Annotated in this window: 41 protein-coding genes (1 of these 41 running past the window's edge); 31 read left to right on the top strand and 10 right to left on the bottom strand. The window is 29.5% G+C overall.

All coding sequences use genetic code 11. The features are described 5' to 3' along the window. The 6 genes from B8978_RS12030 to B8978_RS12005 form a co-directional block, all read left to right on the top strand. Positions 1-2,105 carry the 3' portion of a glycosyltransferase gene (locus tag B8978_RS12030; RefSeq protein ID WP_084116336.1) on the top strand. It extends 175 nt beyond the left edge of the window, so only the last 2,105 of its 2,280 coding nucleotides appear in the window; the start codon falls outside the window, past its left edge; its stop codon occupies positions 2,103-2,105. Positions 2,106-2,122: 17 nt separating this feature from the next. Continuing rightward, positions 2,123-3,268 (top strand): hypothetical protein, encoded by a 1,146-nt coding sequence (locus tag B8978_RS12025; protein WP_084116282.1) that lies wholly within the window; start codon positions 2,123-2,125, stop codon positions 3,266-3,268. 176 nt (positions 3,269-3,444) lie between these two features. Then, positions 3,445-4,707: an MBOAT family O-acyltransferase gene (locus B8978_RS12020; RefSeq protein WP_341435474.1), complete on the top strand. Its 1,263-nt coding sequence runs from the start codon at positions 3,445-3,447 to the stop codon at positions 4,705-4,707. A 15-nt stretch (positions 4,708-4,722) separates the two neighbouring features. Further along, the gene (locus B8978_RS12015) at positions 4,723-5,937 is read left to right on the top strand and encodes an alginate O-acetyltransferase AlgX-related protein (RefSeq protein WP_084116280.1); all 1,215 of its coding nucleotides are present in this window, start codon (positions 4,723-4,725) and stop codon (positions 5,935-5,937) included. Positions 5,938-5,995: 58 nt separating this feature from the next. Continuing rightward, the gene (locus B8978_RS12010) at positions 5,996-6,241 is read left to right on the top strand and encodes a hypothetical protein (protein ID WP_084116279.1); all 246 of its coding nucleotides are present in this window, start codon (positions 5,996-5,998) and stop codon (positions 6,239-6,241) included. 27 nt (positions 6,242-6,268) lie between these two features. Then, entirely contained in the window at positions 6,269-6,916 is a 648-nt protein-coding gene (locus B8978_RS12005) for a YidC/Oxa1 family membrane protein insertase (protein WP_084116278.1), read from the top strand. A 115-nt stretch (positions 6,917-7,031) separates the two neighbouring features. Here the strand turns inward: B8978_RS12005 and B8978_RS12000 are convergent, their stop codons facing one another. Both B8978_RS12000 and B8978_RS11995 read right to left on the bottom strand, forming a co-directional pair. Then, positions 7,032-8,402, bottom strand: coding sequence for a nitrogenase component 1 (locus B8978_RS12000; protein ID WP_084116277.1), 1,371 nt, complete (start codon positions 8,400-8,402; stop codon positions 7,032-7,034). Positions 8,403-8,409: 7 nt separating this feature from the next. After that, the gene (locus B8978_RS11995; RefSeq protein WP_084116276.1) at positions 8,410-9,945 is read right to left on the bottom strand and encodes a nitrogenase component 1; all 1,536 of its coding nucleotides are present in this window, start codon (positions 9,943-9,945) and stop codon (positions 8,410-8,412) included. 283 nt (positions 9,946-10,228) lie between these two features. On the opposite strand from B8978_RS11995, the gene B8978_RS11990 reads away from it, so the two are divergent. Beyond that, on the top strand, positions 10,229-11,161 hold the full coding sequence (locus B8978_RS11990) for a GNAT family N-acetyltransferase (RefSeq protein WP_084116275.1): 933 nt from the start codon (positions 10,229-10,231) through the stop codon (positions 11,159-11,161). Positions 11,162-11,174: 13 nt separating this feature from the next. Here the strand turns inward: B8978_RS11990 and B8978_RS11985 are convergent, their stop codons facing one another. Further along, on the bottom strand, positions 11,175-11,936 hold the full coding sequence (locus B8978_RS11985; protein ID WP_084116274.1) for a TIGR03915 family putative DNA repair protein: 762 nt from the start codon (positions 11,934-11,936) through the stop codon (positions 11,175-11,177). After that, positions 11,915-13,237 carry a putative DNA modification/repair radical SAM protein gene (locus tag B8978_RS11980; protein ID WP_084116273.1) on the bottom strand — a complete coding sequence of 441 codons (1,323 nt, stop codon included), beginning with the start codon at positions 13,235-13,237 and terminating at the stop codon, positions 11,915-11,917. Before B8978_RS11980 ends, B8978_RS11985 begins: the two co-directional genes overlap by 22 nt. A 159-nt stretch (positions 13,238-13,396) precedes the next feature. On the opposite strand from B8978_RS11980, the gene B8978_RS11975 reads away from it, so the two are divergent. After that, on the top strand, positions 13,397-13,921 hold the full coding sequence (locus B8978_RS11975; RefSeq protein ID WP_084116272.1) for a GNAT family N-acetyltransferase: 525 nt from the start codon (positions 13,397-13,399) through the stop codon (positions 13,919-13,921). Between the two features lie 25 nt (positions 13,922-13,946). On the opposite strand, the gene B8978_RS11970 is transcribed toward B8978_RS11975, so the two are convergent. After that, entirely contained in the window at positions 13,947-14,996 is a 1,050-nt protein-coding gene (locus B8978_RS11970; protein WP_084116271.1) for a PocR ligand-binding domain-containing protein, read from the bottom strand. Between the two features lie 273 nt (positions 14,997-15,269). Between B8978_RS11970 and B8978_RS11965 the strand changes: the two genes are divergently transcribed. Together B8978_RS11965 and clpA are read left to right on the top strand one after the other, a co-directional pair. Further along, positions 15,270-15,569 carry an ATP-dependent Clp protease adaptor ClpS gene (locus B8978_RS11965; RefSeq protein ID WP_084116270.1) on the top strand — a complete coding sequence of 100 codons (300 nt, stop codon included), beginning with the start codon at positions 15,270-15,272 and terminating at the stop codon, positions 15,567-15,569. A gap of 4 nt (positions 15,570-15,573) precedes the next feature. Further along, positions 15,574-17,841, top strand: coding sequence for an ATP-dependent Clp protease ATP-binding subunit ClpA (gene clpA / locus B8978_RS11960; protein ID WP_084116269.1), 2,268 nt, complete (start codon positions 15,574-15,576; stop codon positions 17,839-17,841). Between the two features lie 43 nt (positions 17,842-17,884). Here the strand turns inward: clpA and B8978_RS11955 are convergent, their stop codons facing one another. Beyond that, complete coding sequence (locus B8978_RS11955; protein ID WP_084116268.1) at positions 17,885-20,038, bottom strand: glycosyltransferase family 39 protein; 2,154 nt, start codon at positions 20,036-20,038, stop codon at positions 17,885-17,887. A 334-nt stretch (positions 20,039-20,372) separates the two neighbouring features. Between B8978_RS11955 and B8978_RS11950 the strand changes: the two genes are divergently transcribed. The 5 genes from B8978_RS11950 to B8978_RS11930 all read left to right on the top strand — a co-directional run bounded on the left by B8978_RS11950 (position 20,373) and on the right by B8978_RS11930 (position 28,512). Continuing rightward, positions 20,373-22,376 (top strand): carbohydrate-binding protein, encoded by a 2,004-nt coding sequence (locus tag B8978_RS11950; RefSeq protein ID WP_242950548.1) that lies wholly within the window; start codon positions 20,373-20,375, stop codon positions 22,374-22,376. A gap of 144 nt (positions 22,377-22,520) precedes the next feature. Then, positions 22,521-23,126, top strand: a complete 606-nt coding sequence (locus tag B8978_RS11945; protein WP_084116267.1) for a TetR/AcrR family transcriptional regulator — start codon at positions 22,521-22,523, stop codon at positions 23,124-23,126. 131 nt (positions 23,127-23,257) lie between these two features. Continuing rightward, positions 23,258-26,371 carry an MMPL family transporter gene (locus B8978_RS11940; protein ID WP_084116266.1) on the top strand — a complete coding sequence of 1,038 codons (3,114 nt, stop codon included), beginning with the start codon at positions 23,258-23,260 and terminating at the stop codon, positions 26,369-26,371. Between the two features lie 457 nt (positions 26,372-26,828). Further along, the gene (locus tag B8978_RS11935; protein WP_242950547.1) at positions 26,829-28,031 is read left to right on the top strand and encodes an alanyl-tRNA editing protein; all 1,203 of its coding nucleotides are present in this window, start codon (positions 26,829-26,831) and stop codon (positions 28,029-28,031) included. A 157-nt stretch (positions 28,032-28,188) separates the two neighbouring features. After that, complete coding sequence (locus B8978_RS11930; RefSeq protein ID WP_084116265.1) at positions 28,189-28,512, top strand: HesB-like protein; 324 nt, start codon at positions 28,189-28,191, stop codon at positions 28,510-28,512. A gap of 37 nt (positions 28,513-28,549) precedes the next feature. Here the strand turns inward: B8978_RS11930 and B8978_RS11925 are convergent, their stop codons facing one another. Next, positions 28,550-29,122, bottom strand: a complete 573-nt coding sequence (locus tag B8978_RS11925; protein ID WP_084116264.1) for an ECF transporter S component — start codon at positions 29,120-29,122, stop codon at positions 28,550-28,552. Positions 29,123-29,344: 222 nt separating this feature from the next. On the opposite strand from B8978_RS11925, the gene B8978_RS11920 reads away from it, so the two are divergent. Continuing rightward, positions 29,345-30,397, top strand: a complete 1,053-nt coding sequence (locus B8978_RS11920) for a dipeptidase (RefSeq protein WP_084116263.1) — start codon at positions 29,345-29,347, stop codon at positions 30,395-30,397. A gap of 93 nt (positions 30,398-30,490) precedes the next feature. Continuing rightward, positions 30,491-32,224, top strand: a complete 1,734-nt coding sequence (locus B8978_RS11915) for a HAMP domain-containing methyl-accepting chemotaxis protein (protein WP_084116262.1) — start codon at positions 30,491-30,493, stop codon at positions 32,222-32,224. Between the two features lie 144 nt (positions 32,225-32,368). Here the strand turns inward: B8978_RS11915 and B8978_RS11910 are convergent, their stop codons facing one another. The 3 genes from B8978_RS11910 to B8978_RS11900 form a co-directional block, all read right to left on the bottom strand. Then, positions 32,369-34,174 (bottom strand): multicopper oxidase family protein, encoded by a 1,806-nt coding sequence (locus tag B8978_RS11910; RefSeq protein WP_084116261.1) that lies wholly within the window; start codon positions 34,172-34,174, stop codon positions 32,369-32,371. A 158-nt stretch (positions 34,175-34,332) separates the two neighbouring features. After that, positions 34,333-36,339 (bottom strand): PAS domain-containing hybrid sensor histidine kinase/response regulator, encoded by a 2,007-nt coding sequence (locus tag B8978_RS11905; RefSeq protein ID WP_278326941.1) that lies wholly within the window; start codon positions 36,337-36,339, stop codon positions 34,333-34,335. Then, positions 36,332-38,035, bottom strand: coding sequence for a sensor domain-containing protein (locus tag B8978_RS11900; protein WP_084116260.1), 1,704 nt, complete (start codon positions 38,033-38,035; stop codon positions 36,332-36,334). The genes B8978_RS11905 and B8978_RS11900 overlap by 8 nt, the downstream gene beginning before the upstream one ends. Before the next feature lie 369 nt (positions 38,036-38,404). Here B8978_RS11900 and B8978_RS11895 point away from each other — a divergent pair, with 369 nt between their 5' ends. The 14 genes from B8978_RS11895 (at position 38,405) to B8978_RS11830 (ending at position 56,865) form a co-directional block, all read left to right on the top strand. Next, positions 38,405-40,138, top strand: coding sequence for a sigma 54-interacting transcriptional regulator (locus tag B8978_RS11895; protein WP_084116259.1), 1,734 nt, complete (start codon positions 38,405-38,407; stop codon positions 40,136-40,138). Between the two features lie 699 nt (positions 40,139-40,837). Beyond that, the gene (locus B8978_RS11890; protein ID WP_176212691.1) at positions 40,838-41,986 is read left to right on the top strand and encodes an alanine racemase; all 1,149 of its coding nucleotides are present in this window, start codon (positions 40,838-40,840) and stop codon (positions 41,984-41,986) included. Between the two features lie 193 nt (positions 41,987-42,179). Beyond that, positions 42,180-43,445: a radical SAM/SPASM domain-containing protein gene (locus B8978_RS11885; RefSeq protein ID WP_176212690.1), complete on the top strand. Its 1,266-nt coding sequence runs from the start codon at positions 42,180-42,182 to the stop codon at positions 43,443-43,445. Continuing rightward, positions 43,396-44,679, top strand: a complete 1,284-nt coding sequence (locus tag B8978_RS11880; RefSeq protein ID WP_084116256.1) for an MFS transporter — start codon at positions 43,396-43,398, stop codon at positions 44,677-44,679. The genes B8978_RS11885 and B8978_RS11880 overlap by 50 nt, the downstream gene beginning before the upstream one ends. Positions 44,680-44,874: 195 nt before the next feature. Further along, the gene (locus B8978_RS11875; RefSeq protein WP_084116255.1) at positions 44,875-45,762 is read left to right on the top strand and encodes a CehA/McbA family metallohydrolase domain-containing protein; all 888 of its coding nucleotides are present in this window, start codon (positions 44,875-44,877) and stop codon (positions 45,760-45,762) included. After that, positions 45,759-47,285, top strand: a complete 1,527-nt coding sequence (locus tag B8978_RS11870; RefSeq protein ID WP_084116254.1) for a sensor histidine kinase — start codon at positions 45,759-45,761, stop codon at positions 47,283-47,285. Before B8978_RS11875 ends, B8978_RS11870 begins: the two co-directional genes overlap by 4 nt. A gap of 136 nt (positions 47,286-47,421) precedes the next feature. Further along, complete coding sequence (locus B8978_RS11865) at positions 47,422-48,498, top strand: FAD:protein FMN transferase (RefSeq protein WP_176212688.1); 1,077 nt, start codon at positions 47,422-47,424, stop codon at positions 48,496-48,498. After that, positions 48,464-50,038, top strand: coding sequence for an FMN-binding protein (locus B8978_RS11860; RefSeq protein ID WP_084116253.1), 1,575 nt, complete (start codon positions 48,464-48,466; stop codon positions 50,036-50,038). Before B8978_RS11865 ends, B8978_RS11860 begins: the two co-directional genes overlap by 35 nt. A 155-nt stretch (positions 50,039-50,193) precedes the next feature. Further along, complete coding sequence (locus B8978_RS11855; RefSeq protein ID WP_084116252.1) at positions 50,194-51,126, top strand: ABC transporter ATP-binding protein; 933 nt, start codon at positions 50,194-50,196, stop codon at positions 51,124-51,126. A gap of 12 nt (positions 51,127-51,138) precedes the next feature. Then, the gene (locus B8978_RS11850) at positions 51,139-52,224 is read left to right on the top strand and encodes an ABC transporter permease (RefSeq protein WP_084116251.1); all 1,086 of its coding nucleotides are present in this window, start codon (positions 51,139-51,141) and stop codon (positions 52,222-52,224) included. Continuing rightward, a complete protein-coding gene (locus B8978_RS11845) occupies positions 52,221-53,330 on the top strand; it encodes an ABC transporter permease (RefSeq protein ID WP_084116250.1) in 1,110 nt (369 codons plus the stop codon). Before B8978_RS11850 ends, B8978_RS11845 begins: the two co-directional genes overlap by 4 nt. A gap of 9 nt (positions 53,331-53,339) precedes the next feature. Beyond that, the gene (locus B8978_RS11840) at positions 53,340-54,443 is read left to right on the top strand and encodes a sensor histidine kinase (RefSeq protein WP_084116249.1); all 1,104 of its coding nucleotides are present in this window, start codon (positions 53,340-53,342) and stop codon (positions 54,441-54,443) included. Beyond that, a complete protein-coding gene (locus tag B8978_RS11835) occupies positions 54,424-55,047 on the top strand; it encodes a response regulator (protein ID WP_084116248.1) in 624 nt (207 codons plus the stop codon). The genes B8978_RS11840 and B8978_RS11835 overlap by 20 nt, the downstream gene beginning before the upstream one ends. Before the next feature lie 18 nt (positions 55,048-55,065). Beyond that, positions 55,066-56,865 (top strand): sensor domain-containing diguanylate cyclase, encoded by a 1,800-nt coding sequence (locus B8978_RS11830; RefSeq protein ID WP_084116247.1) that lies wholly within the window; start codon positions 55,066-55,068, stop codon positions 56,863-56,865. The last annotated feature ends 806 nt before the right edge of the window (positions 56,866-57,671 follow it).

The raw sequence follows: 57,671 nt of genomic DNA, 5'->3' as shown, positions 1-57,671 counted from the left end.
TACATTACTACAATATGTCTGAGATAAAATATCCAGAAAGACAGGAAGTACCAAAAGAAATATATCCACATATAGATGTTTTTATTGCTACTTACAATGAGCCTAAGGAATTGCTTTATAAAACTATAAATGGATGTAACAATATGGACTATCCAGATAAGTCTAAAGTGCATATTTATTTATGTGATGATGGCAATAGGGAAGAAATGAGAGAACTAGCTACAGCTATGAATATAAATTATGTAACACGTAATGACAGAAAGGATGCAAAGGCAGGAAATTTAAACAATGCTCTCGCAAATTCAAAATCACCTTTAATTGTGACCTTTGATGCAGATATGATTCCAATGCATGATTTTTTAACAGCAACTGTGCCTTATTTTCTTGTAGAAGAAAAGGTAGGTTTTGTCCAAACACCACAAAGTTTTTACAATACGGATTTATTTCAATATTATCTTTTTTCAGAGGAGAGAATTCCCAATGAACAAGATTATTTTTATAGAGATGTTCAAATCTCAAAGAATAAAAGTAATTCAGTTATTTATGGTGGAACAAATACTGTTATAGCACGTGAAGCTCTAGAGGAAATAGGGGGTTTTTATACAAAGGCAATAACTGAGGATTTTGCAACTGGTATTATCATTCAAAGCAGGGGATATAGGTGTTATGCAATTGATGAAATCCATGCTTCAGGACTTGCACCGGCAGACTTACCAAGTTTAATTAAGCAACGGGAAAGATGGTCAAGAGGTTGTATTCAAACGGGTAAAAAGCTGAATATATTATTTAGAAAAGGTCTTAATTTTGCTCAGAAACTTAGTTATATCTCTGCAATTTCTTATTGGTATTCAGGGATAAAAAGATTGGTTTACATTATGGCTCCCATATTGTTCTCTGTTTTTGGAATAATCGTTGTTAAGTGCAATCTTTTGGAAGTGTTAATTTTTTGGCTGCCAATGTATTTACTGAGTAATGCGTCACTTAAAAAATTATCTAAAAATATAAGGACGACAAAGTGGACAAACATATACGAAACCATTTTATTTCCATATCTTATTATTCCAGTATTACTAGAGACCTTTGGTATTTCTCAAAACAAATTTTTGGTTACAAGAAAAGACGGAGCACAAGATGATTCAAAATACAGACTTAGAAAGGCAATACCACACATATTTTTTGCAATACTTTCTGTAATAGGAATAGGAAATTGTATTAAGATGATTTTTAATTCTGGCTCACCAGCTTATAGCGTTGTTTTATTTTGGCTTATTGTGAATTTTTACAATATATTAATGGCAATATTTTTTATGTTTGGCAGAAAATCATTTCGTAAAGCTGAGAGAGTTCCTGTAGAAGAGTCATGTGTTATTTTATATGATGAAAATGGAATTAAAGGCAATACCACTGATATATCGGAGGGTGGTGTAGCTGTTTTGCTGGATTATCCAGAGTTCATTCCATATGATATAGATGTAAAGCTGTCAATAGTAAACAAAAGATACAGTTGTGAATTTGAAGGTATGGTTGTGCGTGTTGATAAATCAGGTGACAAGTGGAGATATGCTTTTAAGATAACTAATATAGATGAAAAAAATTACAAACAATTATTAAATATTACTTATGATAGAGAACCATCTTTGCCTAGAAATTTAGATAAAAATAGTAGTATTTTTGATGACATTAGAGTGAATTTGCTAACTAGAAATAAAAAGACAATTTTATTTAAAAGAAAACTTCCACGCATTGAATTGGATAAAGTTTTAATATCAGAGGAATGCGGTGAAGTAAAAGTGGAAACATTTAATTATGAATATTTAACTTTAAAAGCTGATAAGTCTAAAGAATTAGAAAAAAAATTAACACTACAAATTAATGATAATAAAATAATTATCTGTATTTTGGAGAAAATAATAAACAATGAAAAAACAGATAAGTCATCTATTTATCTTTATAAAATTGAAAATCATGAAATTGTCTCAAAAGATTATGAGCTAAAGGAAAGACTTATTGAATGGATTAATGAAGGTAGCGAGAAGGATTTAGAAATAATAAAATCAAAAACAAATGAATTAATTTATGAAGTCGATGAGATGGATTATCTATAAAGTCGGAGGCCTACAAAGTGATTTTTAGTAAACTTATAAAGAGTACATTGACGTTTTTTTATATAGTATTATTGATTTTAAGTACTGGGATTACTGTAAAGGCAGTAGAAGAAGGGAGCATAACACAGCTTGACCCTAGCAATATAAAAAACACGTCTAATGGGGCTAATGTTAGGTATGACTTAAGAAAAGATAACAATAAATATATTTTAAGTGTTAATGTGAATTCTAAAAATTTAAAAAAGGGATATTATACTTCTAATATTTACAATGAGATGTATATGAACTTAGATAGTTATGGAATGATTTCTTTTGATATTGAGAATCAATCTAATGATGAACTTAGAATTAATTTCATTATAAAACAAATAGATGGTACATTTTTATCGGTGTCAAATGATAAAAATGTACTGATCAAAAAAGAAGATAGTGATTTATTAGAAATGGTAACACCTTCTTATGGAACTATTTCAATTCCCAAGGGTTTTAAAGGAAGCATATATGTTCCCTTTAATAGTTTAGGTAAAGAGGGGCAAGATAAACAGGATAAAATATATAATATTTCAAAAATATTATATTGGGGAATTGCTCAAACCACAGCAGAAAATAAAGAGCAAAACTTTAGCCTCAGTGATTTTAAATTAATAGAATATAATTCGAAAATAAACCAATATGGTAATTTGAATTTTTCCATACAAGGTGAGAATCAGGTGCAAATACCAGTAGCAGGTGAATCTATTTCACAATATAAAGCTGAAATGGATGATTCAAATGTAAAGGCTAATGGAGATAAAATTAGCTATAAGATAGAAACTAGTAAAAAAGGAGTTTCTATTAGTAAGGATGGTTTACTTAAAGTAGAAACTGGCATTAAACCAGAAAAAATAAAAATAGATGCAATAATAAATGATAACAATATATACGTCAGTAAGGAAATTAATTTGTATAAATCATGGACGTTAAATGCAAAAGAAGTAGATGGAACAAGTAAAAGTATCCCTAAAACTAACGAAGTTAAAAGATTAATTGGAAGGAAATATGAATTTATTTTATCAGACAAATTTATGAATTGTATAAGGATTTTTGTAGTGACTCTAACTTGTTTATCCATAGGGCTGTTTATCTTTTGGAATAAAGAAATTTCAAAAGATAAAAATTTTTAATTGTAAAAAGGTGATTTGAAGTGTTATTTTCAACTGTAATATTTATGTTTTATTTTTTGCCCTTGGTTTTAATTTTGTACTATGGCATATCATTTTCTAAAACTTTACAAAATATTATACTTTTGATATTAAGTTTGATATTTTATGCATGGGGCGAGCCTAGTTACGTCTTAATTATGATAGCTTCTATATTGTTTAATTATATATTGGGTCTATTAGCTCAAAAATATAGAGAAAAAAATAAAGGAAAATATATTCTTATATTTGGATGTGTTTGTAATCTAGGAATGCTTTTTGTATTCAAATATTTAGCCTTCATTTTGCAAAATATAAATAATATTCAAAGTTATAGGATACCAATCCTTAAACTTCAATTGCCAATAGGAATTTCATTTTTTACATTTAAAGCAGTATCTTACTTAATAGATGTATATAAGAAAAAGGCTGAAGCCGAAAAAAATCCTATTTATGTTGGATTATATATAGCGTTTTTTCCACAACTTCTAGCAGGGCCAATTTCACGATATAAAAATATAGCAGATCAAATTAAAAATCGAAAACATACATGGCAAAAATTTTCAGTTGGTTCATGTAGATTTATTACAGGACTTGGTAAAAAAGTTCTTTTATCTAATACTATGGCTGTTGTAGTGGATAGAATTTTTCAAATGAATGCTATTTCTAGTGTACCAGTAACGCTTGCTTGGTTAGGAGCCATTGCCTATACTTTACAAATTTATTTTGATTTTTCTGGGTATTCAGACATGGCAATAGGAATTGGATTAATGCTAGGTTTTAAGTTTGAGGAAAACTTTAATTATCCATATGTTTCAAAGTCTATAACAGAATTTTGGCGTAGATGGCACATTTCTTTAGGAACATGGTTTAGAGATTATGTATATTTCCCACTTGGAGGTTCCAGAGTTAAAAATAAGGATAAGTTAATACGCAATTTACTTGTTGTATGGGTGTTAACAGGTGTTTGGCATGGAGCGGAATGGACATTTGTAGTTTGGGGTTTCTTAAATTTTGTGTTTATTGCTTTAGAAAAATTAGTATCATTTGATCAATTACAAATAAAGAGTAGATATAAACATCTTTATGCATTATTTATTATAAATCTAGGGTGGGTTATATTTAGATCAAAGGATTTAATAGAGGCTGGAAAGTATATTTCGTCTATGTTTGGAGTTGTGCATAATGGTTTTTGGAGTGACTACACATTTATGTTTATAAAAGAAAATATAATTTTTTTTATAGCAGCAATTATTTTATCTACACCAGTATCAAAAAGGATTAATAGATTTATGGTAGACAAAGCTAAGGTGTATTGGTTTTTAGAGTGTTTATATCCATTTGGTATAATAGGATTATTTTTAATATGTATATCCTATCTCGTAAAAAATACATATAATCCATTTATTTATTTTAAATTTTAAAAGGAGAATGGAAGTATGGAAAGATTATTTATTAAAAAACTTATAACAACAATATTATTTATTATAATACTTTTGGTATTTTCCTTTTATAATGTTAAAGTAACATATAGACCAATATTAGAAAGTTTAAAGCAAGAAAAGGCTCCTTCCGTTTCCTTAGGCAATAGGATAAAAGCTGTAGAAGATACAATAACTGATAATACATATGGTAAATATAAATTTATAGAGTTATATGGATATATTCAAAAATTGATGTACAAAAATGAAGAATCAAATTTTGAAGTTATTAAAGATAAAAATGGATTTCTACACTATACTTTTTTTGCGGAAAAACCCAATCCTGTTTATAAACTTGTGAAAAGAACAAAGGCTCTTAAGGAGGGGCTTGAAGATAAAAATACAAAACTTATCTATATGATGCCTCCGGATAAATATATTAAAGGATATACAAAACTTCCATATGGAATTCCATATAATTATGCAAATGAAACAGCTGATGTATTTTTAAAGCTTCTAAATGAAAACAATGTAGATACAATAGATTTACGTAAAAATTTGGACAAAAGTGGCATATCAAAAGATCAACTGTTTTTTAAGACAGATCATCACTGGAAAACAGAAACAGCTTTTTTTGAATTTAGTCAGCTAGTAGATATTATTAACACAAGATACGGTTTGAAAATTGATCAGGATGGATTTTACACAAATAAAAACAATTATAATTTTATAACATATAGGGATTCTTATGTAGGTTCTATGGGAAGAAAAACTGGAATTGCTTATTCTGGTGTAGACGATTTTACTTTAATTTATCCTAAATATAAAACTAATTATAGTTACTATTCTAAAACAGGAACTAAGGAAACTCGTTTAAATGGTAGATTTGAGGAAGCACTACTTACAGTGGATCCATTTAGAACTTCTAAGGGCACTTATTCACTAGAAGCAGATAAATATTCTTCATATCTTTTTGGTAATCAAGGTATTGTTCATGTTGTGAATAAAGATAATCCAAGTGGTCCAAAAGTTTTATTTGTAAAGGATTCAGTTACTGTGCCACTTGCAGCATTTTTATCAACAGTTTGTTCTGATGTATATTTGATTGATCCAAGGTATTATACAGGAAATATTCCTGATTATATAAATAGTGTTAAGACGGATTTTGTATTCGTATCCTTTTATCCTCAGGATTTAACTGAAGATTTTTTTAAATTTTATGAAAAAAATTAGGACAATTAATTGTATAGTGTTATAATAATTGGAAATAGTATGTGGAGGAGGCGTGCCTGTGAATTCTAACCTAATAAATTTAACTCAACTAATGTTTTTATTAATGTTTTTTGCAAGCACGTTTGTTTTTGCAATATACTCATATAAAAGTTTTAAGCATAAAACTGAAAAAAATATCGTATTAAATATTTTAATTAGGTGGCTTGAATTTATAAAGAAGATATCTCCACAAGATTACATGAGTTATGAAAAATACGGATTATGGAGATTCATTGGGCGATTCAAAATAAAAATGATGTTTTAGCTAAAATTATTATAAGGAGAGATAATAATGAACATCATTTTTAATTTTTTAAGTAGTTTGTTAACCTCAATTTTTAAAGTGACTGGAGACTATGGGTTATCAATAGTTTTATTGACAATAGTTGTAAGAATAACACTATCCCCAATGTCTTTTAGGCAAAAAAAGTATATGAATCAACAGCAAAAACTTAGTGTGAAAATGCAAGAAGTTAAAGAAAAATACAAAGACAATAAAAAAAGGCTTGATGAAGAGGTTAAAAAACAATCTACTGAAAGTGCAAAGGGTATGCTAGGATGTTTAGTAAGTTTAATTCAATTTCCTATATTAATGACTATGTGGAGCGTGATTAATAAAATGCATGTTAATGTGGGAACATTTCTTATACCTTGGGTGTCAAGCATTAAAAATGTAGATGGGTATTTTATTGTTCCACTAGTATACATGTTAATATCATTAACGCCTAGCTTGCTTTCATATGTTCCTTTTTTAAAAATTGAAGGTCAAGCGGCAATGAATAAAAGTAATATTATAATAATGGCATTAGTTGGCATATTTGTTGCCAAGGCAGTACCTGTAGCGGTTGGAATATATTTAATTACAACAAGTATATTTACTTTTTTAGAAGAGCTTGTATTTAGAATATACATGAGAAAAGTTAAGGTAAACAATGTTTAAAGTAAAGATATAAAGACATTAGTAAAATCAAAGGTACAGTTTTCCGAGAAAAACACCTAAATAAAAGCTTCTCCTGGCATAACCAGAAGGAGCTTTTATTTTGACTTTAAATTTCTTAAGCACTACCTCCAATAGCAGTAGTATAAATCTTTTCTAGTAAAGAAAGAGCACCTCGATATCCAACATAGGATTTTGAAATCACAACTTCATAGGATGCAGGAAAAGTAACTTCAACAATTTTAGCATTTAAATCTTTAGCCACATCCCGTTCCCAGGTTGTTCCAAATATAATTGGAGGTTTATGACTGTAATCAGCTTCTCTTAATTTTTGGTGAATAATAAAAGAATCTTCATAAAATTCAACATCCGTAGACACATCACTTGAAATATGCTTATATTCCTCTTTTATGGCATTACGATATTTTAAGGGTGGATTGTCTGTAATGATTTGTTTAGATGGAATTAAACCTAGTTGATTTACTAAAAATTTTGTTATGGCTAGATTGTAAGCACTATCAGCAACTACAGCAAACTTTGCAGGAAGTCCCCACCAATATTCAGCATAAAAATCTGAAAAATCTTCTAAATAGCTATAATAAATTTTTTCTTCTTCTTGAATGAAGGCATCTACTTTTTTAGTATCTATTCCAGCAAAGTCAACAACTTTTTTTAAAAATTCTCTTGTCTCTTTTGCACCTATAGGAATTGTTTGTATGTGTAAATATGGCTGATTATATTTTTCTTCTAGATATTTTGCAGTTTCTAGGCCAAGCCAAGGGGAGAGAACTAAATTAAATTGTGCTTTTGGAATACTCTTCCATTCGGATACTCCTTTTGAACCCTTTCCAAACAATATGTTTACTTTTAAACCAGCACCTTGTAAAATTCTTTTTATTTCTATAAGGTCACCTTTCCAATAGGTATTATGAAAAGGCAAAAGGGACCAGACATTAACAGTTCCAGTTTCCTTAGGACCATTATATTCCCCCACATATTGATTTATAATTGCTTTTGTTATCTGTTCGTGACCAAAGAAATTATTGCCTCTAAAACCTCCAGTTTCAGCAAAAACTATTGGAACATCCTTATCTTGAAATTCACGAACTACTGCACCTACATCTTCACCAACAATGTCGGCTATACATCCTGTAACTACAACAAAGAGATCTGCATCTAAAACTTTTAACGATGCAGCAATCAAATCTCGAAGTTTATCACTTCCACCAAAAACAACTTCTTTCTCAGAAGCATTTATGCTAGGTATAACGGCACCTCCACCATAACTACCTCCTTGGTAGCCGTTGTAAAATGATATATTCATAAATTGCTTGTCAACACATCCAGGACCGCAATGAGCTATTGGAATAACTCGAGGGATTGCAACAGCACTATGAAATGCACCAAGAGCGCAACCATAGCGAACTTGTTGTATAGAGTTTGTTTTTTTCTTGTCTGTTAAATTTATCGATGAGATGTGATCACTCATAATTAGTTTACTCCTTCTCATATGAATTTTCTTTTTTAGCTAAAATAAAGGGATCAGTTTGATTCATCCACCAATTTGTGTATGGCAATTTTGTGTGTGCTGCTAAGTCTTGATGGAATTTTTTATGAGCAAGAATTTCTATAATAGTTTCCCCAAGATTTATCATTCCTTGATAACCTACAGCAATATGTTCATCTCCTAATGGGGCCGCCGGAATTCCTAACTTTGATGCCAGTGGCGCTAGGCCATTATGGCGAATAAGTATAAAGTCTGGATTTACTCTTTTTAATAAACCATAAAATTGATATTGTTGACGATTACTCACACTAAAAAATGGAACGTCACCATAGTTATTTACTAAGTGTGAGAGGGAATCCTGTTTTGGATCTCTGCTATCATAAATTGGATCATGATGAAACACAAGTGAACCATTTACTTCAATTCCAAGTTCACGTAATACAGCAATTAAGCCATGTGCATAAGCTGAACCAGTTGCAACATATCCGTTTAAACCATTTACAGTTTTACGCAAATTTTTTATTATAGGAGTTACTCTCTCGTGTTCTTTAGCTATATAGGCTTCAGCTTCTTTTTCTCTGTGAGTAACTCTGCCTATTTCTCTAAGCCAAGCATCAGTTCCAGCAAAACCATATGGCTCCGGAGCTTTAATTTCTGGTACACCGTATTCTTGTTCTAAGGCTGCAGATAAATATGAGGATAATGTATAACAAAAGCCAACAGTTGCAGCAGCTTCAGATAGCTGAGCTAAATCTTCTATAGTTGCGAGATCTACAATATAGTTAACTCTAAGACCTAATTCTTTTAACATTGGAGTAAAAACATCTGAACCCCATAAGTTTATGACATTAACTAAATCTTCTTGCTTTTTGGGATTTTTTCTTACTATTTGGCGAAGTATCCCATGTTGCGTTGCATCAAAACCTGTGCTCCAATGTTTGGATTTAAATCCTTCACAATGTATAGGTACTACTGGAATACTCAACTCCTTTTCAAGGGCACTTGCAACACTGTCTACATCATCACCAATAATACCTGTGGCACAAGAGGTTGCTATAAAAATTGCATCTGGATGGAATTTTTCAAAGGCATCTCGTATTGAATTGGCTAATTTTTTTTCTCCACCAAGAATAATATCCCTTTCTTCAAGATTAGTTGATATAGCACGCATGTTTTCTACTGGAAGATTTCTAAGTGCAAGACCGTTACGATATATTGAATTATATATAACTTGCCCAGCACCGCAGCCAATAGGAGAGTGTTGGATAAGGACGGAACCTCGTATATTACCAGCTTGGCACTCCACCATTTGTTCGCTGCAGACTGAACCTTGAGTGAATGGGCCTTTAAGTTCGCAGAGTTTGCAATCTTTTTTGGTACCTTTTTCAGTACATCTAGCAGAAGCATATGAAGATTGTTTTGATAAATCTGAAGCTTTTCCATCCCAAGCAATTATGGTTCCAAGTCTTTGCTCACGACGCTCAACTACTGGTGTATCGAGACGAATTCTTTTCTTATTTCCCATAAATTATCCTCCTTTAAAATAAATTTAGTTAAAAAAATAAAGGCATTAATTAAAAACAATATTAATAGCTAATAGCTAAAATATTATAAATATAATTAATACCTCTGGTTTTCCAGTGAGTATATAAAATTGTAATTGTTGGTAAACATATTTAAATAATACATTATCACTGGATTAATAATATGTCAAATAGAAAATTCACACAATATTAACAAGTCTGGCAATGTACAAACATCTTAGCAGAGTAAAATATAAATAAAAATTAAACAATGGAGGAATTCCAATGATTAAAGGTGATTTTGTAGCATTTGAGGCTGTTAAAAGTGAAAGAGGATATATTATTAAAGATGAAAGTAACATGGACATTGGGAAAATACAGATTGTAGAATATTCTAAGGAGAACAGAAACTGTACATTTAGATTATGTATTTATAAAAATGATAGTGAATATATTAGAGATATTATTAAAAGTTTTATAGAAATGTTATTTATGAATGAGGATTTGTATAAAATAAATATATTAGTTAAAGAAGATAGAGAGCTTCAGCCTTTTTTTGATTTGAATTTTCATATAGAGGGGGTTCTGACAAACAATACAATGGATGCTTCTAAATATTATAATGAAATATTGTTTGGAATAGATTATGATATATATACAAATTTAAAGACTATAAGTTTATTAAGATTAGATGGGAAGAATATTAATCTTAGAATTTTAACTGCCAATGATGCAAATAAGCTGTTAAATTATTATAAGGATAACAAAAAACATTTAGAGAATTTTGAAGAGTTAAGGGATGAAACTTTTTATACTATAGAAAAACAAAAGCTTATTATTAGACAACAGTATGTTCAATTGTTAAATGGAAATAACATTTTTTTTGGAATATTTAAAGATGAGAATATAATAGGAATCATTCAGTTATATAATATTGTTTGGGGAATATTTAAAAGTGCAACCATCGGATATTCAATTGATGAAAAACAACAAGGAAAAGGTTATATGAAGGAAGCAGTAAATCTTATATTAAAATATGCCTTTCAGACTTTAAAACTGCACAGGGTACAAGCCGGAACTTTAGTTGACAATTTAAAATCTAAAAGTGTTTTAAAAGCCTGTGGCTTTAAAGAAATAGGCATAAGTGAAAAATATTTATTTATTAATGGTAGCTGGCAGGATCACTGCATATTTTACAAGTTAAATATGGATCTTTAGAATAAGGTAAATTTTAAAGTTTAGAATTATAGGTAAATTCAGTTAGGTACTTCCAATAGCGTTTTGGCATGTGACTCATTTGACATTTAGGGTTATGGCGTTCACGAATTTCTACAGTATTGTAGTATAGCCCCCAAAGCTTTCTGAAATGTTTTTCTTCAGCATCTAAGCTTGGAAATGTCATGTTTTCTACTGGTATAATGTTTGCTTCATAAGGTTTATATATAAGTGCCATATTATGAGTTTTATCATGTATTAAAAAATATTCCTCTGGATATCGCTCTGAAAAATGTTTTATTAAAAGCGGAAGTACAAAATTTTTGGGTTCTATTTCTGCTGCAAGACCATTGTTAAAAACGGAAAAACGTATTAATCCCTTAAGAAGATGACTTTCATTTTCTAAATGTTTAATTGCCTTAAATATAGTAGCTACAACATCATGAGACAACATTGTCATTACTGATGGACCATATTTGTATCCCATACGTAAAAATAGAAGAATATATAGTTCCTTTTTTTCAAGGCAACTTAAAAATGCATATTGTATAGATTCCAGTGCAGAAAATCCTATCTTATCCTTTATGGATACTAATACACGGTTATATTTCTCTAAGTCGGTAATAATTTCGTTTGTAGGGAAAAACGTTATTTGAGATGTGTTTAACTTAACAATATCCATGGGGATTTCATGCTTATAATAACTTTCAAACACGCAACAAATAAGCCCTTCAAAACTTCCATCATAAATGTAAATCAAATTTGACCTGTTAAGCATTTTCTTATTTCCTCCTGCATAAATGATGTCTTATCAAAAAAAGATAGTTGCTTTGTTTCTGATTTAGTAATCAAATTATTATTATACATTCCAATAGATTTTTCTGACATTAGAGATTGTAGTATTTTGTCTTGGGTTATATTAAGGCTGTCCATAAATTGTCCACTACAAGTTATAAAATATTGAGCTCTTTTAAGAACAACTCCTAGTTTTTTAAGTCCACTAAAAGTAAGATTTACTGTGCGGCGAGCAGTTACAATACGTTTGGCGCTAGTTACACCAATACCAGGAACCCTTAGCAGGTCCATATAAGACGCAAGGTTTACGTCTATAGGGAACAGGTGCAAATTATTAATTGCCCAATTACATTTAGGATCTATGTAAGGATTAAAACTTTGATTGTTTTCATCTAAAAGCTCACTAGCAGCAAATCCATAAAATCTAATAAGCCAATCTGCCTGATAAATGCGATGTTCTCTTAAAAGTGGTGGCTTTGTTTCTATGGAAGGTAGCAAAGAATTTTCACTTACGGGCATATAAGCTGAAAAAAATACACGCTTAAGCTTATATTTTTTATAAAGACTCTCCGTAAGATTCAAAATTTGAAAATCAGTATCGGGGGTTGCACCTATAATCATTTGAGTACTTTGGCCAGCAGGAACAAACTTTGGAGCATGTCTATATTTTACAATATCCTTTGAACTTTCATGTATACGATTTTTAATGTAACTCATAGGTGTTAATATAGAATGTTTTGACTTGTCTGGAGCTAGTAATTTTAAACTTTGTTGTGAGGGTAGCTCTATATTTACACTCATACGATCACAAAGCGTTCCAAGACGATTAATTAATCTATCATCGGCACCAGGTATGGCCTTTGCATGTATATATCCTGAAAATTTATATTCTTCTCTTAAAATTCTTAATACTTCAATGATTTGCTCTGAAGTATAATCTGGATTTTTAATTACTCCTGAACTCAAAAAAAGACCTTCTATATAGTTTCTTCTATAAAAATTAATAGTTAAATCAGCTAATTCACGTGGTGTAAATGAAGCACGTGGAGTGTCATTAGAAGTTCTATTAATGCAGTATTTGCAATCATACATACAAGCATTTGAAAAGAGAACTTTTAAAAGAGAAATACATCGTCCATCTCCAGCAAAACTGTGACATATACCATAAACTGAGGAATTACCGATTCCACCAGCACTAGCTTTTCTGTCAACACCACTAGAGGTACAAGCTGCATCATATTTTGCTGCATCCGTCAAAATTTTAAGCTTATCAAAAACATCCACATAAATCATCTCCTTACTTTTCATAATATCATAGAACATACGTTCGTGTAAAGATATAATTGTATAATTTTAAGTTTAAAAAATGATATAATTATTATTAAAAATTTGTTATTAGTGAATGATATAAGATTAATTTTTAGTATACGGAGGAAAATGTGGATGGAATTTAAGAAAGCTGTGGATAAAGATATTAATAATATAATGAGTATAATTAAGAAAGCACAACAATATTTTAAAGAGAAAAACATTGATCAATGGCAAAATAAATACCCTAATTTTCAGACTATAAAAAATGATATTAAAAACAAAAATTCCTATGTACTTTTTAAGGAAAACAAAATCCTTGGAACTGCAGTTGTTATTTTTGAAAAGGAAAAAAATTATGAAGTTATTTATGATGGTGAATGGATTAGTAACGGTGAATATGCTACAATTCACAGAATAGCAATAGATTCAAATTATAAAGGATTCGGCTTAGGATCTGTAATTATTGAGGGAATAGAAGAGATTTGTTTAAATAGAGGTAAAACAAGTGTTAGAGTAGATACACATATAGAAAATTTATCTATGCAAAAACTACTAGAAAAAAATAAATATAGGCATTGTGGTACAATTTATTTAGAAGACGGGAGTAAACGAATAGCTTTTGAAAAAATTCTACGTGAAATAACTAGATTTAAGTAAATTAAATCTAGTTATTTCGTTATAATTAAGATCTTCTACTGTCATTGGCCATAGTGTTTAATTCTTCTGTTAGAGAAGTAACTTCCATTAAATTAGCAGTAACCTCTTGGATTGCAGATGCTTGTTGCTCTGTAGTTTTTAAAGTTTCATTTGAGGTTTCAATAGTTATATTGACAGAATTTTGAATTTTTTCTGTAAGTCCAATTACTTTTAGTGCTGTCTGTTTTGAACTTTCAGATAACTTCCTTATCTCTGTTGCAACAACTCCAAAACCCTGACCAGCTTCTCCAGCTCGTGCGGCTTCTATTGCAGCATTTAAACCTAACATTTTTGTTTGATCAGCTATACTCTTTATAGAATCTAAGATAGTATTAATTTCTATGGATATATTTTTAACGTTAACTATCTCTTTACTAAGATTTTGTTGATTATTTGTGACATTCACTGACGAAGCTGAAAGTTCTTCCATAGTTGCTGAAATTTGACTAAAGTTATCTGCAAGATTTTGAGACATATTTCCTAGTCTAAGTTTTTCATAACCCATATCAGAAAATGCATTGGATACAATAAACAATACATCTGCAGCGGCTTTAACATTTTTTTCTTCAGTTCTGTATACATGTTCAACTGTATCGATATATTCGCTGGAATCTAAATCTATTTCAGCAGCAGTTTTTTTTATGTGATCTATGTCTGGTGATTCAGTTAAAATTTGTCCACCTAAAATTGTTCCTACCAAATGTCCAGCAACGGTTATTGGTGCTGCAAAATCTATTAAGCCAGCATGACATCTGTATATATAAGGCTTGCCTGTTCTAACAGCCTCTTCGCCACCTTTTCTATGTGACTCAGCACATCGGCTAGTACCCTTTTCACTTGATTGAGTGAAGTTGCAAAATTTGGTATAAGAGCTTGGCTTGGTCACTGGAGTACCATTTCTATCAACAGTTACACTTGCTATGTTCATTCCAACAGCAAAATTATCTTGAAACCTTTGCAATAAATCAACATCAATAACATCTTTAAGTTCTAATGAATCAGCATCTAATTCTCCATTTTCAAGTAGTTTAATCACATCTAATCCCCCTATAATTACAATGTAGTTATAATACATAGATTATCGTGAAATTAAGAGGAAACTTTAATTATATATTATGGAGATACTATAAACTGGAAAATTAAATTATTACACGACAATAGTTTAATTAAATTAAAATTAATATTAAAATGAATATATATTTGAAGAGACATAAGCTATTAAAAATTTATTTCATACTTTATCCAAATAGTTATATATACTATAATGTACTTAATTAATAAATATGTGTTATAGTTTGGAGTTGATGTTATGTCAGAAAAAACAATTATAAAAGAAGAAGATAAAATAGATATTAAAAGGCCGAAACTTTACAAGGTGCTTATGCATAATGATGACTATACAACTATGGAGTTTGTTATAGAAATTTTGACTAAAGTTTTTAATAGAAGTGTTATTGAGGCTACCAAGATTATGTTTGATGTTCATAAAAAAGGAATTGGAATAGCAGGAATATACACGTATGACATAGCAAAAACAAAACTTAATCAAGCTATGGACATGGCTAAAGAAAGTGGATTTCCATTTAAATTAAGTATGGAAGAGGAATAAATATATGAGAATAGATGATTTGTTAAATGAGATTATTACTGCAGCATATAACGAAGCTAAGGATAAGAAACATGAGTACCTCACTCCAGAACATATACTTTATGCTTCTCTATTCTTTGAAGAGGGGAAAAATTTAATAAGATATTGCGGTGGGGATGTTGAATTACTTAAAAATGACTTGAACAATTATTTTAAAGAAAATATAGATGTTGTAGAAAAAAATGATCCTATTCAAACCGAAGGAATACAAAATGTTTTAAATGAAGCAGCAAAACATGTATTATCTGCAGGAAAAGAAATCATAAAACTAGGGGACGTAATTATAGCTATATATGATGACCAAAATTCTTTCGGAGGATACTTTTTTAGAAAGCAGGAAATAAGCAGACTGGACATTTTAAATTATATTACACATGGAATTTCTATAATAGACGACCATGAGGAAGAAACAGATAAAATTGAAATTAATAGTGAAATTTATAATGAGAACTCTGAGGACACTAGTGTGAAAGATAAAGTTGATTTTATTAGTAAATTTACTTTAGATTTAACTGAAAAAGCAAGACAAGGTGAAATTGATCCTCTTATAGGTAGAGAAGATGTTTTAGAGAAGACAATTCAAGTATTGTCTAGAAGATTTAAAAATAACCCGGTTCATGTTGGTGAACCTGGAGTTGGTAAAACGGCAATCACTGAAGGACTTGCAAGATTAATTGCTGAAAATAAGGTCCCAAAATCACTAAGAGGAAGCAGTGTATACTATCTTGACATGGGAAGTTTACTTGCTGGAACAAAATACAGAGGTGATTTTGAAGAACGAATTAAGAAGGTTCTAAATAAGCTTAGAAAAAAAGAAAATGTTATCGTATATATTGATGAAATCCACACCATAGTTGGAGCTGGTTCTGTGTCAGGTGGATCTATGGATGCATCAAATATTCTAAAGCCATTTCTTTTAGATGGAAAAATTAAATTTATTGGGGCAACTACTTATGATGAATATAAGAAAATATTTGAAAAAGACAGGGCACTTTCAAGAAGATTTCAAAAGATAGAGATACTGGAACCTTCAGTGGAAGAAACTTATTCCATCTTATTAGGACTTAAAGCTAACTACGAAAAATTTCACCAGGTTGAGTATACTGAAAAAGCATTAAGAGCAGCCGCAGAATTATCGGCTAAATATATTAATGACAGGTTTTTGCCGGACAAAGCTATAGACGTAATGGATGAGGTAGGAGCTTATGTGAAATTACACAAAACTAATGAAAATTTAATTAGTGTAATTCATGAGAGTGATGTTCAAAAAGTTATTTCTTCCATGGCAAAGATTCCTGAAGAAAATGTTTCTAAAAATGAAGTGGAGAAATTAAAAAGTTTAGAAAGCATATTGAAAAAAGATATATATTCACAAGATAACGCAATAGAACTAGTAGTTAGGGCTATAAAACGTTCTAGAGCAGGGTTTAATGATGAAGGCAAAACTGTGTCAAATCTTCTTTTTGTAGGTCCAACTGGAGTTGGAAAAACAGAAATTTCAAGGAAACTTGCAAAAAATTTAGGGATTCCACTTATAAGATTTGATATGAGTGAATATCAAGAAAAACATTCAGTAGCAAAACTTATTGGAGCACCGCCAGGATATGTAGGTTATGAGGAAGGTGGACTCTTAACAGATGAAGTTAGAAAAAAACCTTATTGTGTTTTATTGCTAGATGAGATAGAAAAAGCTCATCCAGATATTTTTAACATTTTGCTACAAATAATGGATTATGCAACACTTACGGACAACACAGGAAAGAAAGCAGATTTTAGAAATGTTATTTTAATAATGACATCTAATGCTGGGGCAGCTAAGGCTCAAAAATCTGAAATTGGATTTGGGCAAAGAAAATTAAAGAATGTAGAAATAAAGAAAGAAGTTGAAAAAATATTTCCGCCTGAATTTAGGAATAGACTTAATGACATTGTCATATTTAATGATATGGATGAGAAGATGGCTTTACTTATTGCTAAGAAGGCTATAGGGGAATTCTCTGAAAAGCTTTCTGCTAGGAATATAGAGTTAAAAGTTACAGATGATTGTTATAAATTCATTGCTGAAAAAGGATATTCTTCTGTGTATGGAGCTAGGGAGATATTAAGATTTGTTCAAAGTAGCATTAAACCACATTTTGTTGATGCAGTTTTGTTTGGATACTTAGTTAATGGTGGAGTTACAGTAGTTGATGTGAAAAATGGAGAAATAACTTTTAAAGATAATAAAAAATAAAATAATAGAATGCGAACTATTACCTTTAGTTCGCATTTTATTATTATTTATTAAAGCTATCAGTATAGGCCTTTAAATCATATAACTGTTGACTCTGTGCTCCAGGGTTACCATTAAAAATTTTATTACCTAGTCCCTTGTTACTGCTAGATTTATCGGTATTAATATCACTATATTTGCTAGCAGATACAAGTTTGCCAGTCTTTTTTACCCAGGTCATTATGTCACTATCTGAGTTTCCACCGCCGCCTATACCGCCGGACATTACATATCTTATTTCTCCATTTTTAACAAGGTCTTTAAACTGCGATAAAGTAAGTATCTTATCACTTCCTAAGAAACCTCCAAGCGACATTACAGATTCACCAGTGCTAACTATTATATCAGCAGCTGAGTTGGAATTTGAAACAACAAGTAAATATTTTTGCTTAGAAGTTTTATTTTCTTCTAAGAAACTAATTAGTTTTGTATTTGAGTTGCCACCTCCATTAGGCATTCCCATACTTGTTTTGTTGGATGAATTTTTGCTAGCTACACCACTATTAGAAGCTGAACTACTACTCATTTTAGGACCACCTTCACTACTTCCACTGCTTGAAAGTAGCTCCAAACCAGCTGCAGGAAATGAATTACCTACCGATGTAAATAGTACAGTAGACGAACCAACAAATGGAGTTAATATAATACCTACTACAGCTAAACTTATTAGTTTTTTCTTTAGGTTAAGATTGTCTAAGGAGGAACCACTAACATTTAACAATGCAAGTATTAAGGAGGATAAAATACTAAATAAAGCTACTAGTACAATTAACACCTTAACAACAGATGAATAACTTATGAAGTAATATAACATTAACAAATCTACAGCACCATTTAATATTAAAGCAGCAGGTAAAAGCCAAGCCTTTAAGCCGCCTTCTTTATAAAGCGCCCACATAGCAGTAAGGCCTATTCCAGCTAAAGCTGCTGTTGGAGGTGCAAGCATAGTCAAATAATATGAATGAAATGTTCCTGTGTTAAAGCTAAAGTATATGAATTCTGGTAAAAACCAAAAGAACCACATAACTAAAGACTGTTTTCTAGTGTTGTCTAATTTGAATCTTAGTTTTTCTTTTAAAGCTGCTGCAATAAAGCCCAATATAGCAAGTGGAATAAACCAAACTATTTGGTCAGAAAGTATATTCTTAGAGAATAATCTTGCAAAGCTAGCAGTAACTTGACCACCAAAAGATCCCTGAAGTCCGGATGAATTGCCGCCTCCTCCATTCATCTTACCACCACCACTAGGCATATTACCTGAAGGCATACCACTTAGCCTCGTATCACTAGGAGGGTTTCCTTTCATTTTTCCAGATGGAACTTCACCATTACCATCCTTAGGAGCACCACCTTGACCTTTTTGTGAACTGCCAAAAGATAGTCTTTCTGTACCATTATGACCAAGTATAAGTTCAGTAACTGTATTATTAGTACTACTATCTATATATGGTCTACTTGAAGCAGGAACTAAATCAACAACAACTGCCCAAGACAGTGAAACTACAATAAGCACTAAAGTACCTGCAATTAGGTGGACAATTCTTTTCTTAAAAGCAGTAGCTGTGCTGAGAAGGTAAGTTAAGTATATTGCTGGGACTACCAAGTAAGCTTGTAGCATTTTTACATTAAAACCAACTCCAACAAGTGCTAAAGTTAGTATTATATATTTAAATTTACCCTTTTCAGCAGCAATTGTAAGTGCCCACAGTGCAAATAATAAAAACATTATAAGAATATTATCTATAGTGTTATTCCTGCTGACAGCTACAAAAACAGGTGTTATAGCTAGGAAAAAGGCAGAAAGTAAACCAGCTAAACTTCCAAAAGCTCTTTTAACAATTTTATATAGTAATATAACTGATATTATACCCGATAGTGCTGATGGTAAAATTATGCTTACACCACTAAACCCAAATATTTTAGCAGATATAGCTTGTAACCAAAAACCTAAAGGAGGTTTATCAATTGTTACAAAGCTAGATGGGTCAAAGGACACAAAAAAGAAATTTTTAAAACTCATGGTCATACTTTTTACAGCTGAGGCATAATATGAATTTCCATAACCTTCTATACTTAAATTTACAAAATTTAATATTGCAGACAGTATTACAATTATTAATAATGCTATGTTTTCCTTAGTAAGTTTAAATTTCCTCATTTAATATTCACTCCCTTTACAATTAGATAATAGATTTGTGTTAATCACTGTATAAAAAATTATAACTTTATTTTGCCGTACAAATATCAAAAATTCATGTGAAATTTATGTGATTCGTATAGACATAAAATTACAGTTTAGATATAAATTCGAATGTAAGGTTAAAAGAGAGAGAATTTTAAAGAAAAGACGAGATAAAATACAACAGAAGGCTAGTAATAAGAGTTGCAAAATTATACATGTAAAATATATTCGTGTATAATTCAAAATGTGCACATTAATTTTATATGCTTATGCAAACGTTTTCGTAAGCTTAAGGGGGGATGATCTTCTAATGAAGATGAAAGAATTATCAAAAAAAATACTATCTACATCAATTGTATTAGCGTTAATCCTTTATGTCTCTATTTTTCCTTCGAATCAAGTTAATCTCTTATCGACTCAAAAATCAGTAGTATATGCTGCCGATAATAGCACATTGCCTTCTAATACTAAGGACGGAGTTATACTTCATGCGTTTGACTGGTCTTTCAATACAATAAAAAATGAACTTCCCAATATTGCAGCAGCAGGATATAAATCTATTCAAGTATCCCCTGTACAGGGAACAAAAAGTTCAAGTACAGATGCCTCTAATTGGTGGCTGCTATATCAACCTACAAATGAATCTGTTGGCAATGCACAACTAGGAACTTATGATGATTTTAAAGCACTTTGTACATCTGCAAAAAGCTATGGAATATCAATAATTGTAGATGTAGTAATGAATCATATGGCTAATAATGGAAATGCAGACCAACTTGACCCTTCTGTTGATTCAAGTTTTAAAGATCCAAGTTTATATCACAATTTGGGCCAATGTACTAATTGGAACAATAGATATGATATAACTCAACAAGGAATTGGTATGCCTGATTTAAATACTCAAAGTTCTGCTGTTCAAAGTAAAGCAATTGCATTTCTAAATCAGTGTGTAGATGCTGGGGCAAGTGGTTTCAGATTTGATGCAGCAAAACACATAGAAACAAATATAGGATTAGATGCTAATCAACCTTGGGCAGGAAACTATTGGACAAATGTATTAGGAAATTTGCATAATGAATCAAGCTTATATATATACGGTGAAATATTGCAAGATGGGACTGTAGATAATGTCTCGGCATATGAAACATTTATGAATGTCACAGCAAGTAACTATGGATATAATCTTAGAAGCGCAATTACTTCAAATGATTTAAGCAAAGCAAGCGGCATAGGTGGACTTGACCAAACTAAAAGCGTAGATTATGTTGAAACTCATGATAATTATGAAGATGGAACAAGTAAAAGTTTAACTGATTGGCAAAGAAAAATGGGATGGGCAATAGCCGCTTCAAGAGCAGGTTCAACACCTTTATTTTTTGACAGACCAACAAGTTCAATAGGAAATGAAGGAGACAGCTTATGGAAAGATTCTGATGTTGTAGCAGTCAACAAATTCCATAATGCTATGGTAGGACAAAATGAATATTTAAGATGGACAAACAATAATCAAACAATGTTGATAGATAGAGGAACTACAGGAACTGTAATTGTTAATGATGGGGGAAGTACTTATCTAAATTCTTCTACAAATTTAGCAAATGGTACTTATACTAATCATGGAACTGCAAGTGCTACACTAACTGTTTCTAATGGAACAATAACAGGAAATATTCCTGCTAATTCAATTATTGTTTTGTATAATGGATCAACCACTCCAACTAACCCAACTAGTTATTCGCCACATTCAGGTTATAAGGTAGATTATGATAGCAGCACTCTGTTACAAGGAAACACATTTACTGTATACTATAATGGTGCTCTCTCTAACTCAAGTAGTGTTTCACTCCATTGGGGAAGTAATGGCTGGACAAATCCTACAAATGTTTCAATGACTAAGCGTTCAGACGGATTTTGGCAAGGTACAATAACTATTCCGAGTTCAGCTACAGCATTAGACTTTGATTTTACAGATGGCACTAATTGGGATAACAATAGCAGCAAAGATTGGCATCTACAGACATGGTCAAATGCTGTACCAGTCCAAGTAAGTCCAGCGCCTACTTCTAGTAAACAAGTTTCAATATATTATAATGGAACATTGGCAGCAAGTGCTTCAGCTATAACATTACATTGGGGATATAATGGGTTCACATCTCCTACAGATTTAGCTATGACTAAGCAATCAGATGGGAGATGGATGGCTACAATAACTATGCCAAGTGGAAGTTATATACTTAATATGGCCTTTAAAAATCAAGCTAGTACTTGGGATAATAATAATTCAGGTAACTACAATATTTCAGCCACAGAATAAAAAAATTATTTAGTTGAAGGAGATTCTTCTGGCTTTATGGGTCAGAAGAATCTTTCTTTACACATGTAAAAATATTTTTGTAAAATATATTTACATAATAGAATAAATGGTGTAGAATTAATTAAAAATGAACGGGGGTTCATTATGCAATATTTAAAAGAAGATGTAAGAAAAAAAATACTGTCGTCAGCCTTGACTGAATTTGAAGCTAACGGATACATAGGAGCTTCTATGAGGGATATAGCCTCAAGATCAGGAATTGCATTAGGAAGTACTTACAGATATTTTAAAAACAAAGAAGAACTTTTTAATACATTAATAGAACCTGTATATGATAAGATGATTTCTTACCTTAACAAGATACAAGTGAAACTGAATAATTCTACAGTTGAAAATTGTGATCAAACTGTTGAGTTTATGGAAGATATATTAAATAAAATCATAGAATTTGTTAAGGACTCAAGCAATGAACTTTTAATTGTATTTAACAAAAGTAAAGGTTCAAAGTATGAAAATTTTAAGGAAGAATTAGTAACCTTAACTAATAATATTTTTATTAGGGCTACTAATGAAAATCTAAAAAAAGAAGAGTGTGATAGGATTATCATATACACTATAGCACATGATTTAATTGAGGGTGTATCCTTTATATTACAGCAGCATTATGATGGAGAAAAGGTAAAAGTTTTAATTAATAAGCTTTTACATTTTTATATCAAGAATTTAGGTAAAAGATTTCAGACAGCATAACTTAATATGTTTAGATTTATGTTTTTTTTGTTAATCTAAACATATTATATTTTTAGCATAATAATGAACAATAGTTCATGAAAGGCGGTGAGCTATAAAAGAACAAAAATAATATAAATTTGGAGGTAAACATGCGTAAAATAATAAAGATGAAATGGTTCATACTTACTGTATGGATAGTTGCAGTAGCATTATCGATAGTATATTCACCGAATTTAAATAAGGTGCTTAGAGCAAAGGGACAACAATTCTTAAGTGATGACAATCCTTCTATGAAGGCAGATAAGATTTTAAAGAAAATGGATAAAACTCCGGGAAATGCAGATATAATAGTGTTTAATGGCGACAATAAACTAACATCTAGCCAGATGAATAGTATAAAAAATGGAGTAAACAATATAAAGAATAATAGTGATGCACTAGGAGTAAGCAATCTGCTTGATCCTTTTAATTTACCAGATATAAAATCAAAGCTTATATCAAAAGATGGAAAAACAATAATGGTAAGCTTTAAACTTGATAAAAAAGACAGAGAAGTAAGTGATATAAAAAAACAACTTGATGATAAATTAAAAAATGTGAAGGTTAAATATTATCTTACAGGAACTGATTTTATAAGTGATGATTATATAAGAACTGTTTCCAGTGGTGTTGATAAGAGTGCTGTTCTTACTGTGTTATTCATTTTAATAGTACTTATAATTATGTTTAGATCAATAATAACCCCGTTAATATCACTACTTGCAGTAATAATATCATATATAGTTTCACTTGCAATTGTAGGACAACTAGTTTATAGGTTTAATTATCCAATATCTTCGCTTACGCAAATGGTAATTATACTTGTATTATTTGGAGTGGGTACAGATTATAATATACTTTTGTTTAATAGATTTAAAGAGGAAATGTCCAATAGTTCCTCAATAGACGAGGCAATAGTAAATACCTATAAGACAGCTGGAAAAACCATAGCTTTCAGTATACTTACTGTATTTATAGCATTTTTAAGTCTTACGCTAGCAAAGTTTGGATTATATCGTTCTGGAAATTGTGTGGCAATTGCGGTTGTAGTTCTCTTACTTGAAATATTGACACTTACACCATTTATAATGAAAACATTGGGAACAAAACTTTTCTGGCCATCAAAAAAAGTTACAAAACATAAACAAAGTAAAGCTTGGGGAAAGGCCGCTTCATTTTCAATAAAAAGACCAATCATAGTATCAATTGTTACAATACTTATATTAACTCCAATAATTTATTTTAATACACAAAAATATTCTTATGATACTGTAAATGAAATTGGAGACTCTGTGCCTTCAGTAAAAGGTTTTGATTTAATTACTAAAAATTTTGGAAAAGGTGAGGCACTTACAACAACAGTTGTTTTGGAAAACAATAAAGCTATGGATAATACTGAAGCACTTTCAGTTATTGATAATTTAACAAACAAATTAAAAGATATAAAAGGAGTAAAGAGTGTATCTAGTGTTACTCAGCCACTATCAGATCCTATTGATCTAATGTATTTAGGCAAACAAACAGAAGGTGTCACTGATGGTATTTCAAAATCAAAAGTCGGTGTGGATACAATAGGTGGTGGCTTAAATCAAATAAATACTAGTTTAGGTTCAATTAATTTAAATGATTTGTCAAAAGTAGATGAATTGGCAGTGGGTACTGGTAAGGTGCAAGACGGATTAAATGCAGTAACCTTGGGGCTTAAACAAGTAAATGCTGGCATAGCACAAGGTGCTGCAGGTGCTGACAAAATATCAGCAGGTATAGAGCAAGCCCAAAATGGTATGACACAGATAACAACTTATACTAAACAGATATCGGATGGAGTAGGAGAAATACAAAATGGATATGTTCAACTTGGAACTAAATATGGAGAAATAGCTAATGGAGTCAGTGGTCTTCAAAATGGACTAGATGGTATGAATAATACGATTGGAGAATTGTCAAAAATTTATAAATTTGATAATGATCCTAGATATACTAATGGAGTAGAACTATATTACAGCAATTTATCAGAGGGAATAACAAAATTGAATAGCGGACTCAACGAATTTAAAGAAAATTATGACATTCTTACAGGTAAACTTGGAACTGTTAATCAAACTTTAAATCAAATAAATGAATCACAAAATCAATTACTAGATGGATTAAATCAGCTCCAAAATGGTTCAACAGCATTAGCTTCAGGACTTAGACAAGGCTCAACTGGCCAAAGCACAATAATTGATAATATGTCTAAACTTAATGCTGGGTTAGATCAAGTTAAAACTGGCCAAACTAAGCTTAATAGCATGTTAGGTACACTTAGTTCTAGTGTACCACAGTTAAAGGATGCATTAAGTAAAAGCAGTAATGGCTTAAATTCAGTTTCTGGTGGACTCGAGAAAACAAATGATTATTTAGAACAACTAAATGAATCTAAAGATTTCTTTGCACCAAAGGAAATGCTTAGCAATGATTCTATTAAACAGTCTTTAGATATGTATATGACTAAAGATAGAAAGATAGTAAAATTCACAGTTGTTTTAGATTCAGACCCGTATTCAGCAGCAGCTATGAACACTTCAAAGGAAATTAATGATACTATACCAGGTGCCATTAAAGGGACTGTACTTAAAGATGCTAAATATGGAACATCAGGAACAAGTGCCTCTGATTATGATTTAAACAAGGTGGCATTAAATGATTTAAACACAATAAAAATAATTGTTTTAATTAGTGTTTTTATAGTGCTTTTAATAGTAATAAGATCGCCTTTGATTTCATTATATATCTCTCTAGCATTAATGGCAGCTTATTATATATCTTCAACAAGTTTAAACTTTATAGTCTTCCATATATTTAAATTGGATGGAGTTTCATGGAATGTACCATTTTTCTCTTTCGTAATGATTGTGGCATTAGGGGTTGACTACAGCATATTCTTAATGATGAGATTTAAAGAATATAAGGATATTTCACAAGAAGAAGCAATAGTTTTAGCTTCAAAGAATATAGGTGGGATTGTTATGTCAGCAGCATTAATATTAGGTGGTACTTTTGTTACATTAATACCAGCAGGGGTTAGACTTTTGACACAACTTGCCATAGCTGTAGTAATAGGTTTGATAGCACTTTCAATTATATTATTGCCTATATTATTACCAGCATTAATTGCGTTACCAAAAGCAATTAATAATAAGACCAATGATAATAATTATGAGGATACGGATATTACGGCTTAGTATGTTTTAACTTCATAAATTGCAAATTACAGGTAAAAGAATTTTACTCTTACTGCGTGAGTAAAAAGGTTAAAGATTGCCAGAATGGCAAGATTAAAGAATTAACGATGATACGGTAATGGTGAGAGAATTTGCTTTCAGCAAAAGGGATAGGAGGATTTTTCTACGCTATGCTGCGAAAAATCTTTGAACTTAGATTTATAATCTAAAATGAAATTCATCTTTTATCTGTTACGTAAGTAACTTCTCTCACTTTTGACGGCATTAGCCTCGTCAATTCTTCCATCTAGCCGAAGGCTTTCTTTAATCTTTTCATCTAGCTTTAGCTATGATGAAAATCTTTAACTTTGTACTTTGCAATTTTTTATTTAGAGTATATTTTGCTAACATTTTGTTCTATCATTATAATATAGGATGCAATGTAAAAACTTTAATTATATAATTGTGATAACAATAAATGAAAGGAATGATAAAAGTGACGGAAAAACTATTTTATGAAGATCCTTATATTTGTGAAGCCCAATGTGAAGTGGAGGATGTTATTGAGAAAGACGGTAAATTTGAAATTGTGTTAAAGAGTACTCCATTTTATCCAGAAGGAGGAGGACAACCTAGTGATTTAGGGTATATAGACAATATAAAAGTTGAATATGTGTATGAAGAAAAAGAAACAATTTATCATGTTACATCAGAGAGGCCAACCGGGAAGTTTGTAAAGTGTAAAGTTGATTCTGAAAGAAGAGAAGATCACATACAGCAGCATTCAGGGGAACATCTTATGTCAGCAGCTTTTTTTAGGCTTTATAAAGTATCAAATGCAGGTTTTCATTTGGGTAATGACTATGTTACCATAGATATTCAAATGAAGGATATGACAGAAGAAATGATTAATAAAGCTGAAATTGAAGCAAATTCATACATATTTAGGAATGAAGAGGTAAAAACTTACTTTTTGACCAAAGATGAAGCCTTGAAGCTTCCATTAAGAAAGGAAATAAAAGCAGAAGGAACAATTAGAATTGTACAGATGGGAGAAAATATTGATTATAGTGCATGTTGTGGAACTCAAGTTAGGAGAACTGGAGAAGTAGGACTAATAAAAATAATAAAATGGGAAAAATACAAAGGAATGACTAGAGTTTATATAAAATGTGGATTAAGAGCTTTGAAAGATTATCAATTAAAACATAATTATATAACTGAGATTGCCAGGGGATTTTCAGTTGAAGATTCTGCAGTTATAGAAAAGATAAAAAACAATAATGAAGAAATTGCATCTTTAAAGAAACAAGTAAATAATCTTTATTCAAAAATAGCATATTCCGAGGCAGAAAAGTTAATTAAAAATGCAGCTTCGGAATTGATATGTGTAGAGTATGAAGAAGAAGATTTTGATTTCTTAGACAAACTCTATGAATGTCTTAAAGATAAGAAATTTATTCTAATATTAAGTTCAATAAGGGATAAAAAGTTACTGTTTGCACACAATGGAGATTTTGAAGTTAAATGTGGCAAGTTTTTTAAGGATAATTTAAAAGAATTTAATGGTAGAGGCGGTGGAAATGATAAGAGGGCTCAAGCAAATTTTCAAGATGAAACTTCAATGAGAAAATTTTCCGAATATATAAAGAAAAGTCAAAAAAATAGCAAAGCAATATAAAGGATAAATTTTATTTTTCCATAAAATATATTTGTTATAAAAATAAAATAATGCTATAATTATTGATAAATAATTATAGACAATATCTTAAAAGTGATAATAGTGTAATTTTTAAGAGATATTAGTAATGAAACGATAAATATTAGGGGGAGATTTTATGGAAAATATTCAAATTAGTGAAGAGGCATATGAAGAGTTTAAAGGTTTTTTGGATTATAACAAGCTACCTAATTATGACTTGAGGATAAGTTATATGGGGAGAAATTGTAGTGGATTAATATTTAATATTGATAACGGCGTAAAAGGTGACAATGATATTGTAGAAAAAGTTAAAGATATTAACTTTATTATGGACGAAGAATTAATTAAAGAATATGGTGGATTTATAATTTTGTCCAATAATGAAAATGAGGGCAGAGGGCTTGAACTTAGATCCGTTATAGAACCTAAAAGTCCGTGTACTGTTTGTCCTGGATGTTAAAAATAAGTTGGCTTTTTATTTAGCCAACTTATTTTTTTTATATAATATTTGTAGATTTGGTTCTATATAAAAGTCCCGTTTTAGCTAATAGTATAGTGAATGGAACAGCAATTACGACACCTACAGCTGCTTGAACAATATTTCCAGGTATATCGAGAATAGATTTTAATATAGCTACATTAATATTTGAAGAAATCGTAAGCATATAAACGATAATTCCAGCGCCAAGGTATGCTATAACCTCCCATATTCCAGCTGCAATAAATGCAACACAATTCAATATTATATTTTTTCTCTCAGTATTGTATTTAAATATAATACCGCCAACAATTAATGCCATTATTGCTTTTATTACTAATGTGAATGGTGCATATATTAGATATCCACCAAGTGCATCTGATAAGAAGCCACCAAGAGCTGCCGCTACAGCACCTTTTTTACCTCCTAAAAATATTGCACTTATAAATATCATACTGTCACCAACATTTACATATCCAGTGCCAGAGGGTGAGGGGATTTTAATAATAGAAATAGAGACAAAAATAATTGCAGTCATCATAGCAATTTTTACTAAACTTATTAAAGAAAGCTTGTTTTCATATTTGTTCATATAAATTTCACTCCTTAAGTAATTTATCCATTGGATTTATGTAAATATTATATAATAAATTATTACAATTAAAAAATGTATGGATACAAAATGTAATATTATACGAATGATATGTAATTATTATGTTGTAATTTAATATTTATGTTGCTATATAATATAATAGAAACATTTGATTTTTAGGTTTTTATGGTATGAGAAAAATATATTTAGAGGAGATAAAATATGAATGGATATATAAATAAAAATGTTCAGGAGCTTCATAATAAGTTTAATATTGTAGATGCTCATTTTGACATGTTAGGAGAAGTGTTAAGAAAGCGTAAAGCTGGATATAATAAAGTAATTGAGAGGGAATTTATACCTGATTTTATTAAAGGTGGAGTAAATATAGTTGTAGCATCGCTATTTATAGAAAGTGAGTATATTCCGGAAATGGCAATGAAAAATGCATTGGATCAAATTGGAAGCTTATATGAGGAAATTGAAGAATCTAAAGATAAATTTATATTATGCAAAAACTATGAAGATATAAATAGGGCTATAAAGCTTAATAAATTAGGAATAATATTGTCATTTGAAGGGGTAGAACCTATTGGCAATGATTTGAAGTTATTAAGGGTTTTTTATGAACTTGGTGTAAGGATTGTAGGACTTACTTGGAGTAGAAGAAATTATGCTGCAGATGGGTGCCATTTTCATGAAGTTCAAGAAGGAAGAAAAGGTGGTTTAACTGATTTTGGCGTTTCTCTTATAAATGAAGCTGAAAGGCTGGGGATGTTTATAGACGTTAGCCATTTAAATGATGAAGGTTTTTTTGATGTTATGAAAATATCAAAAAAATCTGTTATAGCATCACATTCAAATAGCAGAACAATAGTTAACCATGCAAGGAATCTTACTGATGAACAAATTGTAGCTATAGCAAAAACTGGAGGAGTCATAGGTATGAATGCCTATAGTGATTTTGTCTCAAGGAAGGATACAGAAAAAAATGTAGAGGGCATTGTAAAGCACATTATTCACATTAGAGATCTAGTCGGTATAGAGCATATAGGCTTAGGATTTGATTTTTGTGATAAATTTACAAGTTCTAATCCTAGTTATTTGGGGGGGCAATCTAAAACAAAAGGATTTGATGTTATTAATGGACATAAGGATATAGATAAACTTACTCAGGTGTTATTAGATAGAGGATTTACAGATAAGGAACTACAACTAATATTAGGAGAAAATTTTCTAAGAGTTTATAGAGGAAACCTTGATATAAAACGGTAATACTTCACATATATTTCACATAATTAATACACATTACTGCAATAATTTCTATGTATAATTTTAAATCATACATAGAAATTGGGGGAATGGACAATGAATTTTTTTAAAAATATTAAAATAAGCAAAAAAATAAGTTTACTTTCAGCAAGTTTCTTGTTTTTCATTATTATTATAGGATGTATTTCAATAACAGAGATAGCCAAAGTAAATGGAAAGCTTATGCAATTGAACAATTCTAGGGTAGCCCCTATTATAGAACTTGAAAACATAAAAAACGATGTTGAATATATAAAATCTCAAAGTGTTTCAATAATGGATTCAAGTGATGACAGTTCAAAAGAAAATATACAGAACAATATAAAAGCACGTGAGAAAGCTATAAATAATAAATTATCAAAGTATAAAAATAACTCCGATTTTAAAACTGTAATAAGTAATTACAATAAATACATAGCGGCTATGGACACTTTCACTAAAAATCAAAGCTTAAAGACCAATAATCAAGGAAATCAGCCACCTGTACAAGGTGCTGTGCCAAATGGTGGAAACAGTGATATGAGTAATTTCGATACTACAAAAACAAATTTAAATTCTTCACTTGATAAGATAATAAATTCACATGTTGCAGCTGCAAAACAAACATACAGTGATAGTGAAACAGAATTTAAAAATATGATAATTAGATTTGCAATTTTGTTACTTTTATGTATTTTGGTAATGATAATTTTATCTGCTTTTATAATAAAATCCATTATTGTTCCTGTTAATAAAGTTACAATGAAACTTAAAGAAATTTCAGAGAATAACGGTGATTTAACTCAAAGGATAAATTACAACAGTAGAGATGAAATAGGACAATTAAGTGAAAACTTCGATAAATTTATGAGTAAGCTTCAAAAGATAATTGGTGAGGTAGCAGAATCTGCAAATACAATCTCTTCTTCAACAAAAGAACTTCATAGGTCCAGTGGAGTTAGTGTTAAGTCTTTAGAAGGAATATCCAATACTGTAGTAAAGATAGCGGAGGATACATCAGATTCAGCAGCAGCAATAGAAGAAACAAATGCTAGCCTTAGTGAAGCAACAAATTTTTCAATAGCCACGTCAAGTGCTAGTAGAAATACTACTAAGAACAGTATTAATGTTAAAGAGGCGGCTGAAGAAAGTGCAGTTAAGATATCAGAAATCACAGGTACTATCACGGAAATAGCAAGTTCATCTAAAGAAGTGTCAACTATTATGAGGGATTTAAATGTTTCATCTAAAAAAATTGGTGAAATAATTGAAATTATAACATCAATTTCTGAGCAGACAAATTTGTTAGCTTTAAATGCAGCGATTGAAGCAGCACGTGCGGGTGAAGCTGGAAGAGGCTTTAATGTTGTGGCAGATGAAATAAGAAAATTAGCTGATGAGAGTAGTAATGCAGCTAAAGAAATAGCAACGCTTATAGAAGAAAACCAATTAAAATCAAGTTCAGCGGTTTTTTCTGTGGAGCAAGTTGAACAAAAGGTATTGGTCGGAGTTAATAAGGCGGATGAAGTCAAGATAGGCATAAAGAATATAATTAAAAATATACACGAAATAGCTGAACAAATTGAAGAAATTGATAGGTCAAATGAACAGCAGGTAAACATTACTAAGGAAATAGAAAAGGCAATTGAAAATATAGCAGATAGCTCAAATAAAATGGCTGATGGTACAGAAAATATTAGTTCGAATATTCAAGATCAGCTTGTAACAATGAATGAAATAGAAAAGACCACAGAAAATTTATCAGAGATGTCAGAAAAGCTAAAGAAAATCACACTTGGATTTACGGTGTAATTAGAATACTTCACAATTTAGTAATAAATTACGAAGTACGGGTTAAGGGTTTTCACCTGTGCTTCGCGGTGAAAAGGCCAAGCAACCGTTAAAACCCTTCACTCTTACTTAAGCAATGTCTTAATATAATGAATGAAAAAGCATCTAATCTTTATTTAAAGTAACCCTATATGGTCGCATCATTTCATTGTCCTCATGATCAAGTATATGACAATGCCATACATATCCTGGACCTAAACTTGGGTTAAATGGGAATAGGTTTACGCCAGGTTTAACTGAGGTTCCATCTGAATCCTGTGGAGCAAAACGAACTAGAAATGTAGTTACTTCACCTGGATTTGCTCTAACTGTATCCTTAAAACCAATTTCATTAGCATAAGTAGGTATTGGATCTCCTATAAGATAATCTGTAACAGGTAATGTTATTGTAGGATGATCTAGTGGCGGCATGCCATTAGTAGTTATCCAATCATCAGTGTATTTTTCTACGTCAAAAGCCTGCCTAGATGAAATTTGAAAACCTACTAAGTGTAGATGAATTGGATGAGTATCACCAGTTAAATTTACAATTTCCCATTCCTCCGTTGAACCAACTAGTGAAATTTCAGAAGTAGGGGAAGACCAATTTTGTCCATTGAGTAGAACTTCAGTAGGGCCGTTTTCACCCATAACTTCAAATAATACTAAAGTCCTTTTAGGTGTATTAGGAACAAGCTTTGGAATGTTATTTAACTTCGCAGGAATTATATATGATTTTAAAGGTTTAAAGCAGGAGACATTAAATTGCATAATCTGTCCCACTGTATCAAAATTTGGATCATCACCAGTTGGAAATGGTGCAGGAGCATAGTTTTTCAAAATTATTTTAGTTCCAGGTGAAAAACTTGAAAAGTCTACAATTATATCAGCTCGTTCACCTGGAGCTAAAGTTAAAGAGTTAAGTGTGACTGGCTTTGCAAGATAGCCATCATCACATGCGATTTGGACAAATTTCAAATTGTTTGAAAAGTTTAGACTGTAAAATCTCGCATTTGAACCATTTAATAACCTAAATCTATATTGACATCTATCCACATTTAAATTTGGCCATGCTTTACCATTTACAATTATAGTATCTCCAAAAAATTCCGGCATCCAGTATGGATGTATGCTAGGATTTATACCTACTGTAGGAAAGTAAAAAGAACCATTTGTATAAAAACTTCTATCCTGAATTACAATAGGAATTTCATTTTTCTTATCTGAAAAAAATTTCCCTTCAGTGTCCAAAGGATTTTCATAATCTCTTATAAGATAAAAACCAGCAAGGCCCATTAATACATTGAGTCTTGTTATTCCAAGTGTATGATCATGATACCAAAGAGTTGCAGAAGGCTGCTGATTTGGATAATGATAAATTGAAGTGATAAATTCAGAACCTACTTTATCTTCTTTAGCAGTAAACCAAGCATCAGGATGACCATCATTTACTGAATTATTTTCCCCTCCATGTAGATGCGTAACAATTGGAATTGGGAATTGGGCTTTTAATAAACCTGGTGGAAAATAAGGAACTGATGAGGCATCCACCATTCCTAATTCATTTGGGTCTGCCCAATGAATTGTTGGATCTACAGGTAATGGATTATATGATGTCAAGTTGTTAACCCATTGAATATTTACAGGAACACCCCTAATAGTATCGAAAGTAGCACCAGGGGCATTAAAAAAATTATAAATTGTTGTATTCGTTTTTTTATTTATAACATTACCACCGTATCCAAAGACAGTAGTTGCTGGAAAACCATAAGGTAAAATTTGTTGCTTAAATTGGTTTATAAAAATCACATAATTATGACTTATGACTCTGCCAGTACACGGATCTTTTATTATATTGGGAATATAAACAGGTGGTATTACTAACTGATTCTTAAATTTTGGTATTTTTGTAGCATCAAGTGTTGTATTCATATATATCGAACTCCTTATAGTACATTTTGGATAAGAAAATTAAGGAGTATAGAGAAATACAAAAATTTGATGTCTCAAAATATAATATGAAATTTCAAAATAATTGGTTAAAGATTTTTACTATGCTACGTGAGCAAGAAAACTAAATCTTGCAAGTGTTACAAGTATTTAGACAATAGTTCTTTAAGTTTATCAAATTCAAAAGGCTTACCGATATAATCGGTCATGCCATTTTCTAGAAATAATTCTCTATCACCAACCATAGAGTATGCCGTCATTGCTACTATTGGTATATTTTCATTACTAGAATTATTACGTATTATTTTTGTTGTATCATATCCATTTAATATAGGCATTTGTACATCCATAAGTATTAATTTAACATCGTTATTTTTAAGCAAATTTATTGCATCCATACCGTTACCAGCAGTGATAAAGTTGTAACCTAATTTTTTTATCATACTTGATACTATTTTCATGTTTATTTCATTATCTTCAACTACTAATATTGTATTTTTAAAATTATCAGGGGATATGACATCTGCGGCCACTAAAGAATTTGCACTTGTTATATCGGAGGTGTCTATATCAAGTTCTATTGAAAAATAAAAAGTGCTTCCTTCTCCAGACTTACTTTCAAACCAAATGTCTCCATCCATCATTTTAGCAAGCTCTTTTGAAATTGCAAGGCCAAGCCCTGTACCTTGATAAGTTTTTGTATATGATGAATCTTGCTGTACAAACTTTTTAAAAATTTGATTCTTAAAAGTGTCTTTAATTCCGATGCCGGAATCTTCCACGGAAAATTTAATACCAATCTTGTTACCAATTTGTGAAGTTTTGGATGCATTAAAAGAAATGTATCCATTTTGTGTGAATTTAATGGCATTACTAATTAAATTAGTTAAAATTTGATTTAATTTAAGAGAATCACCTAATAAGTTAAACTGTAATGATGAATCTACATTATATTTAAATAATAATCCATTTTTTGAACATGCAAGAGATAATTCCTTTATTATTCTGTCTATAATAACTTTTAAGTCAAAAGGTTTCGTGACAACTTCATATTTTCCAGCCTCTATTTTGGATATATCTAAAATGCTATTAATTGTATGAAGTAAAATGTTTGAAGAAGATTTTAGCATGGTTATGTATTCTAATTGCTCGTTTGTAAGATTTGTCAAATTTAGTAAATCTATAGTCCCAATTATGCCATTTAAGGGGGTTCTAATTTCATGACTCATATTGGCAAGAAATTGAGTTTTAGCAATATTAGCTTTATCAGCAGCAGCTTTTGATTCTTCTAATTGCTCATAATTTGTACGAAGTTCTTCCTCTGTAGCAATTAATTCTTCATATACAGCAGAAAGTTCATCATATTTTTCTCTCAATTCTTTTCCTTTTTTAATTGTTTCGGTTATATCTCTTGCTATAGTAGACGCACCACATATGTTACCATAAATGTCACGAATAGGAGAAACACTTATAGAAACAAAGACTTCTTTACCATCTTTACGTAATCTTGTTGTTTCATAGTGGTCAATTTTTTCACCTAGCTTTATTTTATCTAGAATTACATTTAATTCATCACTGTTTTTGGGGGGTATTAAAACTGAAAGGCTTTTTCCAATAATCTCTTCTTTTGTATAACCATATAAAATTTTAGCGCCATTATTCCAACTAGTTAATATGCCATTAAGATTTTTACTAATAATAGCATCATCAGAATATTCTACAATTGACGCAAGAATTCTAAGTTCACTTTCACTGATTAATCTTTTAGAAATATCACGTATTACGCTAAAAATGATTTTTTCGGAGTTTATAGTAAGGGCAACTGATTTAACTTCAACCGGAAAGTTTGAACCGTCTTTTCGTACATGGAAAGTATGAAATTCTACCCCTTCTTTTGAGTTTGCAGCTAACTGAAATTGTTTTTTAAAAGTTAGACTTTCGGTTTTTATTCTAATGTGTGATATGTTCTTCTGCAACAATTCAGATTTACTATATCCATAACTTTTTAATGCAGCAAGATTTCCATCTATAAGATTCCCATTAATATCAAATAATAAAATTATGTCTTTAGAATTTTCAAACATATTTTTATAGATTTCAAGTTTATCTGTTATTAATGGATTCTTTTTACTAGGTAAATTACCCAAAATATTCACTCCAATCTTTGCTTTTATTAAGCATTTTCATAAATTCACTCTGAGGAAGAGGTTTACTAAAATAATATCCTTGAATTATATTGCAACCTAAATCTCTAAGAAGATCTATTTGTTCTTTTGTTTCTACACCTTCAGTAACAATTTTATAATTTAAAGCGTTAGATAAAAAAACAATACTTTTTATGACTGCCTTGTTTTTATCGTCTTTTATATTATCAATAAAAGATTTATCTATTTTCAAAGTATTAACTGGTAAGTTGGTCAAATAATTTAAAGAGGAATAACCTGTCCCAAAATCATCAATTGCTATGTGAATGCCACTTTTAATGATATCATTTAATGTCTCGATCTTGTCATCGTATATTTCAATTAAAGTACCTTCTGTAATTTCGATTTCAAGTAAATTAGGGGAAACTTTGTATTTAGTACAAGCATTAATTAAATCCTCTTTAAAATTAGTTTCTTTAATTTGAATTGGGGATATATTAATAGACACAGTTCCAAAACTAAACTTTTGTTGTTGCCAAATACATACATCAGATAAAACCTTATTTAAAATCCAATCACCTAATTTCACAATGAAGCCATTTTTCTCTGCAATTGGTATAAATTCACTTGGAGCGATATTTCCAAGCTTGGCACTTTTCCATCTTATTAATGCTTCAACACCAGTAATTTTATTGTTATTAGAATTAATTTGAGGCTGATAAAAGATGGAAAATTCTTTATTTGTTATTGAATTTTTAAGTTCGTTTTCTATCTGAGATTGCCTTAAATAGAAATCAGAAATATCTTTTCTAAAAAATGTATACTTATTTTTACCTCTTAATTTTGATTGAAACATTGCAAAATCTGCAAAATTTACTAGCTCACTTGGAGAAGAACTATCGGATGGAAATGTAGCTATACCAATGCTAGCTGTAACATAAATCCACTTGTCAAGTATTTCAAATGGACTTACTAAGTAATGTTGCATAATATTGCATATGTTTTGTATCTCATCCAGAGTTTTAAAATCATAAATTAAAAGTACAAATTCATCTCCTCCGATTCTTGCAACCTTTCCATGTTCACTGAATAGAGAAGTGATTAATTGAGCAAAAACTTTTAAAAGATGGTCACCGTAATTATGACCATTAGTGTCATTTATGAATTTAAAATTATCTAAATCTATAAATAGTAAAGCTAATTTTTTGTTTTCAATTTTAGCATGTATTAATGAATTATTAAGCATGGAAAAGAAAAAAGTTCTATTGGGAAGGCCGGTAAGACTGTCATAATTAGATACATATGAAATCTCACTTTGGAGTTTTTTTATTTCAGTTATGTCAGAAATTGATCCTGATATAAGAGTACTGTTTGAATTAGAATCATTGAACATTTTACCTTTAATCAGAATCCATTTAATTTCAGCATTTTTTGTTTTTATTCTAAAAGAACTTTGATAAAAATGTGAACGACTACAAATGTAGTTATCAAAATCTACTAATGCGGGTATCTTATCCTTTTCCAAAGATAATTTTTCAATAAAATTTTGTATACTGGTAAAATTATCTGGTGTGTATCCTGTTATTTTTAATATTCTATCATCAAGAAAAAATTCATTACTAGTAACGTTAATTTCCCAAATTACATCATTAACACTTTCTAAAGCACGGTCATAGGTTTTAAAGTCATATTTATACATAATATAACACCTACCTTCTATAATTAGCAATATGCTAGAAATAACAACATGATAGTTTACACAAAAATACATTATCTATTAATAAAATTATTACATAACAATCCAATTTTTTCAATATGCTTTAAAGATTTTATTAAAATAATAACAAAACCTGTAAAAGCTTCATATTGGTAATAAAATTTATCTGTTTGTAAAAATACATTTTGATTAAATACAAATATTACAAAAACACAAAAAATAACTATTAAAATCAGTTTAATTATAAAAATAATCAAAAAAATTAACAATTTATCAAAAATATAATTGACATTTTGATATAATAATAATATACTCATAAACAATTAAAGGTGTTTTCTTAGAGGTGAATTTATGAGTACGTTATTAAAAAAGGTGCAAAAAAAATTGACTAGATATGCTAACGTGTTATCTGAAGCATTAGAGGTTAATGTAAAGATTTTGGATTGTAAGTTTAATATTATAGCTGGAAGTAAAGCATATAAAGTTAGCATTGACCAAAATGTAGAAGATGAGAATAACATATATAGAAAAGTAATAGCTTCAAAGCAACTTGAAATTGTAAATGAGCCTAAAAAAGATGACATATGTATTAATTGTCCTAAGCATGATGCATGTGTAAATAAGTTTGAAGTGTGTTCCCCCATAATACTAAATGATGAAATAATTGGTATGATTGTACTTATATGTGTAAGTGAAAAGCAGGAAGAGAAAATGCTTGCAAACTTAAAAAGTTATACTTCTCTATTAAAATATGTATCTGATAATATCAAAGAAATGGTTTCTGAAAGTATGGAGCAAGAAAAAAACACAGAACTTGTAAGTTTATTCAGTATAATAACAGAAGAAATAGACAAGGCGGTAGTTATACTTGATAAAAATTTTTGTATATCTTATTCAAATAAAAAAGCAAATGATATATTTGAAATTTATGATACATGTAGTTATAAAATGAACATAGATCACACAGGTAACTATTTAATGGAATTTAAAGAGTATAGCGTTATAGTAAATGGTAAAAAATACTTATTAGTTGGAAATATAAGCGATATAGATTTTGAAGAAAAATATAAATATATGTTTATGTTTAATGACAGTTCTGTTATAAAAAATAATATTAACAGGATTATGGACATTAATAAGGACGTTGCATTTGATAGTATACTAGGGACTTCTAAAGAAATAATTACTATAAAAAAGAATATATTAAATATCGCAGATTCAACTTCTTCTGTATTAATTAGTGGTGAGGTTGGATCAGGAAAAGAAACGCTTGCAAGAGCTATTCATAAAGAAAGTTATAGAAGAAATAAACCTTTCATAATAGTTGACTGTAAAGAATTAAATGTAGAATTTTTAGAGGAAGAACTGTTCGGAAAAAGTAATGAAGTAGAACATGAAAAAGGAAAATTAGAACTAGCAAATGGCGGGACAATATTTTTTAATAAAATTGATGAAATGCCTCTGCATCTTCAAGAAAAATTATTAAGGGTAATTGAAGATAAAGAAATAGCTGCTAATGTAGAAAATAGCGCAATTCAAACCGATATAAGATTTATTTTTGGTACAAATAACAATATAGAACATCTGATTAAAAGTGGTTCATTTATTGAAGAATTATATTACACCATTAACGTTATACCAATAAGAATAAACTCATTACGAGAAAGAGCTGAGGATATTAAAGTAATCACCTATAGTTTTGCAATGAGATTTTCTAAATTATTTAGTAAAAAGTTTATAGGCATAGATCAAGAAGCATGGGAATATTTGTTAAAATATGATTGGCCTGGCAATGTTGCAGAATTAAAAAATAATGTGGAATTTATGATTAACATAATGAATTCTGATGGGATTATTAATAAAGAGATAATTCCCAAAAAAATAATAGAGGAAGTTGAAAAAAATAAAAATAAAAATTATGCCCACACATTAAATTTAAAGCAAATTGAAAAACAAACTATAAAAAATGCACTTTCAATATATGGATTCAGTACAGAAGGTAAGAAGATGGCAGCAACAAAACTAGGTATAGGTATTGCTACTCTTTATAGAAAAATTGATGAATATAAAATAATGAAGATATAAATTTTTGAGGCTGTCGTATTAGCATAAAAAAATGCTGACGTGGCAGCATTTTTTGTTGCGAATCTCGCCCACTGACAGTTACTGAAATCTTCATAGGTATACATTGTTTTTTCACTTAGATAACCATTCTTATTTTTTTCTTTACTTTTTCAAGATTTTTCAGAGCCACAGTGAAAAATGTTGATTTGTCTATGATTTCACACTTAATTGATTCAATAAAGCCATAATCGATATCATATAGAAAAGTAGATTTTTAATGTTCTAAAAACAGTTTCATAAACAAAAGTACCCAAAACAAACGAGTTTTATGGCAAATGTTAGCGATACTTCAACTAAAAAGAAATTTACCAATTCTACACAATAGTAATTTTGTTAAACTGAGCAGCCTAATATTTAACTGCTCAGTTTTTTAGTTATACTTTGCCCTTGCTTATACGGATGCTCACATTACCCCATTTGTGAACTAGACAAGTATTTTCAAGCTTTTGCCAGTGGAAAAGAGATAAGGAAACTAAAGATGAGGAGCTTTCTTTTGCTAAAAATAGTCAGAAAAAACGAAGAAATTATTATTTAAAGAATTGATATATGTATAAAAATTTATAACAAATTATACAAATAAACTGTTGCATACATGCTATTTTTATGGTAATATATACATATTATGAAATATATATATATTTATCACGAAAGGTAACAATTATGGATATTAATGATTTAAATTACATAAAGAACATAAATAACAAGTTATATATCAATAATACTTATTACAAAGATTTTATTAAAAATGACAATGGTCCAACCTTAATTATTAAAAGAAATAGAATAGCTGATAATTGCAACTTTTTAAAGAATATGTTGAAAAGAGCAACTAATAAAAAAGCAATTATATGTTATGCATTAAAGGTTGCTCCAAGTATCGAAATTCTGAAAATTATAAAAGAACATGACATAGGTGTAGAAGTATATTGTGAAAAGGAACTTGATATGGCTATTAAATTAGATATTACACCTATAGTTGTTGATGGCTTTTATAAACCCAAATCTTTTTTAGTTAATGCAATAGAGAATAATGTTTTATTGATTAATGCAGATAGTTTTAATGAGTTAAGTTTCATAGATGAAATATGTAAAAATAAAAATAAAATTCAAGAAGTAGGTATAAGAATAAAAATAGACAAGACTTCAAAAATGGGAATAGATTTGGACTCTTTTAACAATAATATTGAAAAAATTAAAAATTTAAGAAATATAAGATTAGTCGGTATACATACACATCCTGGATCTAATATAAGAAATGTTGACTTGCCAAAAGAACATTATTCAAAATTGGTACAAGCATACGATATTATTGAAAATAATGGATATAAGCTAAAGTACGTAGATATTGGTGGTGGTCTTCCTGAGAAAATAGTAGTAGAAGATTCGATTGAAGAAAGACTAAAGGATATCTTTGGAAAATTTAGAGATGATAAGGAAATAACTTTCATAGTTGAACCAGGAAGATTTCTAGTAAGTGATTCAGGAATTTTGTTTTCAAAAATTCATGATGTTAGAGATGACGAAAATATTGTAATACTTGATATAGCAGTAGCTCCATATTTTTTAACGACAAATAGTAATTTCAAATATATAATTCCAGATAACTTAGAATATAAAGAAACTAGAAAATGGAGAATATGCGGTATATGGCCTACTGATATTGATTTTATTCCATATGAAAAATTAAATAAAAAACTTCCTAGTAAATTTAATAAAGGTGATTATTTTTGTTTTTTAAATGCAGGAGCATATGTTATGGATAGAATTGAAGAATATACATTAGGGGATAGGGATATTAAATACATTTAATAATCTATTGTGTTTTATTGAAAGGAGGTGCTAATATGGAATTTTTAAACGTTGAAAGCCTTGCAACAGAATGTGCAGTTCAAGATGAAGTTGAATTTGGACCAGTAGTTTAATATAAGAAAATTAAGTGAAAGCAATTTCACTTAATTTTTTTATATTTCTAAATATTTAGATTATATCAATGGAGGATTTTATGTTTATTAAAAAGAAAAGTAATATATGTATAGTAAATGGTAATCATGCATTAGCAATATATGATTTTAATTTGAAAAAGTTATATAGAGTTGGCTTAGAGTGTAAAAATTTATTTGATAAATTAGATAAATTTTCTCAATTAGAATATGATAAATTAGATGATAAAACTAAAAACTTTGTAGATAAATGCATTAATTTGAATATAATAGATAAATGCACTCATCTACAAAAAGTAAGCGACACTAGCAATAGCGATATAAATAGTTTTATAGACAATGCTATAGATGTTAATTTCTGTTGGCTTGAGATAACATCAAAATGTAATCAAAAATGTTTACATTGCTTTATGGGAAACGAACTAAATACAAAAGAATTAAATGTAAATATAATTAAAAATGTTATTAATGACTTATCAAGTATAGGCGTTAAAACAATTGCTTTAACTGGAGGAGAAGCTACACTGCATCCTAATTTTAAAGAAATTATAAAAATGATAAGTAGCGTCAATATAAATATAGCTGTGCTTACTAATGGTCTTTTTCTTGATGATGAAACATTAAAAATTTTTAAGGATTACAATGTAGATGTAAGAATTCCTATTTTAGGCATAAATGAAAATCATGATTATATAACAGGAGTAAAAGGATCTTTCTATAAATGTACTAATAATATAAAAAAATTAAAAGAATATGGTGTTAATGTAATGATTACATCTACAGTTATGGAAATAAATAAAACAGAAATGAATGAAATAAAAACTATTGCTGATAATTTAGATATACATTTTGAAAATGGACCTATTTTCCCAATTGGTAATGCAAAGAAAAATTGGAGGAAACTAATACCTAAAAATTATCAAACGATTATTAATGGATGCCATTCGTCGGCACAAGATATAAATACTCAAAAAGAGAGCAAAAAAAATAAAAGTATTTATCTTCCTAACAAGATAAGTAAATATATTGACTGTGGCACTAAAAATATAGCAATAACATCTAGTGGAAATTATGTACCATGTCTTTTATTAAGAGATAACGAATTCAATATGGGATCAATTTTTGATAATTCTTTGAAATCATTAATTTCACAAAAAAATAATAAATTTAATGCAGTTCAGAAAAAAATGTCCATAAACAATACAAAACCATGTAATTCTTGTGAGACAAGACATGTTTGTAAAGGCGGGGGATGTAGAGCTGTAAGCTATTTATTTAATGGTAATATTGGAGAAAAAAATCCTTATTATCAAAACTGCTATTACTAAATTTTATAAAAAGGATTTAAAAATGAATAAATATATCAAATTACTAAAATCTAAGAATTATATTTACGTTTATGCTTCGCAAGTAATTTCAAATTTTGGAGATGCATTTACTATGTTGGCATTTCCATTGTTTGCATATTATTTATCTGGAACAATTTTATCTTCTGGAATAATATTAATGTGTGAAACAATACCTTGGATTATTATTGGACCATTTGCTGGAATATTAGCTGATAAATATGATCAAAAGAGAATACTTTTAATTAGTGATTTATGTAGAGCAATTTTAACTTTTGCATTATTTATGACTGCCAATATTTATGTTGCATATATAATGGCATTTTTAATGGGCATATTTACAAGTTGTTTTACAGCGGCAAGGTCTTCTATTATACCTAATTTATTAGATAAAGATTTGTTAGAAAGTGGAGTAACGTTATCTAGTTTAAGTAGAAATATTATAAGCTTATTAGGACCATCAATTGGAACTATTATGTTAGCAATTTTTAGTAGCAAATTTTTATTTATTATTGATTCAATAACATATATTATATCTTTTATATTATTATTAAACTTAAATATCAACATGAAAAATGTGGATAAAACTCGTATCAAACATTATGAACACGCAAGCATTAAGACACAAATTTTCAATGGTTTCTTATTAGTAAAGAATAATTCAATTATTAAACCAATACTTGATTTAGATATAATAAAAACACTATTTGAAGCAATTATATCTGTACTTATAATAAGTCTGATAAAAAAATATTATAAATTAGACGACAGTTTTTATGCATTAATAATGACTTTTAACTCTATTGGTATTTTAATAGGAATATTTATATGTTCAAAATTTAATATTAACAAATATAAATATAAATTAATTTTTGTTTCCACTATTATAATTTTTTTAGTTATATATATGCATTCTATTACATTAAATAAATATATATTTCTACTATTGTGGTTTTTATATGGATTTTGTTTGGGAATAAGAGAGTTAATTATGCAAGTTATATTCGCTAACAACATTAATGATAATGAAAGAGGTAGAGTATATAGTTTTTCAAATAGTATGATATCACTAGCTTATGTTATAGGTTATTTATCAGCAAACTACATATATATTGTACTTGGTATAAAAAATTCATTTGCATTTTGTTCAATAATGTTAGGAGTATTAAGTATCGGATATATATTAAAAAATAATTTTATGAGAGAGTTTAGTTAATATGGCTAATGATGAGAAATACAAAATCAATTGTGTGGAATTGGATAAAATAGCATGAATCTTTCATATATAAGGATTCACGCTATTTTTTTATGCTTACTAAGCTTATGCAAATATTTTAAAAAGATTTACAATTGAAAAATATATAGTAAAATTGTTAGTAAACAATAAGAATATGATTAGATGAGGTTTATTATGATAAAAAATAATTTTAATTTTCAAGGTATTTGGTTAAAGGGAAATCTTCATACACATACCAATAATAGTCCATGTGGGCACTACGATGTGGAAAAAGTAATTGATATGTACACATCACATAAGATGGAATATGACTTTTTGGCTATAACAGATCATTATATGCTTACAAGTTTAAAGGAAGTTGTTAATGATGATAAAATCATACTTTTCCAAGGAACAGAGTACAAAAAAAGTTCATTTCAGACATTAGGAATAAACGTTCATCATTATGATGATGATAAGGATAATATAGAAAATCACCAGCAGCTTTTAAATAGTGTTGTAGAACAAGGCGGATTTAATATAATTTGTCATCCACACGTATATAAGGATGATTATTGGCCTTTTGAAAAATTAAAGAATTTAAATAATTATATTGGAATAGAAATTTTTAATAACAATGTAAAACATGATAACAAAGGTAGGGCGCTTGCTACAGATTTATGGGATGAGCTTCTAAGCTGCGGGAAAAAAGTATATGGTTTTGCAAATGACGATATGCATGTTTTTTCAAGAGCTGGTGGGGCGTACAATATGGTGCTGGCTAAAGACAGAAGTAGAGAGGAAATTCTAAAAAACATTAAGAATGGTAGTTTTTATTGTTCTAGTGGAGTATTAATTGAAAAAATCCATATAAAAGATGATGTAATAACAGTTAGAGTACAAAATGTTCCAGTGAAATTTAAATTTATTGGCAAAGATGGTCAGGTATATTACAGTAGTACGGGTATAGAAAAATCTTATGAGGTTAAGGGAAGTGAAGGATATATTAGAGTTGAGTTAATTAGAGAAGATGGTGCAATGGCATGGATTCAGCCGATTTTTTTATCTGAGGTAGAAGGATGATAAAAGTAAAAAAACTTTTAAGAGCAAATAGTCTAAGATGGCAATTAGTAAAAAGGTTTCTTGTTATATTATTGTTATTATTAATAACAATGGAAATTTTCCAGTATTTCACAATGAAAAATTATCTATATTCAAGTAAAGAACAAATTTTAGATGCAAGATTTCATAACATTGACACAGATACTTTTAAGGGGATTAATTCATACCAAGGTTTACTCCAAAATTCGTCCAAATTAATAAATGCAGTCATTGATGAAAATGTGAATGCAGCCGTAATTGATATAAATGGAAATAGGATAGATGGAAGAACTCAAGTTAAAAATTTTTACGAAATAGAGGATAATAAAAAATCTATTAAAAAGTTAGAAAAGCCAATGCCTATTCCAGGATTATCAAAAGATGAGTACAAAAAGCTACTAAAAACAAAAGGTACTTTAGAAGGCTATAAACTATTTAAAGATAAAAATGGAGATTTGCAAATAATTGGCTTTAGGAAGATAGGAAATCTTAATTCGCCTGTAGGCTTATTGCAACTAAGCATGTCGGCGGCTCAAGTTGAAGATATATTGTACAATCAAAAAAATATATTTATAATCGCATCTCTACTAATACTTATAATAGGGGCTATAGTTGGAAGTAAGGTTTTTAAATATACTTTAAAACCACTTTATAATATGAAAGACAATGTAGAACATGTTGATGCCGCTAAATTAGACAGGTATCTGTCCACAGATAACGGACAAATTGAAATTGATAGCTTAGCAAACGCCTTTAATAATATGTTAGATAGAATAGACACATCTTTTAAAGAAGAACAGAGAATCAGAGAAAAAATGAGGCAGTTTGTTTCTGACGCGTCACATGAATTAAGAACTCCGCTTACTTCTATTCATGGTTTTGTTGAGGTTTTATTGAGAGGTGCAGCAAAGAATGAAGAACAATTGGATATGGCGTTAAATAGTATTTTAATAGAAAGTGAAAGGTTAACTAAATTAGTAAATGATTTATTACTTTTAAATAGACTAGATCAAAAGATGTCAAAAGAAATACAGTCAGAAAATATAAAAGACGTTATAGATGAGGTTATCCCACAAATAAAAATACTCCTAGGAGAGAGAAAGATAAAATTAGAGTTAGATGATAATGCATTTGTATATATTAACAAAAATCAAATAAAACAAGTAATTTTTAATCTTGTACAAAATGCAGTAAGACACACTGATGAGAAGCTTGGAGAAATTATAATTTCAGCTAAAAGTTCAAAAAATTACTCTAATAAATATGTGGTACTAAAAATAAAAGATAACGGTACGGGAATTTCAGAAGAAAATATTGAAAAAATCTTTGACAGGTTTTTTAGAAGTGAAAAACATAGATCTCGAAAATATGGGGGCTATGGACTTGGTCTTTCAATTGTTAAATCAATTATTGATGCGCATGATGGAAAAATTGAAGTTAAAAGTGAAGTTGGAGTTGGAACTACTTTTTATATATTTTTACCAAAAGAGGTTGCAGAAAGATGATTTTAATCATTTTTCTGCAACCTTTATTAAAATAAATTTTAATAATTTGTTTAAAGTTCTCTCAGCTAACTCTCAGCTAGTTCTAAACTTATATTAAGAAAACTAATTTATAATAAGTTTTGCAGAGGTGATTGATATGAACATTCTTTTGTTAGCGTTAGTTCTAATTTTAATAATTATGTTAACTGTTATATTTAGTTTTAGTAAAAATAAGAATCAGGAACTTAGTATTGGAATTTATGTATTAGGGACTTTAGTACAATTAAAAGCTTATGGTAAAAAAAGCAATATAGCCTTGCAACAGGCTGAAGAAAAGTTAAAGGAAATAGATGACAAGATGTCCGTATTTAAAGATGACAGTGAAATTTCAAATATAAATAGAAATGCAGGACAAGGAGGGCAAACGGTAAGTAGTGATACGTATTTTGTTATAAAAGAGGCAATTAAATATTGCAAGTTGTGTAAAGGAACTTTTGATATAACTATAAGACCAATAGTGGCTATTTGGGGAATTGGAAAAGATAAAGCAAGAATTCCAAATAAGTCTGAAATAGAACAGGCACTTAAGCTTGTAAATTATAATGACATTGTTTTAGAAGATGATATTAGGTGGATTGGATTAAAGCATAAACAGCAGCAGCTTGATGTAGGTGGCATAGCAAAAGGATATGCAGCAGATGAAGTTAAAAATATATTTGTCAAAAACAATATAAAAAGTGCCATGATAAATCTTGGAGGAAACATATTTGTACTAGGAAAGAAAAAAGATGGATCTAATTGGAAGGTTGGAATACAAAATCCATTAGGAGCTAGAGAAGAATTTATTGGCACTATAGAACTAAGTAATAAGTCAGTAGTAACTTCAGGAGGCTACGAAAGATATTCTGTTTTAGGTGGAAAGAAACTTCAACATATTATCGATCCAAGAAATGGATATCCATCTGAAAGTGATGTCATAAGTGTAACTATAATATCAGACTTATCGATTGAAGGGGATGGACTTTCAACTGGAATGTATATACTTGGTGTTAAAGAAGGAATGAAAGTATTAAAGGAACTTAAAGGAGTAGAGGCAATTTTTATAACATCCAATAAGGAAGTATATATTACAGATGGAATTAGAGATAAATTCAAGGTGTGTAACGAAGAATTTAAATTGAATGGGAGTGAAATTAACTATGAAGAAGAAGATAAAAAAGATACAAATATTTAGAATTGTAGTGCAATTGGGATTTTTATATTTGTTACCAGGACTTTTTACCCTAACTTTTAGTCAAATAAAAAATATATACCTCATGATTATAAAAGGCAACTTTAATTTTCTACATGCCTATCCAAGCTTAATTGAGGTCTTAACTATTATACCGCTAACCATTATATTCGGAAGATTTTTCTGTGGCTGGATATGTGCGTTTGGAACATTTAATGATATTGTATATAAAATTTCAAAGAATATATTTAAAGTGAATTTTAAAATTGACAAGGATGTTGATGCTATATTAAAGTATGTGAAATATTTAATTTTATTTATGTTAATAATATTTGTATGGACTATGGGAAGTACAATATTTAAAACAGCTAATCCATGGGATGCTTTTGCACAAATAACAAACTTTCCACAAGTAGTATCAACTTATACTATTGGATTTATACTTTTAATTCTCATAGGAGTAGGAGCTGCATTTGTTGAAAGATTTTTTTGCAGATATTTATGTCCTTTAGGTGCTATATTTACTATTGTATCTAAGATAAGTATTTTTAAAATTAACAAACCAAATGACAAATGTGGGAAATGCAGAATATGTACAAATAATTGCTCTATGGGAATAGAACTTTACAAAGTTCAAGAACAGCGCGGTGGAGAATGTATAAATTGCTTGAACTGCATAGAAGTCTGTCCAAGAAGAAATACCAATGCTAATGTTTTAAATGAAAATGTAAATCCTGCGTTAGCAAGCTCTGTTGCCATAGTTGGATTTGGTGCAATATATGGACTTAATAATCTAGGTGGTAATGCAGTGACAAAATATTTTCCCAATACAGTTAGTGTTTCAGCTACAGCTTCAACAAAAGGCAATTATAAAGATGGTACCTATACAGGAACAGCAGATGGATTCAGACCAGGTATGCAGGTTTCGGTAACAATAAAGGGTGGCAAGATAACAGATGTGAAAATAGTACAAACAAATGATACACCTGGATATTATGACAAAGCCGCAAATTCCATTCCAAATGAAATAATTAGTTCTCAATCTACTGAGGTGGACACTGTTTCAGGAGCAACTTATAGTAGTAATGGAATAATAAATGCTGTAAAGAATGCATTAAAAGAGGCAACAGTAGGTTCAACAAGCAGTAGTAGTAAAGCCACAAATACACAAACTGAAACAAGCAATGAGGTGCAAGCACAAACACAGACAAATGCTGCAAGTACGCAGCAGCAAGCAGCTACTTCTAATGAAGGAAGTACTCAGCAAGGTGGAAAGTACAAGGATGGCACCTATACAGGAACAGCAGATGGATTTAGACCAGGCTTACAGGTGTCAGTAACAGTTAAGAGTGGTAAAATTTCAGATATTAAAATAGATCAAATAAATGATACACCGAATTTTTATCAAAGAGCAGTGGATACTGTACCAAACGAAATAATTACGGCTCAGTCTACCAGCGTGGATACAGTTTCAGGAGCAACCTATAGTAGTGAAGGGATAATAAATGCTGTAAGTGCAGCACTAAGCAAAGCAAAAATATAAATGATAAAGTTAAGCACCTCTAAAGTAATTTTAGGGGTGTTTTGTTTATCTAATAACATAAGAGATATACGCTTTCTTGTGACAATATGTAAAATCTGTTATTATAAATTTGTAAATAATTGTTTTAAAAATCCCAAGGCTGGGGAGGAAATATTATGATATTAGAAATTAAAAATTTAATAAAAAGGTATGGAGATTTTTTAGCAGTTGACAATGTAAGCTTGTCAATCAAAGAAGGAGAAATCTTAGGACTTTTAGGACCAAATGGAGCAGGTAAAACTACAATTATAAACTGCATAATTGGTTTAAATAAAATAGATTCTGGAAGTATAAAGGTATTTGGAGAGGATTTAAAAGAAAATGAAATAAACATAAAAAGACAGATAGGGATAGTAACACAAAATATATCGTTGTATAATGATTTAAATGCTTATGATAATGTTATGTATTTTGCTAGCATATACGGATTAAAGGGCAAGCTTATAAAAGAGTCAGTTGATGAGGTCTTAAATTATGTTGGTCTATTTGAGGAAAGAAAGAAGTTCCCTGATGAGTTTTCTGGTGGAATGCTTAGAAGACTTAATATTGCTTGCGGAATTGTACACCATCCTAGGCTTGTAATTATGGATGAGCCAACAGCAGGTATAGACCCACAATCTAGAAGCCGTATTTTAGATGGAGTAGAGAAGTTAGCTAAAGCTGGAACAACAATTGTTTATACCTCTCATTATATGGAGGAGATTGAAAGGATATGTACAGACATTGCAATAATAGATCAAGGCAGGATAATTGCACATGGAAATAAGGAAGAATTGAAGAACATAATTTCTGCAGAAGAAAAAGTTAGAATAAAAGTGTCAGCGCTAAATTATACAATTGTTGAAAAAATAAAGAGTATGTATGGGGTTAAGGAGTGTAATCTATATGAAAATGTCATTGATATAATTTCAACTAAAGGAAGTAAAAATTTAGGCAAAATAATAGATGTAATTGTACAAAGTGGAATTGAAATAATGGATATAGATATCCAAAAACCTACCATTGAAGATGTTTTTTTAACGCTAACAGGGAGAAACTTAAGGAATTAAGGAAGTGAATATATGAGATCAATTTATATAGTGTATTATACATTGAAAAGGCAATTAAAGAATAAAAATGAAGTGATAAGAGGTCTCATTTTTACGTTATTAATAATTTTAATATTAGGTTTGTCATTAAAAGAAGCGTTTACATCAGATCAATTTAATCAGCAGAATATAAGTGTTTACAGTAATAAAATTGAAGCATTTAATAGTTTTCAAAGTTATATTGCGTCTAAACCCCAATATAAACATATAATAAAACTCATAAAAGTAAATTCAAATAATGTTGGAATCCAAAATGTTAAAAGTGAAAAAAGTGATGTATATATTAAAATATTAGAACTTCCAAACAAAAGCATTGAGGTAGAAAAGGTAAGTGTATTACATAGTAATGATTTTGAAGATTCTTTTATAAAAAGTCTTATAAATAGTTATAGAAACTCACTTGGTGAGCATAATGGCGAAGTTAACGTAGTAAAGGGAAATCCACTTGATTTAGCTAGTAAACAACCCAATGCTATGGACTACTACTCTGTAACCATGATTATAATGATTATGTTTTATAACTGTGCATATGGTGCTAATATAGTAATTGAAGACAGAGATAAAAATAAAGTTTCAAGAATAATAAGCCTACCAATAAGTTATAGAAAGCATATAACGTGCAAGATTATTGGGGAAGTCATATTTGTATTTTTAGAAGCCATATTTTTAATAATGTGTACTAAATTTATTTACAAAGCAAATTGGGGCAATAAATTTGTAGATATATTTCTTGCCATGCTACTGTTCTCAATTTTTTGTATAACTTTTGGAACAGCACTTGCAAGTATTATAAAAAGTGAAGAACTAATATCATTTATAATGACAGCAGGTATAGCAATTTTAACCTTCATTGCTGGTGGGTACGTTCCTATTGAATATTTAGATAAAAACATAAATAATTTAAGTATATTATCTCCAAGTTATGCAATTCAAACCATAGTATTTAAAAAAATATATGGCTATAGCTATTCTGTGAGTGGTTTTTACTTAGAGCTTATCCTTCTCTCTATAATATTATTTATGATTACCATGGTTTTTGGAAAGGAGAAGGAGCAATGATTGTTTTTAAATATAACATGAAGAGAATATTGAATAAGAAAAAAGGCATTATATCTATGATGTTTATAACATTTATAATTTTAATACTATCTAGGTATCTAACCACTGATAGTTCAATTCCCAGAATTTCTGTTATTGATAATGATAAAACAAAAGTTACATATGAACTAATAAGAAAGCTTAGTGAAACATATGAACTGAAAAATGCAAATGGAAAAGACATTGCAGATGATTTAAGCGACTTAAGCACTGAAAAACTTCAGTATGTACTTGTTATTGATAAAGGCTTTACAAACAATATTATTAACGGTAAAACACCAAGTGTAAATAGTTACTACGACAAAAATAATACAATACATACAGTTATTGATGAAGATGTTAATAGCTATATTGGTGACTTGAAGAGTATGGCGGTAAAATCAAGTGAGTCTGAGTTTTATAATAATTTTAATAGGTATGAAAAGTCCAGCTATAAGGTGAATTATATTCAGTTTGAAAACAAAAATAAAAAATATGCAGCAATAGGGCTTCATTTTTTTGTAATGTTAATGCTTTTCTCCAGTATAAGCTTAGCCAATGGTTTAATTATAAGTAAACATGAAGCAAAGAGCTTTAGAACTTTTGCGGGACCAATCACGTTAAAAAACTACATGTTTCAAGGTATATTAAGTTTATTTGTTTTAACACTTTTTCAGGTTGTAGTAATTTTAGGGGTACTAACAATTATATACGGAACTGTAATGCTAAAATACACCCCATTGCTCTTTGTTGCATTTTCAGCATTTTCACTAACTTCTGTTTCTATAGGCGTATTTGTAAAATATTTGTATAATTATAGATCAAATGGACATACGTATATATCTACTTTAATAGTTATACCAATGTGTATGCTTGGAGGATGTTTTTGGGATAATAGCATGATGCCTACTGCCTTTAGGTATGCAGCTAACTTTGTGCCCAATACATGGATTATAACTGCAATAGATAACATATTGTTTTATAATGGAAGCTTAGCTTCAATAGGTATTGACATAATTGTTTTAATATTATTTAGTATTGTATTTTTTTTACTTGGAATTTTTACAAAACGAGATGTAGTAAAGTAGGGGTTTATCATGAAAAAAATAAATTATATTATTAAATTAATTTTCAGTATGTATGTTCTAATAAATCTGCCTATTCATTCAGTGCTTGACTATAAAATAGTAAGTGTGATACTTATAAATGCAGCTATCTTAACAATAAGAGAAAAACTAAATGATTCTATATACATTGTAGTAATGGAACTTATGATTGTTACTATGTCCGCTTATATGTATAGTTCAGCAGCCACTTTATATGTGATAGTTATATTTGATTTTGCATGTGAAAAGAGTTATTTGGGTGTTATTGTTACTGCTTTATTAACAATGCATTTTTCTAAAATAAATATTCAGGTTATGGTGATTTTCTGTATATTGTCGTTGGTAATTGCATTTCTTTTAAATGAAATTAACGATAAAAATGAATTCTATAGAAATCTAAATGATAGTGAACGTAGACTTAGATATGAACTAGAGGCTGCTAAAATAGAACTTGTGAATTCCTCTAAGGAAGCTGTACATATTGCAGAAATTAAAGAACGTAACAGGATAGCTAGGAATATACATGACAATGTAGGACACAGCATTGCGGGAATATTCATGCAGCTTCAAGTAGCTCTAAAACTATATGATAGAGACGATAAAAAAGCTAAAGAAATATTAAAAAATAGTATAACGGGACTTTCAGATTCGTTAAAATTACTAAGAGAAACAGTACACAACATAAAGCCAAAGGACAATTTGGGCATAGAATATATTAGTAATATAATTGATAACTTTAAATTTTGTAAGGTTCAATTTAAACATAATGGGGATATCAGTAGAATTTCTCCAAATCATATGGAGATAATTGCAACAAATATTAAAGAGGCACTGACCAACATAACAAAATATTCAAATGCCACGAAAACTGACATAAGTATAGAAGTTAATGAAAAATATATAAGATTATATATAAAAGATAATGGTGTTGGAAACAAAAAAATAAAAGAAGGTTTAGGACTTAGTGGAATGAGAGACAGGATTAGAAACGTTGGGGGAAGCATTTCGCTTTCTGGTGATGATGGATTTTTAATAGTTTGTATTATTCCAATTGATAGTACGGGAGGGAAAATTTTTGAAACTACTAATAGTTGATGATGATGCTCTAATAAGAGAAAGCCTTAGTATATTGCTTGGACTTGAAGATGATATTGAGGTTGTTGGTACAGCTTCAAATGGACAAGAAGCTTATGAACTTTGTATAACATCAAGACCAGACATTGTCCTTATGGATGTAAGAATGCCAATTATGGATGGGGTTCTTGGTACTAAAATTATAAAAGAGAGTTTTAATGAAATAAAAGTAGTTATATTAACTACCTTTAAAGATGATGAATATATAAAAGAAGCACTTAAAAATGGAGCGGAAGGATATATACTTAAAAATCAAACTTCAGATAGCATAATAGACAGTCTAAAAGCAGTTATTAAGGGTAATATGGTATTTGAAAAAAATGTAGCGGAAACTATATCCTCTTTCATGAGAGAGGACAATAAAAAATCACCTACAGATTACAATTTAACAGAGCGTGAAACTGATATTCTAAAACTAATAGGTGAAGGAATGTCAAATAAGGAAATATCCAAAGTATTGTATTTAGGAGAAGGAACAATAAGAAATTATATAACAAATCTTTTAGAAAAATTACAATTAAGAGATAGGACACAACTAGCAATATTTTATCTAAAGAATTTTTAACTATTTGGTGGTGTACGTATGAAATTCAGATTAAAAAAAAGCTTTACTACAGCGATTTTTTTCCAAATAACTGTTGTAATTATACTTACGGTTTTAGTATTAGGATATTTATGGATAAATAAAGAGTATGAAGTTTTTTCTGAGCAATCTGAAGAGATGAAAAATGAATACATAAATAATCAAAAAAGCCTAGTAAAAAGTCAAGTTAATGGAACAGTTGACTATATAAACTATATGAGAAAGCAGACAGAAGATAAGTTAAAAGCAAATATTAAAGAAAGAACTTATGAAGAATATTCTGTTGCTATGAATATATACAATAGCAACAAAAATACAAAAAGTGATGAAGAAATTAAGAAAATGATAAACGATGCACTTAGAAATGTGAGGTTTAATAATGGCAGAGGATATTACTTTATTGATAGCTTAAGTGGTTATGCTGTATTATATCCAACGAATCCTGATTTAGAAGGAAAAAATTTATTGGAACTCCAAGATCAAAAAGGAAATTACGCACTTAAAGATGAAATAAACTTAGTGAAAAAGCAAAATGAAGGTTTTATAACTGACTATTGGACAAACCCAGAGTACAATGATAACAAAGTATACCCTAAGATTACCTTTGTTAAGAAATTTGAACCGTATAATTGGTATCTAGGCACAGGTGAGTATATTAATGATGTGGAACAAGATGTAGAAAAAGAAACTTTAGCTAGAATAAGCACTATTAGATTTGGCAATAGTACCCAAGGATATGTTTTTGTACATAATTATAATGGATTAGAGCTATGTAATGGTATGTATCCTAGTTATGTAGGTAAAAACCTTTTAAAGCTTACGGATATAAAAGGAACCAAGGTTGTAGAAAAGCAAATTAATATTGCAAAAAACAATCCTGATGGAGGATTTTTAATACATTATTGGAAAGAACCAAATTCTAATGATGAATTTCAGAAGATGACATATGTAAGAGCAATACCAGAACTAAAATGGGTTGTTGGCTCAGGTATAGAAATGAAACAAATCGAAAAATTGATTGACAACAACAAAAAGGCAATGCAAGTAAAAATTTATAAAGAAATAACTAGTATATGTTTAATATTAGTTGGTGCATTAATTATTGCATTTAGTAGTACAAGATACTTAACAGACAAAAGCAGAAGAAACTTTGAATTATTTACTGATTTTTTGTATAACTCAACAAAGGGAAATGAAAAACTTGACGTAGATAAAATCCATTATTCAGAATTTAAAAGTTTGGTACGGGCTGCAAATGAGATGATTGAAGAGAGAAATTCTACTGCTATTAAAATTAGGGATAGAAATGTAGAACTTAGAAAAATGCTTATAACTGATGGGTTAACAAAACTCTATAATCATAAATACATTTATGAAAGATTAGAAATCCAAGTGAAAAAATCTCAGAAAATTAACGAAAAGTTTTGTGTAATTATGTTTGATATAGATTTTTTTAAAAAAATTAATGATACTTTTGGACACCAAGTTGGAGATGAGGTTTTAGAGAGGGTGTCAAAAATAATTAAGGATAATATAAAAGGAAAAGAAATTGCAGGTAGATATGGTGGGGAAGAATTTATACTTATACTTCCTAACGTAAATTTAAATGAAGGATATGAATTTGCTGAAAATATAAGAAAGCAGGTTATGATATCAAAATTTCATGAAGATGACTTGAAAGTTACCTTTAGTGGAGGAGTAGCAGAATATTCAGGTGAAACGGCATTAAAACTTGTAAAAAAAGCAGATGAAAAATTATATGAGGCTAAGAAAAACGGACGAAACAGAATAGAAAAATAAAGGATCGATTAACAAGGCTTCAGGAGGCAGAAGAAAAAGGAATAGCAAAAGGAATAAAAGAGGGTAAGAAATAGGCTTTATTTCAGGAGTAACGCGACTTTCGAAAGAACAAATATTAAAGCTTGATGGAAATTGATTTTTCCAACCGATATAATAAATTAAAGTGCCTCAATATATTGAAAATCAATGCTTTGAAGCACTTTTTATATGCTTTTTTCAAAAAATGAAAATCGGTTGGAAAAATTTTGAGGAAAGCCTTTCTTAAAGCGGTTTAAGAGAGTATAATGAAAACAAAGAATGGCTTGCTTTCAGTGTTGAACAATAACATAAGATGTACACATCTAGAGTTTGCGCGAGAGTGCATATGACTTCATGAACAAAATATTCAGATGTCAAAGAAATAATGTATTAAACCAATTATGAACATTAACATAAGATGTATGCATTTAGAGTTTGTGTGGGAGAACATATAACTTCATCAACAAAATAATTATTACTTTGAAGATTAGGTGTAAAAAGCGAATAATGGTGTGGATTTTTCCAACCGACATAATAAATTAAAGTGCTTCAATCTATTGTAGATCAATGATTTGAAGCACTTTTTATATGCTTTTTTGAAAAAATAAAAATCGGTTGGAAAAATTTTGAGGAAAGCCTTTATTAATGCGGTTTAGGAGAGTATAATGAAAATAAAGAATGGCTTGTTTTCAGTAGTTGAACAATAACATAAGATGTATTTAAATCTCTCCATTTGAATAGCAAATTGAGTAGCATTCCAGTTGAACAATAACATAAGATGTATTTAA

Origin of the sequence: Clostridium acidisoli DSM 12555, from assembly GCF_900176305.1 — a bacterium.
In the GTDB taxonomy this organism is placed as follows: Bacteria; Bacillota; Clostridia; order Clostridiales; family Clostridiaceae; genus Clostridium_I; species Clostridium_I acidisoli.
Note: the sequence above shows the minus strand (reverse complement) of the source record. Positions and strands in the feature narration are given on the sequence as shown.

Bases quoted from the DNA above. Each gene is read 5' to 3' on its own strand.
- B8978_RS12020 (WP_341435474.1), top strand. From the start codon at position 3,445: ATGATAGCTTCTATATTGTTTAATTATATATTGGGTCTATTAGCTCAA.
- B8978_RS12015 (WP_084116280.1), top strand. From the start codon at position 4,723: ATGGAAAGATTATTTATTAAAAAACTTATAACAACAATATTATTTATT.
- B8978_RS12005 (WP_084116278.1), top strand. From the start codon at position 6,269: ATGAACATCATTTTTAATTTTTTAAGTAGTTTGTTAACCTCAATTTTT.
- B8978_RS12000 (WP_084116277.1), bottom strand. From the start codon at position 8,402: ATGAGTGATCACATCTCATCGATAAATTTAACAGACAAGAAAAAAACA.
- B8978_RS11995 (WP_084116276.1), bottom strand. From the start codon at position 9,945: ATGGGAAATAAGAAAAGAATTCGTCTCGATACACCAGTAGTTGAGCGT.
- B8978_RS11990 (WP_084116275.1), top strand. From the start codon at position 10,229: ATGATTAAAGGTGATTTTGTAGCATTTGAGGCTGTTAAAAGTGAAAGA.
- B8978_RS11985 (WP_084116274.1), bottom strand. From the start codon at position 11,936: ATGCTTAACAGGTCAAATTTGATTTACATTTATGATGGAAGTTTTGAA.
- B8978_RS11975 (WP_084116272.1), top strand. From the start codon at position 13,397: ATGGAATTTAAGAAAGCTGTGGATAAAGATATTAATAATATAATGAGT.
- B8978_RS11965 (WP_084116270.1), top strand. From the start codon at position 15,270: ATGTCAGAAAAAACAATTATAAAAGAAGAAGATAAAATAGATATTAAA.
- clpA (WP_084116269.1), top strand. From the start codon at position 15,574: ATGAGAATAGATGATTTGTTAAATGAGATTATTACTGCAGCATATAAC.
- B8978_RS11955 (WP_084116268.1), bottom strand. From the start codon at position 20,038: ATGAGGAAATTTAAACTTACTAAGGAAAACATAGCATTATTAATAATT.
- B8978_RS11950 (WP_242950548.1), top strand. From the start codon at position 20,373: ATGAAGATGAAAGAATTATCAAAAAAAATACTATCTACATCAATTGTA.
- B8978_RS11945 (WP_084116267.1), top strand. From the start codon at position 22,521: ATGCAATATTTAAAAGAAGATGTAAGAAAAAAAATACTGTCGTCAGCC.
- B8978_RS11940 (WP_084116266.1), top strand. From the start codon at position 23,258: ATGCGTAAAATAATAAAGATGAAATGGTTCATACTTACTGTATGGATA.
- B8978_RS11935 (WP_242950547.1), top strand. From the start codon at position 26,829: ATGAAAGGAATGATAAAAGTGACGGAAAAACTATTTTATGAAGATCCT.
- B8978_RS11930 (WP_084116265.1), top strand. From the start codon at position 28,189: ATGGAAAATATTCAAATTAGTGAAGAGGCATATGAAGAGTTTAAAGGT.
- B8978_RS11925 (WP_084116264.1), bottom strand. From the start codon at position 29,122: ATGAACAAATATGAAAACAAGCTTTCTTTAATAAGTTTAGTAAAAATT.
- B8978_RS11920 (WP_084116263.1), top strand. From the start codon at position 29,345: ATGAATGGATATATAAATAAAAATGTTCAGGAGCTTCATAATAAGTTT.
- B8978_RS11915 (WP_084116262.1), top strand. From the start codon at position 30,491: ATGAATTTTTTTAAAAATATTAAAATAAGCAAAAAAATAAGTTTACTT.
- B8978_RS11910 (WP_084116261.1), bottom strand. From the start codon at position 34,174: ATGAATACAACACTTGATGCTACAAAAATACCAAAATTTAAGAATCAG.
- B8978_RS11900 (WP_084116260.1), bottom strand. From the start codon at position 38,035: ATGTATAAATATGACTTTAAAACCTATGACCGTGCTTTAGAAAGTGTT.
- B8978_RS11895 (WP_084116259.1), top strand. From the start codon at position 38,405: ATGAGTACGTTATTAAAAAAGGTGCAAAAAAAATTGACTAGATATGCT.
- B8978_RS11890 (WP_176212691.1), top strand. From the start codon at position 40,838: ATGGATATTAATGATTTAAATTACATAAAGAACATAAATAACAAGTTA.
- B8978_RS11885 (WP_176212690.1), top strand. From the start codon at position 42,180: ATGTTTATTAAAAAGAAAAGTAATATATGTATAGTAAATGGTAATCAT.
- B8978_RS11880 (WP_084116256.1), top strand. From the start codon at position 43,396: ATGGTAATATTGGAGAAAAAAATCCTTATTATCAAAACTGCTATTACT.
- B8978_RS11875 (WP_084116255.1), top strand. From the start codon at position 44,875: ATGATAAAAAATAATTTTAATTTTCAAGGTATTTGGTTAAAGGGAAAT.
- B8978_RS11870 (WP_084116254.1), top strand. From the start codon at position 45,759: ATGATAAAAGTAAAAAAACTTTTAAGAGCAAATAGTCTAAGATGGCAA.
- B8978_RS11865 (WP_176212688.1), top strand. From the start codon at position 47,422: ATGAACATTCTTTTGTTAGCGTTAGTTCTAATTTTAATAATTATGTTA.
- B8978_RS11860 (WP_084116253.1), top strand. From the start codon at position 48,464: ATGAAGAAGAAGATAAAAAAGATACAAATATTTAGAATTGTAGTGCAA.
- B8978_RS11855 (WP_084116252.1), top strand. From the start codon at position 50,194: ATGATATTAGAAATTAAAAATTTAATAAAAAGGTATGGAGATTTTTTA.
- B8978_RS11850 (WP_084116251.1), top strand. From the start codon at position 51,139: ATGAGATCAATTTATATAGTGTATTATACATTGAAAAGGCAATTAAAG.
- B8978_RS11845 (WP_084116250.1), top strand. From the start codon at position 52,221: ATGATTGTTTTTAAATATAACATGAAGAGAATATTGAATAAGAAAAAA.
- B8978_RS11840 (WP_084116249.1), top strand. From the start codon at position 53,340: ATGAAAAAAATAAATTATATTATTAAATTAATTTTCAGTATGTATGTT.
- B8978_RS11830 (WP_084116247.1), top strand. From the start codon at position 55,066: ATGAAATTCAGATTAAAAAAAAGCTTTACTACAGCGATTTTTTTCCAA.